Below are 57,671 nucleotides of genomic sequence, written 5' to 3'. Positions count from 1 at the left end.
AACAAGTTTATGGACCGGAAACCCGATCTGTTGGTATCGGGCATCAATCATGGATCAAATGCAGGAATCAGTGTGATCTACTCGGGAACGATGGGTGCTGCCATTGAAGGGTGTATCTTTGATGTACCCTCTTTCGGAGTATCGCTGTGCGAATATGCACACGATGCCGACTTTACCCACGCTTGTAAAGTCGCCCTACGGGTTGCCAAAACTATACTCGATAAGGGGCTTCCAAAAGGAATCTGCCTGAATGTCAATGTCCCTCAGGGGGAAACGAAGGGGATTAAAATCACATCGCAGACACATGGCAAGTGGGTCAACGAATATTTCCAATCTACCGATGGAAACGGGCGCGATGTATTTTGGATAACCGGGAACTTCGAGAATTGGGAGGAGGACAACGAGAATACCGACGAATGGGCGCTGGCCAACGGATATGCCGCGGTTGTACCGGTGAGGATAGACATGACGGCCCACGATCTCATTCCTGAACTGAAAAAATGGGAGTTTTAAAAGGATGAACTATTTTTTGATCGCTGGCGAGGCATCGGGCGACCTTCACGCATCCAACCTGATGCGGTCGCTTAAACAGCTTGACACTCATGCAGATTTCCGGTTCTTCGGCGGTGATCTTATGGCGTCACAGGGAGGAACATTGGTCAAGCATTACCGTGAGATGGCATTTATGGGTATTCTCCCGGTCATCATGAATGCGAGAACCATACTCAACAACATGGAGATATGCAAGAACGAGATTGTTGCTTATCGTCCCGACGCAGTTATCCTGATCGACTATCCGGGCTTTAACCTCAAGATTGCCCAGTTCGTAAAAACCCGGCTGAACATTCCCGTCTTCTACTATATCTCACCCAAGGTATGGGCCTGGAAGGAGTACCGGGTCAAGTCGTTCAGGAAATATGTGGATGAGATGCTTTGCATCCTGCCCTTTGAGGTGGAGTTCTTCAAGAAACACGATTACCGGGTTCACTATGTCGGCAATCCGTCGGTGGATGCAATTGAGCAACGGGAATACAAGGATGAGACATTTGCCGGTTTCATTGCAGCCAATGCACTCCCCGACCGGCCCATCATCGCCCTGCTTGCCGGAAGCCGGAAACAGGAGATCTCCGCCAATCTGCCGGCCATGCTGGAGGCTGTCAGAGGGTTCGACGACTACCAGTTTATCGTTGCCGGTGCTCCTGGCATTGAACCGGAGTTTTACGACCAATTTACGAAGGGGTTGCCGCTGAGGGTGTTGCTTAACCAGACATACCGCATCCTGGCACAATCGCAGGCAGCTCTGGTCACATCGGGTACCGCCACCCTGGAAACGGCACTGCTGAATATTCCCCAGGTGGTTTGCTACCGTACTCCAGTACCCCGCCTCTCCTACTGGGCATTCAAGAATATCCTGCACACCCCCTTCATTTCGCTGGTAAATCTCATCTGTAACAGGGAGGTGGTAAAGGAGCTCTTCGCCAAGTTCTTCACTGTGGATAATATCCGGAAAGAACTGACACAGCTGCTTCACGTGAAGAACTACCGGAAAAACATGCTGGAGAGCTACGCAGAGATGAGACGCATACTGGGTGGCACCGGGGCTTCCGACCGCGCGGCCAAAGTGATCGTGGATAAGCTATGTGGGAAGTAGTTGACAACACCGGACTATTGAAAAAATAATCTTTAATTGCTTTACTTTTTAATCTTTTTTGTTTCCTTTGTAACGGAACAGATGCAGGAAAATCAGTAACGTTATGAAAATAGGAATCTTGACCTCCGGAGGTGACTGTCCCGGAATCAACGCTACCATACGTGGTGTTGGAAAGAGCGCCATCAATAACTATGGCATGGAAGTAATCGGCATCCAGAACGGGTTTTCCGGCCTACTTTACAAGGACGTGATCGATCTGTCGGATGCTTCGCTCTCGGGTATTCTCAATCTGGGAGGAACAATTCTTGGAACCGCACGCGAAAAGGTGTTCCGTAAAAAAATCACCTCTCCCGACGAGAAAGATCAAGAGGAGATAAAGAAATGTTATCACGAACTGGGGCTCGACTGTCTAGTCTGTATCGGAGGAAACGGTACTCAGAAGACCACATGGATGCTCTCACAGCTGGGACTGAACGTTGTGGGTATTCCCAAGACGATTGATAACGACGTGTACGGCACCGATGTGACCTTCGGCTTCGACACTGCGGTCAATATTGCCACTGATGCCATCGACCGGCTCCACTCCACTGCCAGCTCACATCGCCGTGTTATGGTTATTGAGCTGATGGGGCACCATGCAGGATGGATCACCTTGTATGCCGGAATGGCCGGCGGAGCAGACATTATTCTGCTTCCCGAGCTGGGATACGACATGAAAGTGATTATCGACAAGATCAAGAAACGGATGGAGATGGGAAAGGCATACTCCATTGTGGCGGTAGCCGAAGGGATTGAGATACATGGAAGTAGCGAAAGGCCGGCCATGTATTTTGCAAGGGAGATTGAGAAGCAGACCGGATTTGAGACCCGCGAAACTGTTCTCGGATACATTCAACGCGGAGGGACACCCTCGCCGGCAGACCGCATCTTGGGCACCCTGCTTGGAGGACACGCCGCCCAACTCATTCAAGAGCGAAGGTTTGGCAGAATGGTCGCAAAAATCGACAATAAAATCTCGGATGTTCCGCTAAGTGAAGTTGCGGGAAAACTTCGGCTGGTAACCGAGGATACTCCTTTGGTAGTGCAAGGACGGAAAATGGGGATCTCTTTCGGGATCTGACAGCTGTGTGGATCAGATATCCAGTTGAGCGCCCTCCTCAGTCGTAGGCTGCTCGGCTGATTCATTTTTTACCTTTTCGAGAAGTTTCTCCAGGAGCTCGTTGTCGTTACGCAACTTCTTGATGGCTTTCTTGGCAGCTTTCTGGTGAGATTCTTTTTTAGAGTATCCCTTGCCAGAACCCAGGTCCATACCACCAACGATCACCCGCGATTCAAAAACGGGGTTGTTCTGCTCATCGTACGAAGAGTCGGTTACTTCGAAACCCACATCTACCTTATATTTTTGCCCCCACTCTATCAGTCGCGATTTGAAATCGACTTCGCTTTTCAGAACGGTATCGATATTGATGTGCTGCTTGATGAGGGTCTCATAAACGAAACTCTTGGCCACACGGTATCCCTGATCGAGGTAGATCGCACCGATCAGAGCTTCCAGGGCATCGCCGTATATATTGGTGTTATGAGCGAGATTACGGGTTGAGGAGGTGATTATCTTGTCGATTCCAATTTCAATGGCAATCTTGTTCAAGGTCTCACGCTGGACGATCCTCGAACGGGTACTGGTTAGAAAACCCTCCTTTTTATTCTCGAATTTCTTGTACAAGATATCGGCCACAATGGCATCAAGAATAGCATCACCGAGAAACTCGAGGCGCTCATTATTAACCCATTTTCCTGACTTTGAGCGTATTGACGACGACCTATGCGTCAATGCTTCGTGGTACAGTTCAATTCTATCGGGATAGAATCCCAACATCTTGTAAAATGAAAAGTAGGGTTCTTTCCCCTTACGAGGAATTGCCCTAACTTTTCGCATGAATTTCCTTAACACATTACTTGCTGAATTTCTTGAGAATAACGCTCGCGTTATGGCCTCCAAAGCCAAATGTATTTGATAGAACAGCTCTTAACTCGCGTTTTTGAGCTTTGTTGAATGTGAAGTTAAGATTGTAATCAATTTCAGGATCCTCGTCACCTTCGGTAAAGTTGATTGTTGGTGGAACAATCTGGTTCTCAATGGCAAGAGCACTGAGCAAGGCTTCCAGAGAACCGGCAGCACCCAACAGGTGACCCGTCATCGACTTGGTTGCACTGATATTCAACTTGTAACTGTGCTCTCCAAAGACCTCCTTGATCGCCTTCACCTCCGAAATATCGCCAACCGGCGTTGAAGTTCCATGAACATTGATGTAATCTATATCTTCGGGTTGCATTCCAGCATCCTCCAAGGCGTTGTACATTACCAGTTTGGCACCCAGACCATCAGGGTGCGACGCAGTGATATGGTGAGCATCGGCCGACATACCTGCACCTGCTACCTCAGCATAGATGTGCGCACCCCTTGCCAGTGCATGTTCCAGTTCCTCTAGGATCAGGCTTGTTGCTCCTTCTCCCATAACAAATCCGTCACGACTTGCACTGAACGGGCGTGAAGCAGTCTCTGGCGAATCGTTGCGGGTTGATAAGGCATGCATGGCGTTGAATCCACCAACAGCCGAAGGGCTGATAGTTGCTTCGGCTCCACCGGTAACAATAACATTTGCCTTGTCAAGTCGGATGAGATTGAAAGCATCGGCAATGGCATTAGTAGAAGATGCACATGCCGAAACGGTTGCGTAGTTGGGACCTCTCAGTCCGTAAATCATAGAGATATGGCCTGCAGCAATATCTGCTATCATTTTCGGAATGAAAAATGGATTGAAACGGGGGCCCTTGTCTTGTGAAAGGAAGTAGTTACCAACCTCCTCTTCAAACGTTTTTATACCTCCAATTCCAGCGGAGAAAATTACCCCGATCCTGTTAGTGTCCTCTTTTTCCAGATCTAGTCCGGAGTTCTCAATCGCCTCCTTCGCTGCCTTTAGGGCAAGCTGGGAATAACGGTCGAATTTCCTGGCTTCCTTCCGGTCTAAAAATTCACTGGGATCAAAATTCTTTACTTCGCAGGCAAATTTCGTCTTGAATAAAGATGCATCGAAAAGAGTAATAGGTCCGGCCCCGCTTTTCCCCGCTACGGCATTTTCCCATGTTGTTTTAACATTGTTCCCCAACGGCGTAACAGCTCCCAGACCTGTTACTACTACTCTTTTTAATTCCATGTAATTTACTTGTAGTTTTTTTATTTCGCGTGCTGCTCAACGTAAGCAACAGCATCTCCTACCGTAGAAATCTTTTCAGCCTGATCATCGGGAATGGAAATATTGAACTCTTTTTCAAATTCCATAATCAACTCAACAGTGTCAAGTGAATCAGCGCCAAGATCGTTGGTAAAGCTGGCAGTTTCTGTTACTTCAGACTCTTCAACACCTAATTTATCGACGATAATCGATTTTACTCTTTCTGCTACTTCAGACATAACTTTTTATGAATTAAATTAGTAAATAAAAGATATTTTCTTTTTAATTTTGTGGTTGCAAAGTAAAACATTTTTTCTTTAACCACACAATTTTTCATTCAAGAAATTCAAAAATTATGCACATTTTTTGATTTTTTGTGCAAGACTCACACTTATTTTTATGACTAAAATAGCCATATTTGCCTCAGGCAGTGGAACAAATGCTGAAAACATTGCACGGTATTTTTCCAACAGCGAAGAGATTGAAATTGCAGTAATCCTATCCAACAAGCAGCGAGCAGGGGTACATGAACGTGCCAGAAAGCTGGGGATTCCATCTTACACCTTTTCAAAAACAGAATTCGACGACGGGGAATTGATCCTGGAGACATTGCATCAATACGGTGTAGACTTCATTGTACTCGCCGGGTTCCTGTTAAAGGTTTCACCCCCCCTTCTGGAGGCCTTTCCTTATAAGATAATCAATATCCACCCAGCACTTCTCCCAAAGTATGGAGGGAAAGGGATGTACGGCGATCACGTCCATCGTGCAGTGGTAGATGCCGGAGAGAAGGAATCGGGTATCTCCATACATTATGTAAATGAGGAGTACGACGAAGGTGACATCATATTCCAGGCCAGATGCGAAGTGCTTCCTGGCGACACCCCCGCCGACGTGGCCCAAAAAGTGCACGAACTGGAATACACCTATTTCCCGCAGGTCATCGCCAAACTTCTCAGGGAGAAATAAGTCCGGCAAAAACCAGAAAAATAAAAAATTAGTATTACCTTTGCAGTCTCAAAAAAAGTTGCGTTTTGCGGCCGTGGCGTAATTGGTAGCCGCGCCAGACTTAGGATCTGGTGCCGAGAGGCGTGGGGGTTCGAGTCCCTTCGGCCGCACAAAAAGCCAATTACTACTCCTTTAAGAGAAATCTTAAGGGAGTTTTTTTATTCCTTAAACAATGCTTAAAGCTTATGTAGGAGAGGTTTTACAATAACTTTCAAACTCTTACAATATCAATTTCTTCAATATTCCGAAACAGTATTATTAATAGATGTGAGGTGCCAAACTGGTGTTCTAAATTTAATAAACAGAACAAAACACCAGTCTTGAAAATTAACATCTGTAATAATCAGTAAAACAGTACTATATATCAAATAGCAGAACACTGTATTACAATCATTAACAAATTAAAGTGTAAAGCTATGGAAAAGTCAACTTTTAGTGTAAGCTATTTTTTAAGGAAAAACAAAAAGTACAGAAATGGGAGTGCTCCCTTATTAGTAAGAATAACCTATAATGGAGTAAGGTCTGAATTTACCTCTAATCACAATGTTAAACCAGAATATTGGGATCAGAAGTCAAACAGGGCAATTGGACAAACCAGCTACTCTAAGAAAGTCAATGGTTTTCTTGACCATATTTATGTGGGTCTATGTGATTCAATAAAGGATCTGGAAGAAAGAGGAGTAGAGGTAACTGCCGAGAATATAAAAAACAACTACCTCGGATTAATTGAATTTAAGCAAGTAACCTTACTCTCATTATATGCAGAACATAATGCTAAGATGGAAGCACTGGTAGGTAAAACCTACGCTTTCTCTACCTTGCAGAAGCACCTTACTACATTAGAACACCTGAAAGATTTCCTAGAAAAAGAATACAAATCAGGTGATATTATCATGGAAAAGGTTAATACCCAGTTTTTGTTAGACTTCGAATTTTACCTAAAAACTGAGAAGAGTATTAGTAATAATACAACCATTAAGTATATGAAGAATTTGGGTAAAGTAGTAAGAGTAGGTTTAAATGCAGGATATTTAAAAAGAGACCCATATGCAACTATTAAATACCATCATGAGGAGATAGAAAAGGTTTTTCTTGACAGGAGTGAATTACAATCCATTTTAGCCAAAGAGTTTGAAATTAAACGTTTAGATCAAGTAAGAGATGCTTTTTTATTTTGCTGTTTTACAGGACTTGCTTTTGCTGATGTAAAAGCTCTGACAACAGACTGTTTATATGAACCAAATAAAGGTGAAATATGGATTAACAAGAAAAGACAAAAGACAAAAAAGTGGTTTCATGTACCTTTATTGCCTCAAGCAAAGAGTATTATCGATAAGTATGAACATCACCCTGTAAGGGAAAAAGGTATATTAATACCTGTACCCACCAATCAGAAGATGAATGCATACTTAAAAGAAATAGCTGACCTTTGTGGCATTAAAAAGAACCTTACAACACATTGTGCAAGACATACATTTGCAACCACTGTAACCCTTGCAAATGGGGTGTCAATGGAGTCTGTATCTAAAATGTTAGGACATAGTTCTATTTTAATAACCAGGAACTATGCTAAAGTTTTGGATGAAACAATAGGCAAGGAGATGGAGCAGTTGAAAGATAAGCTTGAATAATGCAGGGTAAGTGATTAATGATAGTAACTGGTTAAACTGGCTCCTGAAGTAGATAAATAAAAGTAAAGGGCAATTAATGTACACATAAAACTTTATAATTTTGGTTCTATATGATATTGTATGGGTAAATTAAAATTGAATTAACTTTGTGGAATGAATTCAATAGCACTTTTCACTTTAGCATTAGGTTTGGAAAAACCGTGGATCATTACCAAAATAGATATTGATCCAAGCATATCACAGTTGGATATCCACATAGACTTTGAGCGAGGCTCAAAGTTTTTAATGCCCGACGGAGCTTATTATACAGCTTATGACAGTAGCGATCATACATGGCAACATCTGAATTTTTTCCAGTATCGCTGCTATTTGCATGCGCGCATACCCCGGGTAAAACAATCTGACGGCAAGACGGAGGTTCAAAGTGTACCTTGGGCACGAAAAGGAAGTGGTTTCACTTTATTGTTTGAAGCGTTCTCTATGTTGCTGATAGAGAAAGAAATGCCTGTAAGCAGCGTTGCTTCCACGTTAAAGGTTTACGCACAACGTATCTGGGGAATTTTCAATTATTGGGTAGAACGTGCACATAAAAAAGATATCCCTGAAAACTTAACTCAAATCGGTTTTGATGAAACTTCACAGAAGAAGGGGCATAACTACATCACACATTTGGTCGATTTGAACGAACGGCGTGTACTTTACGCCTGTCAGGGCAAAGGTTCTGATTGTATCGAAGAGAGCGTAAAGTATTTAGAAAGCAAACATGTAGATACCACTCAAATCGAAGATGTTTGTATAGATATGTCACCCTCTTTTATCGCGGGTTGCACAGCGTATCTTCCAGAGAGTCAAATAACATTTGATAAGTTTCACGTGGTAAAAGAGGTCAATAAGGCGATGGATGAACTCCGTAAATTAGAACGAACAGGAAATGAGCTGCTGAAAGGACATAAGTATACTTTTCTGAAAAAGAAATTGAGCGACAAACTACAAACAGAGAAGGATATACTACTCGAGATGTATCCAAAGCTAGGGCAGGGATATTGGCTTAAAGAAATGTTTGAGGACTTTTGGCAGATAAAGGACACGGAAGAAGCAGAAAGCTATTTGGCCTTTTGGTGTGACTTTGCCATGGAATCTAAAATACAACCTTTTATCCGATTGGTAAATACCATTAAAGCCCACTGGAGAGGCATTGTGAGATATATAAAGAGTAAAATCTCAAATGGCATACTCGAAGGAATAAACTCAAAAATTCAATTGGCTAAAAAAAGAGCAAGGGGTTATAGAAACTCCCGGAATTTTATTAACATGATTTACTTTACCTGTGGCAAACTCAAATTTGACTACCCACAGTATTTCATATAGAACCAATAAAATTGACTGATTTAGATGACAAATATACAATTTTATTTTGTAACATGGCCAATATTCAGGAATAACAGACCTGAATTTAATTCTTGTTTTTGCATAAGTAATTCAACATATGTAAATAATATACACAATTTGGCAAACAGAATAGTTTTTTTATTACATTTACAGGAGTCTAATGACCCAATCGCATCATTTAATGTGATTGATATGGATCATAAGAAAAGACAGAATAAAACTAGTTATTTGATATATTGATATGGCAAAAAGGGGTTTGTCAACAAAATGTTATATCTAAAAGTATATTTCAAAAATAATTGAATTTTATTATCAATTTAATTATGAATATTTGGCTATTCAATATATTTTAACTAAACTTGCAGAAATAAAGCCTAAACAATATAATTTTTCACAATTTACCAACCGTATTATCTAATTATCATCTATTTAACTTTAAGGAAATGAAAAGAATCTTTACTCCAGCTTATGTATTAATTCTATTAGTTATTATGTTTTTTTCCTGTACAGATACGAGTGAATTGGAAAATCAAATTGACAACATTGAAAACAGAGTAGCTGCACTTGAAAAATTGACTGCACAGATGAATACCAACATCTCTGCTTTGCAATCAGCTGTTACAGCTTTACAGAACAATGATTATGTTACCAATATTTCTGAAATAAAAGAAGGTGATGCAATCATTGGATATACACTAACATTTGTAAAAAGTGGAGCTGTGACAATTTATAATGGTAAGGACGGAATCTCTCCGGTAATTGGAGTAAAGTTATTCACAGATGGATTTTATTATTGGACTTTAAATGGATTTTGGTTAACAGATACTTACGGAAATAAAATTAAAGCTCAGGGAACAGATGGAAAGAATGGTATTACTCCACAGTTGAAAATTGAAAATGAATATTGGATGCTATCAACAGACAATGGAGTAACTTGGAAAAATTTAGGTAAGGCAAAAGGTGAAGATGGTGATGATTTCTTTCAAAGTGTTACACAAGATGACAACAATGTTTATCTGAATTTCATTGATGGAACAACCATTACTTTGCCAAAAGAAAAACAACTGTCTATCACTTTTGAGGAATCGGCAGATATTTCAATCACTGCAGGAGCAACTAAAACCTTGAATTACTCAATTATAGGAGCTACTGCGAAAACAATAGTGAAGGCGATGGGGCAAAATGGATGGAGTGCAAAGGTAACTCCAGCAGATAATGAATCAGGCACAATCACTGTAACTGCTCCAGATCCATTAGTTGAAGATGAAATCTTGGTATGGGTGTATGATGGAGAAACAAAAACCATCATGAGTAGCCTGAATTTTGTCACTGGGGTGATTGAAATAGCATCAAACGCATATTCTTTACCTAAAGAAGCTTCCTCTCAAACCGTTACGGTTAATACTAACATTGATTATATTGTTGAAATACCTGAAGATGCACAATCGTGGTTATCTGTTGCTTCTACACGCTCAGCTATGAGAACAGAAACCTTAACCTTTAATCTTACTGAAAATGTTGGATTTGTAAGATACGCAACTGTTTCCATAAAAAACAATGCTGGAGTAGTTTTACAAACTATCGCTTTTGAACAAATAGGTGATATAACTACTGCGAATGTTGTAACTCCTGGAACTTTGTCATCATTCTTTAGTGCTGCTCAACAGTTAAAAATTAAGACCCTGAAAATCACGGGAACGTTAAATGAGTATGATTTTCTGACAATTAAAGAAATGACATCTTTAAGTAATCTGGATATTTCGATGATAACTAATACGACATTACCTTCTAAATTATTTGAAAAAAATAAAATCATACAAGAAGTAAAATTGCCATTAGTATTAACTTCTATTCCAGAATATCTATTTAATGAATCTAGTATAGTTAAATGTAATATTCCTCCAAGGGTAAAAAACATAGGCTCAGCTGCTTTTATGTATTCTAGTATTGAAGGTGTTTTAGAAATTCCAGCTTCAGTTGAATCTATAGAACATTATGCTTTCAAATATTGTGATAAACTAAGCGAATTGAAATTAAATGAAGGTTTAGTAAAAATTGGATCGGGTGCATTTTCGCAATGCCGAGGTTTCACTGGTCCATTGATATTACCCAAAAGTATATTATTTATTGATTCAGGTGCATTTGAAAATTGTTCTGGACTTACAGGTAAATTAATTCTACCTGAGAACTTAACCACACTATCAGCATTTACATTTGAAAATTGTACTGGATTCAATGGAGATTTAGTAATTCCAAGTAAAATTACTATAATAGATGGTGGGGTTTTCCTTGGCTGTAATGGAATTGGTAGAATATATTCTAAAAATCCTATTCCTCCAACGTTATTTAATTGGAATATATCATCAATTTTTCCAAACTATAAATATTTAGGCATTCCGACAGGCTCGAAAGAAGCATATAAAAACGCAACTAATGGATATCCAGAGATAGATAAATGGTCTAATTTTCTTATTATCGAAGAAGTAGATTTTGAAGCACTTGGGATATAATGAAAATTCTTATACAATCTGATTGGGATTTTGGTAGAAGATAAAATTTATCCATTCTACCTGTACACTTTTTAGTAGCTACTTTATAGTAAATATGTGTACTTTACCCATTTTATACCCAACAAAAAGAATCGAATGATTACATGACCAATTGAATAATCTTATTGTTTTATTTTTATCTTTTGGAGCCTATTATTGGTGAACAGAATAGTTTTTTTATTACCTTTATGGGAGTCTAATGACCCAACAATTACATAATTTAATGTGATTGATTCAGCTCATATGAAAAGACAGAAAAAAACGAGTTATTTGATATATTGAGGTGCCAATTCGGGATTATTCGATATTATTATAGCCTAAAGTGGAGGTTAATCCAATGTGATATAATTTAGTATGAAAGATAGGTTCGAGTCCCTTCGACCGCACATGAAGACTCCCTTCAGGAAAACCTGGAGGGAGTTTTTTTATTCACTCCCTCCAACAACTTCAATCATCCCGTCAGCAGTTATAGATGGTGCAACGGTGCCAAATAGGAAATTTTTCTCATATCCATAAAGATGTACACCTAAACGCATATAAAACTGTAACCAGGAGAAGCACCAATATCAGTCAGCATTACCTGCAATGGGGAAAGGAGAGAGAGTGTAAGTCAACAAATAGCTAAACCAGAATCATGTGATCTGAAATCCAAAAGAACAACCATCGCATGCATAAAGAATTTACCAAAGGGCAGGAAGAGGTGAAAGGCATGGCTGAGAAAGTACAACAATAAAAACAGTAAAAAAAAGAATAATTTTGTAAACAAGATGGCCTTGGATTTGTTGTAGCTCTTAACTGTTACATTTTAAAAATCACATGCTCGTATGAAAAAGTATTTTATATCCATTTTGATTTTTCTTTTTATTTCACTGTACGGTAAAGCACAACAAGGCACATTTGATAGCTGGAGTATTGGTGTGAATGCCGGGTTATATGGCGTCGGAATTCAGGGGGCCACATCGCTTTTACCCAATTTAAAGTTAAGGGCAGGCTACGATTATTTTAACTTCACTCAACAGAATGTGGCAGAATTTGAGGTTGATGTGGAGTATAGCGGTTACAACGCTACTGCATCTGCCGAGTTGAGCGAGATGGAATTGACGCTCCCAAATTTCAAAGTGATGCTCGATTATTATCCTGTTGAAAACGGTATCTTCGCGTTGACAGCTGGTTTATATTTCGGACAAAACAAGGCAACCACAAACGGATTGATCAGAGACTACCAGCAGTTATCTTCACAACTGGGAACAACTCCCGATTTACGATATGAAGATATTGTGATTTCGCCCAACAGTGACGGCTCATTTTATGGGGAACTGGGCATGGGAAGTAAGATCAAGCCCTATGTCGGCATCGGACTGGGAAGAACTATTCCCCACAAAAGAGTAGGATTCAAATTCGAACTGGGGGTTGTAAGCCAGGGTAAATTCCAACTCTCAAGCCCCAACATGAACGATGCCGGTAACGATTGGCTGAACGGACTCATCGACGAAATGGAGCTGCCGGTATCGGAACAAGTCCTGAAATTATGGCCTATGCTCAATTTCTCACTGACCTATCGGATCAAGTAAGCGGCAGGTCGACCCGGTTCTCTCCACAGCAGGTTGAGAACCGGACTATCTTCCCCTGGAATCAGATCGGCGAGCTCATTGACTCTGTTCACGGTTAGAGCCAATACACCCATGGCGAAGCATCATCTAGCCAATAAACGTTCTACCCAATGCGTACTTCGAAATAATCTTCAGAAAGAAATCACAAGCAAAAGATTCATCTTCAATTGAGATTGGACTGATATTTTCCAGTTTCCCATCTGCATATATCCACCAATAGTCAGATGAATGTATTAAATGGTATCTGCTGGCTGCTGACTCGGATGGAATACTGATATTGACTTTGATACCCCCTTTTTCGTAGAATATTCCAACTTTGCTCATTGTTCCTGTTTTTTTAAACATCATCTTTACCTCTTTCTCCAAGTTGCCAATGTTGAGTTCTCTCTGTGGAGAGATTGCAGATTCGAACAACTCATGAAAGCTGTCAACACTAAAGAAAGACTCATATTGCATCAAGTATAACCTCGAGGCATGTTTGTATGAATAACGGCATAACGAGTCACCATAAGTCTTGCGATGAACAACGCTACACAGTAGGTTCCCATTATGTGAATGATATTCAGAACCACTGTTTAATCCATTGATAGTACAATATGTCAACTCCTGGAGTTCGTATCTATCTATTATATCTATCACCTTACCATGCAATGTAGTGAGCCAGTTTGCGGTGATTCTTTTAAACAAGAATTCAAGAATGATAGGTTGTCCACTGAAATTCCCGCTTTTTTCTAACCAGATTATTGTCAATCACACGTAATTTACTGATAAATAGTGAAAATATTTTGGAAAACCCTTGTTTTTCTCAAACAATATGGTTACATTTGTAACCATATTGAAGATTCATTGTCATGGGAAAAAGGGTCATCGAGATCAAGGCGAAGAATGGAACGGTATATCTCTACGAGGATGAGTCATACTGGGACAGGGAAAAGGGTTACTCAACGCACAAGCGCACCTGTATTGGCAAGAAGGGGGCAGATGGTGAGGTTATTTACAACACTTACTATAGGAACCGGGAAAAGATGCATCAACTAGCCGCAGAGGCAAAGAAGCCCAACGAGGTATCCAACACCACATTCGTTGGAGAGACGATGATACTTGACAAGGTGACCCGGGATACTGGTGTTTCACGCGTTTTGACCGAGAGCTTCGGGGAAAATGATGCCCGCAAGATCATCGCGTTGTCTTACTACCAGATATGTCGGGGGAAGGCATTGAGCAACGCGGAAGACTGGTTGGAGCAGCGCGGTTTGGGGAATATGGGGTTGAGTTCACAAAGGGTATCCGAGTTGCTCGAGAGATTGAAGCAAGACAAGGTGAACACGTTCTTTCAACTCTGGGCGGGGGAACACGCGGAAAAAGGGAGCCAGCTATTCGATTTGACCAGCGTGAGTACCTACGGCAAACGAAACCCCTACGCGGAGTACGGGTACAACAGGGATAGGGAAAACCTCGAGCAAATCAACCTGGCACTGCTGACCTCGTGTGGGAGCGGGCTGCCTATGTGGTACCAGGTGCTCCCCGGGAGCATGTCCGACAAGGTGATCCTGAATCAGGTGTTGTCGATGATGAAGAAGATGGAAGTCCCAAGGTTTACCTTCGTGGGTGATCGCGGTTTTTATAGTGACTACAACCTTGAGCTGTTGTCACGCGAGGGCTACAAGTTCACCATCCCGGTGCCGTCCAATGTCGCATGGCAAAAGAAATTGATCGCGGAACATCGCGACACACTTGTGCGCCCGGGGAACCTGATCGAGCAAAATGGGAGTATCATGTACGGGAAGACCATCTACAAGACTACCCCTGCTCATGGCAGAACCTGGTATCACCTGTATTTTGACCCCGCGAGAAAAGACAAGATCATAGCCTCTTTCATGCAAAAGCTAAGGGCTTTGAAAGATGAGCTGGAAGCAGACAAGCTTGTAGAATCACACCGGACGATGTATGAGCGTTACTTCATCGTCAAGGAGACCCCCGTTCGGGGCCGGTCGGTGAATTATAACGATGAGGCGATACAGGAGTTCATCAACAGTGACAGTTGTTACTGGGTACTGATCTCTACCTCAGCCAAAACGGCGGTTCAGGCACTGGAACAATACCGGGAGAGAAACGGTGTGGAATTGTACTTCGATGATGAGAAGAATCTCCTGGACTTGAGACGCCTGAAGAACCATAGCGAGCAGACGATCAAGGGTAAAATTTTCGTGACCTTCATCTCTCTGATCATCCTTGCAAGGTTACGAAAAATGGTGGGCCAGATTGACAAGAAGAAACGCAAACACTGGTCTGAACAAGATATGTTGCGCAAGGTGGAAACTTATGCAAGGGTTCACTTCGAGGGAAAATACAAGAATGTGTACTCCACACCCACCGCGGCTCAGCGACTAGTCTTCGACCTCCTGGAGATACCATACACCTTCAAGGGTAAGGAAAGAACATCGGGAAGAGAGCTGTAAATATGGTTACAAAAGCACGGGATTTTCGGTTCCAAAATGTATCTGACTAACCTTGAGCGAGATCAATTGCCACAGGGTGCAAAGGAAAAACTGCCTCTGCTTGAAAGACTGGATTTTATAGCATCATCACAAAATGTGATACTATCCGGTAACCCGGGTACAGGCAAAACACACATAGCGATAGGGATTGGACTTAAAGCCTGTATGCAGGGATACAAAGTATTGTTTACAACCGTACACAGACTACTGACTCAATTACGTGAATCGCAGTCCCAAAAGACTTTAAAACAGGTTGAAAATCAATTTGAAAAGTATGATCTGGTAATATGTGATGAGTTTGGATATGTATCTTTCGATAAGCAGGGAGCAGAGTTGCTGTTTAATCACCTCTCTTTAAGAGCAGGAAGAAAATCAACCATCATAACAACAAACCTTGGCTTTGACCGGTGGGAAGAGATCTTTGGAGACCCTGTACTTACAGCTGCTCTTGTAGACAGGCTAACCCACAAAGCACATCTTGTAAATATGAATGGTGAATCGTACAGATTAAAGGAAACTAAAAAAATGATGAATGAAAAATGAAAATAACAGTCAGAATAAGAACGCCTGTTTCCCTGTTGTTGGCGGTACCGCCAACAACAGGGAAACAGACTTGGAGATTAATTTAAAATGGTATACTTTTGGATTGAAATACCGGTATACTTTTGGGGTGAAATAAACAGTCCATCAATGATGAACTGAAGAATATCTGCCAGATAGAACATTCAAGGCATCGTTCCACACATAATTTCATCATGAACATAATTGCTGCATTGGTGGCATATTGTTTCTTTCCCAAAAAGCCTTCAATCAAATTTGAAGTGGAAAAGTCAAGTCAATTAACCATTTGGGGATAATATGTTATCCCGAACTCACGTTAATAAAAAAATAGCTGTAAATGGATCGGTAAAGGGTTCAAACCTTACATATGTATATTCCATAATTATAAAAATATAGATTGACGATCAAAATTCGTCAGTGTGATGAAACCCTTAAAAAGGGCTGTGATCTGATAACCCTCTAAAAGAAATGCCTATGAGAAAGATATTTGTAATGTGAAAAGCGACTAATACCTCACATCTGTCGCTACAAAATTCAAGTAAATTCCTGGCTTTTCATCAAAGTGAGAAAAAGCCAACCTATTTCAAATATTCACTCTAAACAATGCAAATTGTATGAAAAAAAACAGTGCAAACGAACACTTTTTGAACAGAAGTGCTATCAAAAATTTGATCAAGCTCATGAAGATAAGTCTTTTGCTATTGTTTGCTATCATTTTTCATGCGACGGCAGCTGACTCAAATGTCAAGGACGCCGTTATTGAGCCAAACAGGAATGTGAATGATGAAAGGCAGTTTATCCATGAAATTGAAACGCAAAGTAACTACATGCCAGAGACCGATGTTCGAGACGAGAATGTCCGCGAGATTTTTGAAACTGGCAAAGCATTGCAACAAGGGAAAACGGTAAGGGGGAAGGTAGTTGACGAACAGGGAACTGCCGTCATCGGAGCCACGGTGGTGGTGAAGAATAACCCAACGCACGGTACGGTTACCGATGTGGACGGTATGTTTACCATTGCCAATCTGCCAGAAAACGCCGTGCTGGTATTCACCTATGTGGGGATGAAACCCCAGGAGGTAAGCGTGGCCGGAACTACATCGCTGAACGTGGTTCTCCACTACGACGTGGAGGTGCTGGAAGAGGTTGTGGTAGTTGGTTATGGTACCCAACGGAAGGTCAACCTGACCGGTGCGGTAGATCAGGTATCCAGCGATGTGTTTGAAAACCGCCCCATCACCAACATGTCTCAGGGACTGGTGGGTGTGATCCCCAACCTGAATATCCAGTTAACCGACGGAAAACCTACCAACTCTCCCACCTACAACATCCGAGGTGTTACCTCCATCGGGCAAGGTGGCAGCGCCCTGATACTGGTGGATGGCGTGGAGGGCGATCCACGTATGTTGAACCCCAACGATATTGAAAGCGTGTCGGTACTGAAAGATGCCGCATCGGCTTCGATCTACGGTGCCAGGGCCGCCTTCGGGGTAGTGCTCATCACCACGAAACAGGCCGCCAAGGGGAAGACCTCTCTCAACTATACCGGCACCTTCTCCTCCAAACGGCCAACAGCAGTACCCGACAATATTGTCGACTCCTACCCCTGGGCACAAGCGTTCAACGATGCCTGGTCGAGATGGAACGACGACGGACGTACCCCTACGGCCATCAACAAGACCATGACCTTCTCTCCCGCCTATCTGGAGGAGATCAAGAGAAGATGGGAAAATCCCAGTCTGCCTAGGGTGGAGGTCAATCCGGTGACCGGGGCCTATGAATACTACTACAGTACCGACTGGTATAAGGAGCTTTACAAGAATGACTTCTTTGCCCAGGACCACAACATCTCCATGTCTGGAGGCAACGACCTGGCCACCTTCTACCTGAGCGGCCGTTACAACGGTCATGAAGGGTTGTACAAGTACAACACCGACACCTACTCCATGTATAACCTGCGAGGCAGGGGAAGTATCCAGGTATTGCCCTGGTTGAACATCGACAACAACCTCGAGTACTCTACCATGCAGTACCACCAGCCCATCAACGTGGGTGAAGGCTCCAACATCTGGCGTAACATCGCCGATGAAGGCCACCCGCTGGCACCGCTGCTCAACCCCGACGGAACATTGTCCTTCTCGGCCGCCTATACGTTGGGTGACCGTTACCTGGGGAAAAACGGTGCCGACCTGAGACAGAAGGTCTTCAAGAACAAGACCGCCTTCACCTCGGTACTGCTCGACAAGGCATTGACTATCAAGGGTGATTTCACTTTCCAGAATACCGAGTATGGACACCAGAGGATCAGGGTTCCGGTACCCTACAGCCGTTACCAGGGGCAGGTCGCCTATACCGGAACCAACACCAATGACCTCCAGGAGCGGCGCTCCACCACCGAGTATATCGCCACCAACCTCTATGCGAACTACGTGAAATCGGTCAACGAGATCCACAACTTCGAACTGCTGGGAGGGTTCAACTACGAGCAGTCGGTATACAACAACCTGGAGACGACGCGCAACGGTGTGGTATATGAGGATGCAAAGGATATCAACTTGGCGTTGGGAAGCAACATCGTTACCGGCGGAGGGTACAACAAGTGGCGGATTGCCGGTGGATTTGCCCGTCTGAACTACAACTTCCTCGAGCGCTACCTGCTGGAGGTGAATGGCCGCTATGACGGATCGTCGAAATTTCCGTCGGGCCAGCAATGGAACTTCTTCCCCTCCATCTCCGCAGCCTGGAGGCTTTCGGAAGAGCCGTTCTGGAAGGTGGACAGGGACGCCATCTCCAACCTGAAACTGAGGGTTTCCTACGGGTCGCTCGGCAACGGTTCGATCAACCCCTACACCTTCATGGAGAACTTCAGCATCAGACAGTCTGGACGGATCATCGGCGATTCACGGCCCCAGCTGACCTCCCAGCCGTCGGTTATTCCCAACATGCTTACCTGGGAGACATCAACCACCGGCAACATCGGTATTGACATCACCGCACTGAACAACCGCCTCTCCTTTACCGGCGACATCTACCAACGGTGGACCGACGACATGTACACGGTGGGTCCGTCGGTACCGGCCGTATTCGGCACCAGTGTTCCGAAAGGAAACTACGGTTCGCTGGAGACCAAGGGATGGGAAGTCTCCCTTACCTGGATGGACCGGTTCAACCTGAAGGGCAAACCTTTCCACTACAACGTGAGGTTGACCCTGGCAGACTCCAAGACCGTTATCACCGACTACTACAACCCCGACATGAACCTGACGGACTACTATGTTGGCCAGGTGATCGGAGAGATTTGGGGATACCGGGTAGAGGGACTTTTCAAATCGGAGGAGGAGATCGCCAATTCACCCTCTCAATCGAACATCCTGGCTCACAATACCCGGAGAAACCATGTGGGTGACCTGAAATTCAAGAACCTCGACGGGGACGATGTCATCTACCATGGCCTCAACCGCGTGGGGAACTCGGGAGACAAGACGATCATCGGAAACAACTCACCCCGCTACCGTTTCGGCATCAATCTGGGAGCCGACTGGAACAGATTCTTCTTCAACGCTTTCTTCAACGGTGTTGGGAAGCAGCAGTGGTACCCCTCCAGGGAGTCGCCTTTCTGGGGACAGTATAACCGCCCCTACAACGACTACCCGAGGTGGCAGGAGAATAAGCAGTTCAGACCCGAACTCCAGAACTTCGACGCATACCTGCCGTTGCTCTCCGGTTATACCGCACAGAATGCAAACGGCCAGCTGGCCCTGCCCAACGACCGTTATCTGCAGAACGTGGCATTTATACGTCTGAGAACATTGAATGTGGGTTATACTTTGCCCGAATCGATCACCTCGAAATTCGCGGCCAACAATGTGAAGGTATATCTCAGTGGAGAGAATCTGTGGTGCTGGTCTCCTTTCTACAAGATCACAAGGGATATCGATGTAGAGAATATCTGGAATGCCGGTACGCAGCTTACCGGACTGAACAGCGATGACGTCCGTACCGATGGTGACGGGTTTAACTATCCGACTTTGAAAGCCATTTCTCTTGGTTTATCCATTAATTTTTAAAGCTATGAAAAAGTTACTGACATATTTCACGCCCATTCTTCTCGCAATATTGATCCTGAACAGTTGCGATCTGGATGAGTATCCCCAGGCAACCGCTTCAAAAATAGCCATATTCGAGTCGGCAAGAGGATTGGAACTCTACACGAACTCGCTTTACGATATGCTCCCCACCCCCTATGACGGCGTCTTCATGATCGATGACAACTCCGACATCGTGGCCCGCAACGGGGTGGATACCCGCATTGTCCCCAACGCCCTGAGCCCCATTACCAGTTCGGGGTGGAGCTGGACAAACCTGAGGAATGTGAACTACTTCATCGAGAACTGCGAAAAGAGTACGGTTCCGGAGAAAGAGAACTATCTGGGCATCGCCTACTTCTTCAGGGCCTATTTCTATTTCAACATGGTGAAGCGATTCGGCGATGTGCCCTGGATCGACAGGCCGATCGACGTGAACGACGATGAGAAACTTTATGCCGGTCGGGACAACCGTTTCGAAGTGATGGAGCATGTACTTGAGGACCTGAACAAGGCGATTGCCATGATATCCGACAAGTCGGAACCCTCCCGCACTAAAATTACCAAGGATGTGGCAAGGGCTTTCAAGACGAGAGTATGTCTCTACGAAGCCTCCTTCAGAAAATACCATACCCAGTACAATCAACAGGGAAGCGCCAACCGCTGGTTCGAGGAGGTGGTAAAGAGCGCCAACGAGATCCAGGGCTACTCCCTGGTACAGGGTCCCAACGCCTACCGGGAGCTCTTTATCCAGAAAGTCCCCAATCCTGATGAGGTGATTCTTGCCGTGACACTCGATGCCAACCTCCAGGTTTTCAGCTCGCGAAACCGCAGGACCATCAGTCCCACCTACGGCAACCGTCCCTCGCTGACCCGCCGCTTCATCAACACCTACCTGATGGAGGATGGTACCCCCTTCACCAGCAAGGCTGGTTACCAGACCACACCCTTTATCGAAGAGGTGAATGAGAGGGATCCCAGATTGGGACAAACCATCAGGATGGGCGATTACCACCGGACCGAGAATGGAGTACCGGTCGTCGCACCGCCCAACCTCGAACAGGCCTACACGGGCTACCAGATCATCAAGGGTTGTTATGACGAGCGGTTCCCTTACGACGATGAAAGCCGCAACGAAAACGCCCACCTGATCTTCAGGTATGCCGAGGTGCTACTGAACAAGGCGGAGGCACTGGCAGAACTGGGTACCATGACTGCTGCCGACTGGACAGCTACCATTGGTGCCATCCGTTCACGTGCCGGCATCACCGGTCCGACATTGTCGCAACTTCCCACCGAAGCCGATCCCTACATGGTAGACTTCTACCAGGGCAAGTTCACCAACCCGGTACTGCTGGAGGTGCTTCGTGAAAGAGCGATTGAAATGATCATGGAAGGTCTCCGCCCCGACGATCTGATCCGCTGGAAACTGGGAGAACTGTTTGCCACCGCTCCCATGAACGGGATGTATGTCCCCAGCCTCGGCGATCATGACCTGAACGGTGACGGCATCATGGATGTCTGCTTCTACATGGGACAGAGACCTGCCTCGCAGGCTAACGTCTTTGTGGATGTCACCTCTACCGGTGTAGGACGCAGGGTTCTCTCCAACGGAACATCGGGAGAGATTATCTGGAACCCGGGTGAAAGGGAGTGGCTCGACAAGAAATACCTCTACCCGATCCCCGAAGCCGACCTGCTGAAGAACCCCAACCTGGGCCAGAATCCGGGATGGTAAACCCAATCCCCTGCCGGAAGACCGGAAAGGCTTTCCGGCAGGATCTCTTAAAACTTAACAATATCAAAACTTAGTAACATGAAAAAAGTGATGCTATTTGCACTCGGGTTGTGTCTGACCTTGTCGCCGATCTTTGCCGGAAAGCCATCCGGCAAGGAGCTGATCATCGCCTCCTACAACCTCAGGATGGACACCCCCAGCGACGGGGAAAACTCCTGGAGCCACCGGAAAGAGATGGTGAAGGAGCTGATTCGATTCTACGATTTCGACATTGTGGGGACCCAGGAAGGGTTCAAACATATGCTCGACGACATTCTCGAACTGGGCAACTACGCCTATGTGGGTGTGGGTCGAGATGACGGACAGGATGCCGGTGAACACTCCGCCATTCTTTACCGGAAAGACCGTTTCGAGGTGTTGGAATCGGGTAACTTCTGGTATTCAGAAACGCCGGAAGTTCCGGGCAAGGGATGGGATGCCGTCTGCTGCAACCGGATCTGCTCTTGGGCCAAGTTCAAGGAGAGGAGAACAGGTACCAGTTTCTTCGTCTTCAACTCCCACTTCGATCATCAAGGCAAGGAGGCAAGAAAGAACTCCTCTCTTTTACTGATCAGGAAGATCAAGGAGATCGCAGGCGATGCCACAGTATTTGTCACGGGCGACTTCAATGCGGTTCCCGATGCAGAGCCCATCCGGCTGATCCATGAGTCGGGATTGCTGCTGGATTCCTACGAGGTCACCGAAGAGCCCCCATATGGAACTGTGGGCACCTTCAACTCCTACCGGCTTGACTCTCCGGTTAAAAACCGCATCGATTATATCTGGGTAACCCATAATGTGAAGGTGAAGAAATATGGTGTACTGAACGATCTACCCTACTTCCGGTTTCCGTCTGACCACTTCCCCGTGATGATCAAGGCTGAGATTCCGAAGAAGAAGTAAACGACAGAGTCACAACATCCAGAAACCACGGTTCATTCCTGTCAATAACCGTGGTTTTTAATTTTATTTGCTATATTTGCGAATACTCTAAACCGGAGGATGCTTTGAGCGTAAAGCTTATATTGCTTAACCTGAATAAAATCTTTGAGGATAATACCAGCATAGTGAGATTTGGAAATCTAAAATTTACCGTTATGGATAAAAGAAAAGCAACAAAGGTGATCAGGGGTGAACATGCCATTGATGGAGCAGGTGTACGGCTGCGCCGTGTTCTGGGACAACGCAACATTGCCGAATTCGACCCCTTTCTGATGCTCGACGGATTTGACTCCACCGACCCCCGCGACTATATCAGGGGATTTCCCTGGCACCCGCATCGCGGCATTGAGACCATCACCTACCTGATCAAGGGGAGGGTTGAACATGGGGACAGCTTGGGGAACCGGGGTACCATCCACGACCTGGAGTGCCAATGGATGACGGCCGGCTCAGGAATTATCCACCAGGAGATGCCTAAAGAGTCGGAACGGATGCTTGGCTGTCAGTTATGGGTAAATCTGCCGGCAAAGGATAAGATGACCCAGCCGGCCTATGGCGATATCACGCAGGATAAGGTTGCCCTGGTAGAGGAGGAGAATGCCACAGTGCGGATTCTTGCCGGCAGCTACAAAGGGAAAAGGGGAGTCTTCGAAGGGAAATATGTGAAGGTCAAATACCTCGACATCGACCTGAAGCCCGACAGCCGGTGGACCTACAACGAAACACCCAACGACGAGACACTCTTCATCTACTTGCTGGAAGGAACGCTCGCTGTTGACAGCAACCTCTCTCAATTCGAAAACAGGTCGTGCGCGGTACTGTTCACGTCAGACAATAAGGATAGCAACCAGTATGACGCCATTGAGGTCCTTGCCGGAGAGGAGGGCGCCCGGTTTGTGCTGCTGGCAGCTAAACCGCTGAGGGAACCGGTGGCATGGGGCGGTCCCATCGTGATGAACACCAACGAGGAGCTGGAACTGGCTTTTGAGGAGCTTGACAACGGAACATTTATCAAACATGAGATATAACGTCAAACACCCATTGACTTATTTCACTATTATTCATATATTTGCACCCGAATTATAAAAATACTCCGATGAAAAGAGACAATTGATAGTCGGTTGGTTTTATTAAACCGACGCACAACAAGAATTCCAGTTTCGGTTTAATCCGGTTCCTGCAGGGAACCCCACTATTAATTGTATCTATATGAGTATTATTGTAAGTGACCTCACCTATCACTATCTCGATCAGCCCAACCTGTTTGAATCGATCAGTTTTTCCATCCCCACTGGCGGAAAGGTATCGCTTGTGGGCAACAACGGCGTCGGAAAATCCACACTCCTGAAACTGCTGGCTAGACAATTGGAACCTTCGTCGGGCAACATCCGTACTGTTTCACCACCATATTATGTTCCCCAACAGATAGATATTTCTGAACAGACCGTTGCGGATGCTCTTGGCGTAGCCGACAAGATAGATGCTTTGCATGCGATCTATGCAGGATCTGTAGATCAGCTCCATTACGACATCCTGGACGATGAGTGGGAGGTGGAAGACAACTGCCGTACCGCATTGGATCACTGGCACTTGCAGGATATTCCCCTCGAGTTGCCGATGGAGCGGCTAAGCGGCGGAGAGAAGACAAAGGTGCTGCTGGCCGGATTGACTCTCCATCAGCCCGACATTGTCTTGCTGGATGAACCCACCAACCATCTCGACCTGATGGCAAGGAAAAGGGTGTATGAATATATCTCCGGCACAAGGGCAACTGTCGTTGTGGTCAGCCACGACATCACACTGCTCAACCTGCTGGATTTCACCTACGAGTTAACCCGTAAGGGGATTGCCCTCTACGGAGGAAATTACGACTTTTACCAGGCGCAGAAAGAGGTTGAGATCCATGCCCTGGAGCAACAAATCGATGCTGAACAGAGAGCTCTGCGTATTGCGAGGAGGCGAGCAGAGGAGATCCGCGAACGGCAGGAGAAGCGGAGATCGCACGGTGAGCGGAGTAAACAGAAGGGAGGGGTTGCCCGCATCGTCTTGAATGCCCGCCGCAACCTGTCGGAAAAGAGTTCCGCCAGATTGAGCGAGAAACACTCGGGGATCATTGAAAATAGGCATCAACGTCTGGCAAGACTGAAAGAGAAACAACTTCGGACTGGAGGGTTGAAGGTTGACTTTGGCAACACGATACTGCACGACGGGAAAGTACTGATCAGGGCAGAGGAGTTGAATTTCGGCTACAAGAAGGAACGGCTCATTTGGACATCACCAGTTGATATTGAGATACGCAGCGGAGAGAGGATACACCTCCTTGGCGATAACGGCAGTGGCAAGACCACACTGCTCCGTCTCCTGCTGGGAGAGCTACCGCCCACCCTGGGCCGCGTGATACGGTCAGATTTTTCCCATATCTATCTCGACCAGGAGTATGCCTTGGCCAACAGGCCGCTGACAGTGCTGGAGCTGGCCGAGGAGTACAACCTGAACCACCTGGCCGACCATGAGGTCAGGTTGCGGCTCAACCGCGCCCTCTTTCCGGAGGAGAGTTGGAACAAGAGTTGCCTAGCATTGAGTGGAGGAGAAAGAATGCGCCTCTGCCTCTGCTGCCTGATGATCTCCAACCAGATTCCGGACCTCTTCATCCTGGATGAGCCGACCAACAACCTCGACCTTCGGAGCCTGTCTATCCTCACCCGGACCATCAGGGACTACCGGGGAACGCTATTGGTGATCTCGCACGACACCCATTTCATCCATGAGATCGGTATATCGAGGAGCTTCAGCCTCCCCTCCCCCTCTGGTGAGGAGGAGCCGGGAAGCCCCGGTAGCGGTCCCGCTCCACCTGCAGGTCGTCATAACGGAAGGTGGTGTAGGAGAGGCCATATCCGAAGCTGAAGAGCGGCTCGGTGGAGGCAAAGACATAATCGTGGCCCGGTTTTTCCGGGCTTCCCGGATCACGGTAATAGCCCCGCCCGGACGGTTTATGGCTGTAGTAGACCGGCACGTGGCCTACCGACTGGGGGATCGACATGGAGAGCCGGCCGGAGGGGTTGGTTATTCCGAAGAGGATGTTGGCCACCGCCCTACCCCCCTCTTCACCAGGGTACCACGTCTCCAGGATGGCCGGCAGATGTGCCTTCTCCCAAGCAATGGCATAGGGTCTGCCGTGTACCATCACCAGGATTACCAAATCGCTCTGACTGGCTGCCAGGATCGCCTCGTCAAATCCGCTTCTGTCGTTTCCGGTGATATCACACCCCTTTGCATAGCGGATCTGCAGCTCTTTCCCAGCAACTTCCCGGATGCCCTGGAGCACCGTTACCCCATGCTGGTTGCTCCGGGTGGGGCTGTAGTCGCCAAACTGCACCTGGTGGGCATTGGGGCCGATCACCGCAATCGATTTCAGTCTCTTCGGATCTAGCGGCAACAATCCGCCCTCATTCTTCAGCAGGACGATCGACTCCTCCGCCACCTCTCTGGCCAACTTCAAATGTTCTGGAGTCCTGACCGCCTCCCTCACCCTGGCCGGATCGATATAGGGCTTCTCAAACAGCCCCATCATGAACTTGATCCGCAGGATGCGGCTCACCGCCCTGTCAATCATGGCTTCGGTCACCCTTCCCTCATCCAGCAACTCCTTCAACTGGGCGTAACCCCAGGGGAAGGGAGCCTCCACATCCACCCCCGCCTGCAGTGCCTGGAGGGCGGCCTCCTTTGCAGAAGAGGCGGTATGGTGAAAATGGTCCAGCATCATGATGCCGGCATAGTCGGAAAAGACAACTCCTTCAAACTGCCACTCCTCCCTCAGTATCTGGTGCAGCAGCCACCGGTTTGCATGAGCCGGCACCCCGTCCACCTCGTTGTAGGAGGGCATCACCGCGTAGATGCCTGCATCCCTGACCGCCATCCGGAACCGTGGCAGGTGGGTGTCTCGCATCTCCCGCTCTCCGATGGAGGAGGGGGCCAGGTTGATTCCGGCCACAGGTGCGCTGTAGCCGGCAAAATGTTTGGCAGTACAGGCCAGTTTGCCTGCCGGCAGTCCGTGCCGGGTAACGGTCGGATCCACTTGTAGATGGTCTCGTGGGAGACCCGGATATTCTCCTTCTTTCTCAGGTGTCCGCTGATTTGCCCGGGCGACCAGTCCTTGCGCACGAGCCGGTTCACCTTTTGTTTGATCCATTCCGGGGTGGACCGGTTGCCGGGCAGGCGTTCCCTTCTCTCCATCGCCATCTCGTGGGCCAGTCGCCACGAGTAGCCCCCGCGCTTGTCCTTGTTGCGCTGCAACTCCCTGGACACCGCTGAAGGACTGACACCTATCAAGCTCGCGATCGTCCGCTGGGTGTCACCGTTTTCTAAACCTAAATAAATCGCGTACCTTTGTTCTGAAGTTAACTGTTTGTATTTTTTCATAAGCAACATAATAGTTAATTTTAGGGAGACTTCGGTCTCCTTTTTCTTTTATGTTGCTGTCCGACTCTCTTCGGGGGCTTGCGCGCCCCCGGCCGTTAGGCAAACCCCCCCGGTGTTTTTCATGATTGTTGTGAAGAATCATTTCAAAAAACAACACGTGGATGTTGCACTTCTAAGTTGAACTTAGGCCATTTGCTACCAGAATGACAATCACGCGGGATTGCCGGATTGAGACAGACTACTGCGGAAAAACCATAATATGAAAGCCGCAAAAAACGGTGAAAAAGAGATGATTTTCACACTGATACAAGAATTATTCATTACTTTTGCCTGGACAGCTCTTGCCATTTAACTGCCATTGCACAAAGAAGATGAAAAAGTTATTGCTCCTCTCCCTACTGTTATGGCTCATTTCGGTTGCACTTATGATCTTCGGTATTCTCGCCACGATCGATATCTATCACGACTATGTCGGAACCTCAATTGTTTCGGCAGGCATGCTCAACCTTGGTGGCGATTTGCCTGAATGGACCTCATGCAGACTAGAATGGTTGCTGTTTCAGATAGACTGGACAGTAGGGCTGGTCTTCATGTTGCTGATATCGGCCATACTGATAAGAGTTACGTTCTGGCCCGCATCCCCCTATACTGGTAGGCGAAGGTCAGCACCGTAACAAAGAAGGAGATCATATCGGCTGCAGGCATGCTCATAAAGACACCATCCACCCCGAAATAACCGGGAAGCAAAAGCAGGAGCGGAATCAGAAAGATCAACTGGCGGGTCAACGAGAGGAATATGGCAATCTTGGCTTTTCCCACCGACTGGAAGAAGTTGCTGATCACCATCTGCACCGCGATCACCGGAAAAAAGATGGTGGTGATCCTAAGTCCCCGGATGGCGATATCCAGCAGTTCACTGTCGCTGGTAAACATCCCCATGATGAGGTGGGGAAAGATTTGGGAACATAGCAGTCCAAAGATCATGATCACTGTACCGGCCACGATCGTATAGCGAAGCGCCTTGAACGATCGGTCGAGCTGTCTTGCACCATAGTTGTACCCCACAATCGGCTGCATACCCATCGTCAATCCAATCACGATCATGCCGAACAGGTAGTTGATCCGGTTGATGATTCCGTATGCTCCGACGGCAAGGTCACCGCCATGTTTCATCAAGCCGAAATTGATGATTGAAACGACGAGACTGGCGGTGAGGTTCATCAGAAAAGGCGAAACACCGATGGCCATCATGTTGAGTACAGTCCGCGACGACAATCTGAACCGCTTCACATCAAAACGGATAAAACTCCGCTTGTCGAAAAAATGGATCAGCACCCAGATCAGTCCTGTCAACTGGGAGAGCACGGTAGCCAATGCTACCCCTTTCATTCCCCAGCCAAGAACAAAAATGAAGAGTGGCGCCAACAGGACGTTGACAGCAACCGTCAGAAAAGAGGAGAGCATCGCCTTTCTCGGATAGCCGGTCACCCGCATGATATTGTTCAGCCCGATGAAGACATACCCCACGGGAACCCCCATCATGTATACCGACAAGAAATCTCTCGCATAGGGCAACAAGGTCTCGCTGGCTCCAAAAGTTTTCAAGATCGGATCGAGGAAAATCAGACTGACTACCCCGAGCACTATACCGTTCACACTGTTTACAACGGCCACATGACCGAGGATGCTCCGGGCATCCTCCTCATCCTTCTCGCCAAGTCTGATGGAGGTGAGTGTTGCGCCTCCCACGCCCACCAGAGTGGAAAATGCGATAAGGATATTCATTATGGGGAAGGTGACAGCCATTCCGGAAAGTGCAGCCGCACCGATACCATGCCCAATAAAGATACTGTCCACGATATGGTAGAGGGAGGTGATGACCATACCGATAATTGCAGGTAACGAATATTGTGCGAGAAGTTTCCGAATGTCGCCCCTACCCAACAGGTGCGGATCGTTCGTATTGTTTTGGCTTAATACCTTTGTAATGTTCATAATCGAGGCGCAAAAGTACAAAAAAATCTAGTAGAGTGAGCTAATGATTTAGATTTCTTAATGTTTTGCTTGTTTTTTTGAAAAAAAGAATTAGTTTTGCGTGGATTCAGGTCTGGCTACAAATCTAAATAGTCGCTCCTTAAAAGCGTATATTTATCAGATATTCAGTAAAATAACCTCATAAACAGTTGTGTTTTTTTGCAATATTTTGTATCTTTAGGTACTAAAACTCTGCAAATCATGTTAGGGAAATTACCGGAAAAAGGACAACGCGATTTGTTTCGCCCGATGCTGAAAGATTTCATCGATATGGGGCATGAACTCGTTCTTTTGGCAGACAAGATCGATTGGTCATATTTTGAGGAAGAATTTACACCTTTGTATTCACAACGAGGTGCGCCAAGCGTTCCCATCCGTTTGATGGTCGGCTGCCTGCTTTTGAAGCACCTGTACAATCTTGGCGATGAGCGTATTCCCGAGTATTGGGTTCGGGATGTTTATTTCCAGTACTTTTGTGGATGCGAGTTCTTCGAACATGAGTTTCCTTTTGATCCGAGCGATTTTGTCCATTTCCGTAACCGTGTGGGAGAAGAAGGGATAGGAAAAATATTCGCTTACAGCGTACAACTTCACGGTAAAAAACTGCCGGGACAAACCGGGTTTGTTCTTTCGGACACTACTGTTCAAGAAAACAACACCACCTTTCCTACCGATGCCAAGCTTTGCAAAAAGGTTATCGACAAGTGCAATGCCATTGCAGGGAGTGAAGGCATCATGCAACGTCAGCGGTACACCCGTGAAAGTAAACAACTGCTGCGAGACACTTACAACGGCAAGCATCCCAAACGTAAGAAACGGGCAGACAAAGCCAAACGTCGCTTGAAAACGATCGCCAATATCCAACTTCGGGAACTTGAACGTAAAATGACAGAGGAACAAAAGAAACGATACGAACAGACGCTTTCACTCTGCAAGCGTGCAGTGAATCAACAGAAAAACGACAAGGATAAAATCTACAGTCTGCATAAACCCTTTACCCGCTGTATTGCCAAGGGAAAGGCACACAAGCAGTATGAGTTCGGCAATAAAGTGGGGATGATCACCACGGGCAGAAAAGGGCGGAAAATCATCACGGCGGTAAAAGCATTTTTGGGAAACCCATACGACGGCGACACCATAGAACCGTTACTCGAACAGATGGAAGAGAATAAGTTGAAACTACCCAAAGAACTCATTTATGACCGTGGCGGGAAAGGACGAAAGCAGATAAAAGACGTAAGCATTATTACACCGGGCAAGCCCAAAGTCAAAGACACCCCTTGTCAAAAACGGCAGAAACGGAACAAATGCAGAGCCAGAGCGGCAATTGAACCTATTTTCGGACATCTTAAAAAGGATTTCCGTATGGAACAGAATTACTTGTGGGCTGAAAAAGGCATACAAATCAACGCATACCTGGCAGCTACGGCTTGGAACTTGAAGAAAATGATGGAAAAGTTGAAAGAAAAATTTTTATATTTTATTTTCCGATGGTTTTTCCACCAAGATAAAATATATTTTTCAGCTTAATTCGAATTTATAAGGAACGACTAAATAGTTATCCAACAATTTTTTCTCTTAAACCATAAAAACAGAACAGACATGCCACGATTAGTAACTCTCTATTCCCTGCAATGGGGCGATCTATCACTGGAAGAAGTTTGCATTAAGGCTAAGGGATTCGGTTACGACGGTATTGAGTTGGGATTGCCCACCCATCTCGATGTCCATCAAACCGATCCCCTCTACTACAAAGGAATCAAAGAGCTTCTAGAGAAACACGGACTGCAGTTGCGTACCATCTCCACCCATCTGGTGGGACAAGCCGTCTGCGACAAGATCGACGAGCGTCACAAAGAGATCCTTCCCGACTATATCTGGGGCGACGGTGATCCGGAAGGGGTTCGCCAGCGTGCCGCCAAGGAGCTGGTTCTCACCGCACGGGCGGCAAAGGAGTTGAGAGTGGATACCGTGGTAGGATTCACCGGAAGCCCGATATGGCACCTGCTCTACTCATTTCCGCCGGTATCCCAATCGACCATCGATGAAGGATACCGCGATTTTGCCCGCCGCTTTACTCCCATCCTGGAAAAATTCAAAGAAATGGGTGTGCGTTTCGCTCTGGAGGTACACCCCACCGAGATTGCATTCGACACCTTCTCTGCCCGAAAGGCACTGGAAGCCATTGAATACCACCCTGCTTTCGGATTCAACTACGACCCCAGCCACCTGGGTTACCAGGGGGTGGATTATGTCGATTTCATCTACCAGTTTCACGACCGGATCTTTCACGTTCACATGAAGGATGTATACTGGAGCGACATGCCCAAACAGGTTGGCGTCTTCGGGGGCCACGTCCCGTTCGGTGATCCTCGCCGGTACTGGAACTTCCGCAGTCTGGGCCGCGGCAAGATCAATTTCGAGGAGATTATCCGGGCCCTCAATGCGATCGATTATCAGGGACCTCTATCGATAGAGTGGGAAGATAGCGCCATGGATCGCGAGCATGGTGCCCGCGAATCGTGCGAATTTACCAAGCGATTGGATTTCCAACTGTCGGGTCATGCGTTTGACGCTTTTTTTGGCAAATAAAACAGTAAACTAACAGCAATGGAAAAGAGACGACTGAAGATGGGTATGGTTGGAGGCGGCATTACCGGTTTTATCGGTGCCATACACTTGCGCGCTGCCTTGATGGAGAACCGTGTGGAACTGGTTTGTGGCTGTTTCAGCTCCAATCCGGAAGTGTCGAAGGAATCGGGACGTTTTTACTCCCTGTCAGATCACCGGATCTATAGCAACTATCGGGAGATGTTCGATAAAGAGGCAAGCCTGCCGGAAGAGGAGAGGATGGATTTCGTGGTCATCGTCACGCCCAACAAGTACCATTTCGAACCGGCGATGATGGCCCTGGAAAGGGGATTCCACGTGGTGTTGGACAAACCGATGACCTTCTCGCTGGAGGAGGCCAAGGCGCTTCAGCGGAAGGTGGAAGAGACTGGACTGGTTCTGGCGCTGACCCACGTTTACACCGGATATCCCGCGGTGAAGGAGATGAAAGCGAGGATAGCAGCCGGAGAACTGGGAAAACTCCGTCGTCTCTACGTAGAGTATCCACAGGGTTGGCTGGCCGAACGGATCGAACTGCAGGAGGGGAACAATGCCGGATGGCGCACCGATCCCAAACTGTCGGGGAAAGCCGGTTGCATGGGTGATATAGGAACCCACGCCTGGCACCTCTGCGAATATGTGACCGGATTAAAGGTAGTTGAACTCTGTGCGGAACTGAATACTTTCGTGCCCGGGCGACCGATCGATGATGACGGGGTTGCCATGATGCGGATGGAGGAGGGGGTGAAGGCCCTGCTTTCTGCCAGTCAGATCGCCGTAGGCGAGGCTAACAACATAAACATACGGGTCTACGGTGAGAAGGGGGGAATAAAGTGGGTACAGGAAGACCCCAACCGGCTTTTCCTGAGAAGGGGGAACAGCCCCGAAGAGGTGATTCATATTGGAGGCAACCACCCCTACCTGGGTACACGGGCCAAATGGAACATCCGCACCCCGGGTGGCCATCCCGAAGGGTTTATCGAAGCGTTCGCCAATATCTACCGCAACTTTACCCTGACCGTACTGGCAAAGATGAACAACATGACACCCACTGCCGAGATGCTCGATTTTCCCGGCGTATACGACGGCGTCCGCGGTATGCAATTCATCGAAACCGTAGTGGAATCGGGCTGGAGCGAAGGTGCTAAATGGGTTAAATGGAAAGAGTAATTTTATGATTATATGAGCAAGACAATCATTTCATTTCTGGACGAAGCCGTTTCGAAGTATGGAGACCGTCCATTTCTTTATGAGGCGAGAGAGGGCACCAACTATACACACCTCACCTATAAGGAGGTACAGGAGAAGGCCAGACGGTTTGCAGCCGGATTGATCGCCTTGGGGATCGGTGCGGGCGATCGTGTCGCCCTGATCTCCGAAGGAAAAAACAACTGGGTTATCGGCGAGCTGGGTGTGTTGCACGCAGGAGCCATTTGTGTTCCCCTGTCGGTCAAGCTAGAGACCGAGCAGGATATCAGTTTCCGCATCAACCACTCCGAATGTTGTGCCATCATGGCTTCCGACCAGCAGATAGCCAAGATCCGGCCAATGAAGGGTGCCTTTTCAACGGTAAAGCAATATATCCTGCTCGACCCGGAGGAGAGGCCGGAAGCCGACGAAATGCTGTTCGATGCCGTGATTGGGAAGGGAGAACGGCTGATGTCGGCAAATCCATCCGTACTGGAGGAGCGGATAAAGATGGTAACCTCCGATTCGCTGGCCAACATCTCCTACACTTCCGGAACGACAGCCAACCCGAAAGGGATCATGCTGTCGCACGGTAATTACGTTTGCAATGCAGAGCAGGCAGTGGAACACCTCAACGGAATACCCTCCCATTTCAGGCAGCTGCTGATCCTGCCGTGGGATCACTCCTTCGGTCATACAGCCGGAATCTACGCTTTCATGAAGTGTGGCGCCTCACTGGCTTCGGTGGCCATGGGGAAAACCCCGATGGAGCTCCTTCGCAATATCCCCAAGAGCCTGAAGGCGATCAATCCTCACTTGTTGATGAGTGTTCCCGCACTGGCAACCAACTTCAGGAAGAATATCGAAGCGGGAATCGAGAAGAAGGGTAAATTTACCCAAAAGCTGTTCAAACATGCGCTCAAAACCGCATATGCCTATAACAGGGAGGGATTCAACAAAGGTACCGGCGGGCGCTTCTGGATGAAACCGCTGCTGGCTTTTTACGACAAGGTGCTCTTTTCGAAGATCCGGCAATCGTTTGCCAGCAACATGGAGTTCTTCATCGGTGGCGGTGCCCTGCTCGATATCGAGCTTCAACGCTTCTTCTACGCCATCGGCATACCGATGTATCAGGGTTACGGCCTGTCGGAAGCGACCCCCATCATCTCCGCCAACTGCCCCCATGCCCATAAGCTGGGCTCTTCGGGCAAACCGCTTCCACACATGGATATCAAGATCGTGAACGAAGCGCTGGAGGAGTTGCCCACGGGCGAGAAAGGGGAGATCATCATCCGTGGCGGCAATGTGATGAAGGGATATTGGAAAAATCCGGAAGCAACGGCCGAAACCATCGTGGATGGCTGGCTCAGGACTGGCGATATGGGTTACCTCGACAGTGACGGTTATCTCTACGTGTTGGGACGGACCAAATCGTTGCTGATTGGCGACGATGGTGAAAAGTTCTCGCCAGAAGGGATAGAGGAGTCGATTATGGCCCAGTCACCCTTTATCGAACAGGTGGTGCTCTACAACAACCAGTCCCCCTATACCACGGCACTGATCACCGTTAACCCGGTCGAACTGAAGAAGCAGACATCCGATCCGGCAGAGGCGGCACTGCTTATAGAGAAGGAGATTGCGGCATATCTCAAAGGGGGAAAACATGACGGCATGTTCCCTTACCGATGGCTGCCGTCAGCCTTTGCAGTGATTGAAGAGCCTTTCTCCGAAAAGAACGGGATGGTCAACTCCACGATGAAGATCGTGAAACATAAGGTGTACTCGGCCTATGCGTCGCGAATTGAGGAGCTATATACTCCGGCCGGTAAAAAGGCCACTTCGGCGGCCAACCTGGAGGTTCTGGAAAAACTGCTGAAATAGTGGTGAGGGATCTCACCCCGGTCTCCTGTCATGGGAGCCGGGGTGGAGCTCACAGCCCTTGCATCCGAGACAGCCACCACTCTCCCTCTTTACAAAGAAGAAGCGGTATACTCCACGTATCAGCACGATAGCAACCAGAATAGCGATAATGATGACTGCAAATAACTGTAGATCCATAATATAACAACAACCTGTTGCGTAAAAAAGTTTAAATGAGAAGAGTGCCTACCTGATAGACCAGGAAGGCAACCAGCCAGGCCAGCCCAGTAGAGTAAACCACGCTGAATAGTGCCCACTGCCATGAGTGGGACTCCTCCTTGATGGCCACGATGGTGGCAACACAGGGGAAGTAGATCAGAACAAAGAGCAGAAATCCGATTACGACCAATGGAGAGAAGAGCAGACTCCCATCCGGACGCTTCTCCTGCAACAACCGGGTCTGGAGTGACTGCTGATCCTCACTGTCACCGGTATAAAGGACCCCCATGGTGCTGATTACGATCTCTTTTGCCGCCATTCCCGAGAGAAGGCTCACCGAAATCTTCCAGTCGAACCCGAGGGGACGCATTATCGGCTCCATAAAATGGCCGATCTTGCCAATATAGGAGTTGACCTGATGTTCCGTGTTGCGTTGATGTTCAATCTCTGCCTTATGCAGTGCTCTCTCCGCCTCAGACAAGGTTTGCGCATCGACCTGTGCAAGTTGCGCATCGAACCTGGCTTCGCGTTGTGCATCCCGTGGAAAATATCCCAGAAACCAGATGATAATGGATGCAACCAGGATGGGGCCGCCCATTTTCAACAGGTACTGCTTGGCCCGCTCCCACATGTGGATAACCACCGATTTGAAGGTCGGCATCCGGTAAGGCGGCAACTCCATCACGAATGGCGTATCCTCCTCGGAGAAGAACTGCTTTCGCAACAGGATCGCAGTCAGTATGGCTATCAGAATACCCACACCGTACAGTCCGAGCATGACCAAACTGCCATTACGGGGGAAGAAGGCACTTACAAAGAGTATATAGACCGGTAGGCGGGCACTGCAAGACATGAAAGGAACAATCAACATGGTGATCATCCGGCTGCTTCGGCTTTCGATGGTGCGGGTCGACATCACGGCAGGGACATTGCATCCGAACCCCATAATGAGCGGGATAAACGACTTCCCGTGAAGACCGATGTTATGCATCAGCTTGTCCATGATGAATGCTGCCCGCGACATGTAACCCGAATCTTCCATAAATGCAATAAATGCATAAAGGATCACGATGTTGGGTAGGAAGACGATCACGCCCCCCACTCCTCCGATTACTCCGTCCACCAGCAGATCCTTGAGAGGTCCCTCTGCCATGTTGTCCCGAAGCAGGTTGCCCATCTGGGCGACTAGCCATTCAATCCACCCCATGGGATAGGCACCTAGCCGGAAAGTGGCTTCAAACATGACCCACAGAAAGAAGAAAAAGAGCGGCAATCCCAGATATTTGTTCGTCAGTACAGCGTCGAGCAGGGTGGTACTGTCCTCCGAGCTAGTCTTCTCGCTCAACGTCTCCTTGAGTGCTCCGGCAATGAATCCATAGCGGGAGTTGGTAAACGCAGATTCAGGATCCTCTTTCAACAATTTTTCGATATAGTCGCGCTCCTTGTTTCTGCGGGCCAGAATCTCTTCACCCCTGTTGTGCACCCGGATGACATCCTCTACCTCCCTGTCGCCCTCCAGGAGCTTGATGGCTAGATACCGTCTCGGCATCTCCATAGCGGTAACGTTTCCGGCGGAGAGATCACGACACATGATGCCGATCGATTTCTCCATCACGCGTCCATAAGGGATGGTTACCGAGTTCGTCCCTCCGCGCGACTCATGGATGCTGATTACGCTCTCAAGCAGATCCGGAATGCCAAAACCCTTCTTGCCTACCGTAGGGATGATGGGGACATTGAGCATCTCGGAGAGCATTCGGTGGTCGAAATGGCGACCACTCTTTTCAAGCTCGTCGTACATGTTGAGAGCGATCACCATCGGCCGCTCCAACTCTATCAGTTCGGTAGTAAGGTAGAGGTTTCTCTCGAGTGCGGATGCGGCTACCACGTTGATAATCACGTCGGGCTTCTCGTTCAGGATGTAGCTCCTCACGTATAGTTCCTCGGGCGAGTAGGCCGATAGCGAATAGGTTCCCGGCAGATCGGTCAGGATAAACTTGTAGCCGTTGTGCCGCAGGGTCCCCTCCTTGGAGTCGATGGTCACGCCGCTGTAATTTCCCACATGTTCGTGCGCTCCGGAAGCGAGGTTGAAGATGGAGGTTTTTCCGGCATTGGGGTTACCCACCAACGCCACGCGAATAACCTTGCCGGTCTCGCCTTTTGCAGCAGATCCGTCCGATTGGGCCCAACCGTATGCATCCTGCTCCTCGACTATATCCCCCAATTCGTCAGGCTCGTCGTTCTCCGGTCCGTACATCGCATCCTCTATCAGTTTGGAGATCTCAATCAATACTGCTTCGCTGCGCCGCAGTGAGACCTCATACTCCATTATGCCGTATTTGATGGGGTCTTTCAACGGGGCGTTCAATATCGATTTAACCTCCTGACCGCGTACAAAACCCATTTCGAGGATTCGCTTACGAAATGCCCCCGATCCGTTTACCTTTACGATGTACGCCTTGTCTCCGGTTTGTAGCTCTGAAAGTCGCATAAACAGCACAATCTTGTTTTCGTGTGCAAAGGAACATATTTTTTGGCTAATAAGCGAGCTTTTAGATATATTATTTATACTGAATTTAAATAGAATAAAAAACCATTTTTTCTTTGTAATTTTGTAACCGATCGAAAAAACCAATTACAAAACAACAGCTATGGCAACAAAACCATTTCATTACCAGGATCCGTTTCCGATGTCGAAAGACAACACGGAATATTACCTGCTGACCAAAGATTACGTCTCGGTTTCGGAATTTGAAGGAAAAGAGATTTTGAAAGTAGCACCGGAGGGTCTCACCCTAATGGCCCAGACCGCCTTCCGTGATGTGGAGTTCCTGCTTCGCCCCGAGCACCAGAAACAGGTAGCCAGCATCCTTTCCGACCCCGAAGCGAGCGACAACGATAAATATGTTGCCCTCACCTTCCTGCGGAATGCCGAGATCTCGGCAAAGGGCATTCTCCCTTTCTGCCAGGATACCGGTACGGCCATCATCATGGGCAAGAAGGGGAACCAGGTATGGACCGACGGCAACGATGAGGAGGCACTCTCCCGCGGTGTCTACAACACCTTTGTGAACGAGAATCTCCGTTACTCGCAGAATGCCCCCCTCAACATGTATGACGAGGTGAACACCGGCACCAACCTGCCGGCACAGATCGACCTCTATGCGGTCAAGGGGAACGAGTACAAATTCCTCTGTATCGCCAAGGGTGGCGGGTCGGCCAATAAAACATATCTCTATCAGGAGACCAAGGCGTTGCTCACCCCGGGAAAACTCGAAGCATTCCTGATCGAGAAGATGAAATCACTAGGTACGGCCGCTTGTCCGCCCTACCACCTGGCGTTCGTCATTGGTGGCACCTCGGCCGAAGCCAACCTGAAAACGGTCAAGCTGGCATCCACCAAATATTACGACAACCTCCCCACCGAAGGGAATGAATATGGACAGGCGTTCCGCGACCTCGAGCTGGAGGCCAAGCTGAAGGATGCTTCTGAGAAACTGGGACTGGGAGCACAATTTGGCGGAAAATATTTCGCACACGACGTGCGTGTCATCCGCCTTCCCCGCCACGGGGCCTCTTGCCCGGTGGGCATGGGCGTCTCCTGTTCGGCCGACCGCAACATCAAGGCCAAGATCAACAAAGATGGAATCTGGATCGAAAAGCTGGAGGACAACCCTGCCCGATTGATCCCCGAATCGATGCGCCAGGCCGGTGAAAGCGGCGGCGTAAAAATCGACCTCAACCGTCCGATGCCGGAAATCTTGGCCGAACTCTCCAAATATCCCGTTTCAACGAGACTGTCGCTCAACGGCACCATCATCGTGGGCCGTGACATTGCTCATGCAAAGCTCAAAGAAAGGATCGACCGCGGAGAGGGACTTCCACAATATATGAAGGATCACCCCATCTACTATGCGGGACCGGCCAAAACACCCGCCGGTTATGCCTCCGGTTCGATGGGGCCTACCACGGCCGGGAGGATGGACTCTTATGTCGACCTGTTCCAGTCGCACGGCGGCAGCATGATCATGCTGGCCAAAGGAAACCGAAGTCAGCAGGTGACCGATGCCTGCAAGAAGTACGGCGGGTTCTATCTGGGCAGCATTGGCGGTCCGGCAGCCATCCTGGCACAAAACAGCATCAAGCGTCTCGAATGTCTGGAATATCCAGAACTGGGCATGGAGGCTATCTGGAAAATTGAAGTGGAAGACTTCCCCGCATTCATCCTGGTGGACGATAAAGGGAACGATTTCTTCCAGGTGGTGACACAGCCCACCTGCATGCTGAGTTAGCCACACCATCCATACTGGTTATTATAAGGTCATTTCTGCGGGAATGACCTCTTTTTCATTTTTTATTTTGTACCTTTGCCTCGCAGAACAGCGACGTATTTTAGGTAATGAAGATTGCTTTCATAGGTGCCGGGAAGGTCTCAGCCGCTCTGGGGCTCTATTTCAAAAACAACGGTTTTGAAATAGGGGGCTACTATAGTATCGGCGGCGCAAGTGCCGGAAAGGCGGCCCAGCTGACCAGTTCTACCCATTACAGTTCGTTGGAGAGGCTGATCAACGACAATCAACTCATCTGGATAGCAACACCTGACGATCAGATTGAAAAGGTGGTCCAACAGATCTCCCACCTTGAGATCACGGGGAAAACCGACAAATTGATTCTCCATGTCAGCGGCGTATACTCACTCTCCATACTCGATCCGTTAAAAGTGACCGGTTATCAAACAGGCAGCGCACATCCGCTTCTGGCATTTGGCGATCCCGTTGTAACACAACAGACGTTACACGGTGCATGGTTTGCCGTCGAGAAGGGGGAAGAGGATAACGGGAGGCTGAACCTGCTGCTTGAGAGTTGCGGCAACCCTACATTCACCGTGACTCCCGGTAGAAAACCGCTATATCACGCGGCAGCCTGCCTATTGTCCAACTATCTGGTCACCTTGATGGATGCTTCGTACCGTATCTTCGAACGATCGGGCCTACCGGCCGACAAGGTCAGAGAGGCGACCTGGCCCCTGTTTGAAAGTGTTGTCCGCAACCTCAACGAGAAGGAGCCGAAAGAGGCGCTTACAGGTCCCGTCAAGCGGGGCGACAGCAACACCGTCCGGTTGCACCTGGAGAGTTTGCGCATCCATATGCCCGAAATGTCTGCACTCTATACGCTGCTGGGGAAAGAGACCGTGCGGTTGTCGGGCAACCATTCACTGGAAGCGCTATTTGAAGAGTGATGAATGAATATTAAGAAGTATGGCACAAAAATTTACAGTAAAATCGTTCCGGGAATCGAAGGAGAATAACCGTAAGATCAGCATGCTCACTGCCTATGACTATTCAATGGCAAAACTGCTGGATGCTGCCGGGGTCGATTCTATCCTGGTGGGGGACTCGCTGGGAATGGTGTTTCAAGGAAACGCCTCCACACTTCCGGTCACCCTCGACGAGGTGATATATCACACCCGTGCGGTTGTCCGGGGTGTAAAAAACGCATTGGTGGTAGCCGACATGCCCTTCCTGTCGTATCATGTCTCACGGGAGGAGGCTGTACGGAATGCCGGCAGGCTGATCAAGGAGGGCGGTGCCGAAGCTGTCAAGATGGAGGGGGGCGCACTTTTCATTGAAACGATAAAAGCGGTTGTGGACGCACAGATCCCCGTTATGGGACATATTGGACTGACCCCGCAGTCGGTCAACGTGTTCGGCGGGTTTAAGGTACAGGGGAAAGAGGAGCAGAGTGCAAAGCAGATACTGGAAGATGCCCGGTTGCTTGAGGAAGCCGGCGTCTTTGCCATTACACTGGAGTGCATTCCCGACAAACTGGCCCAACTGATCACATCGTCACTCCGCATCCCGACCATCGGTATTGGTGCCGGAAAAGGGTGTGACGGGCAGGTGTTGGTGATCAACGACATGTTGGGCATGTACAGCGACTTTGTCCCTAAATTTGTAAAACAATATGCAAAGTTGAACAGCGAGATTTCGGCAGCTGTCGGGGATTATGTCTCGGATGTAAGGGAGGGGCACTTCCCGTCTGAGGAACACACCTTCGGCATCGATGCCGATCTGTTGGAGAAACTATACTGACAAACAACCCTATGATCATAACAACTGTAAAAGAATTGAGGGAATACCTCGATCTGCAGCGCAGGTCGGGCAAAACCATCGGTTTTGTCCCCACCATGGGCTTTCTGCACGAGGGACATCTCTCGCTGATCCGCAGGGCTAAGGCCGAAAACGACATCGTGGTGGTGAGCGACTTCGTCAACCCCACCCAGTTCGGGCCCAACGAGGATTTTGAATCCTATCCCCGCGACATCAGGCGCGACGAAGAGCTGGCCACGGGAGCGGGTGCGGATCTGATCTTCTACCCTTCGGTGGAGGAGATCTATCCCCGCGGAAGTTCCACATTTGTGGAGGTGACCGGCGATATCACCCGCATACTTTGCGGTGCATCCCGGCCGACCCATTTCAAGGGGGTCACAACGGTAGTGACCATCCTCTTCAACATCGTGCAGCCCCAAAAGGCCTATTTTGGACAAAAGGATGCGCAGCAGGCAGCCGTACTGATGAAGATGGTGGCCGACCTGCACATGAACATTGAACTGGTGGTCTGCCCTATCGTCAGGGAGCCCGACGGTCTGGCCATGAGTTCGCGCAACACCTATCTGTCGCCCGAAGAACGGGCACAGGCTATCATCCTGAATCGGGCATTGCTTGAAGCCAAGGCAGCATTCGAAACGGGTGAGGATGATGTTGAGCAGCTGACCAGGCTGATTACCGGCAAGATCAGCGAGGCTCCATTGGCCAGTATCGATTACGTAAGCATATATGCTTACCCGTCGCTGGAACCAACTGAAACAGTCAAGGGGAAAGCGCTTGCAGCAGTTGCTGTAAGATTTGGAAAAACGAGATTGATTGATAACATTATTTTAGAGAAATAGATGCAACTCACTTTGCTAAAAGCAAAACTTCACAAGGCGACCGTAACGGAGGCCAACCTCAACTATACCGGCAGTATCACCATCGACAAGGATCTGCTCGACCAGAGCGGCATCCTGGTCTGGGAGAAGGTCTGCGTAGTGGATATCAACAATGGACAACGGTTCGAAACCTATGTGATCGAAGGGGAGGCCGGCAGCGGTACCATCTGCCTGAACGGTGCGGCAGCACGACTGGTACAACCTGGCGACAAGATCATCATCATGGCCTATGTATCGTTGACGCCCGAGGAGGCCAAGGTGCACCAACCCGGGGTGTTCATTCTGGACGACAACAACAGGATAAGCGAAAAGATCTGACCCTATGCTGAACATCGCCATCACGGCAGGAGGAACGTCGGAGCAGATCGACGGGGTCAGGCGGCTGACCAACGTCAGTACAGGTTTGCTTGGCTGGCACTGTCTGGAGGCTGTCATGGAACAGCTTCAGGCTGCCGGGCGACACGATTTTCGCGTCACCTATATCCTGACCGACACGGCCTACAGGGGGGTATTGAGTGACAGGCAGCACCCCTTTGTGGATTTTCTGCCTGTCAGCGATGCAGAGAGCGTTTATCATGCCGTGGATGAGTTAACCAGCAGAGTGCCGGTGGACTTCTTTATCCACTCCATGGCCATATCCGACTTCACCATTGCTTATGCCGCCGCCACTGACGAGTTGGCCAGGGAGATTTGCCGCCTGCCGTTCAGTGAGGAAGAGGGTGTCACTGCAGTAAGGGAGGTGCTTGAACATCCTTCCGGCAGATACACTCTTTCGGAGAAGATACCGTCCGGCCACAATCTGGTATTGGGATTGAAACGGACCAAAAAGGTGATTCCGCTGATCAAGCGAAACAATCCGGCCACCTTTCTGGTGGGGTTCAAGTTGCTGAGAGATGTAACGGAAGAAGAGCTGATACGGATTGCCAACCGGCTGGCCGAAGAGAATGGTTGTGACATGGTGTTTGCCAATCAACTGGGAGAGCTGGGAGAAGAGAACCATTCCGGCATGTTGATCCGCTCGGGCGAAGTGATTGCAAGGCCGACCGGGAAAAGGGCCATTGCGGCAGCAATAGTTGAGGAAATGATGAAACAAGGAGGAATTCAATGAAAACGATCGTTATCGGAGTCTCGGGCGGAATCGCCTGTTACAAGGCAGTGGAGGTTGTCAACCAGCTGAAGAAGGATGGCTACAACGTGGAGGTGATCATGACCAGATCTGCCCAGGAGTTTGTCACTCCCCTCACATTCAAGACCATGTCGCACAACCCGGTGGTTACAGAGATGTTCGATCCGGTGCGGGAATGGGACACAAAGCATATCGACCTGGCCAAGGCGGCCGACCTGTTCGTCATCGTCCCGGCAACCGCCAACATCATCGGGAAGATCGCTTCGGGAATTGCTGACGACATGCTCTCCACCACCGTGATGGCTGCCCGGTGTCCGGTGCTTATCTTCCCTGCCATGAACAGCTACATGTACGAAAATCCGATCGTGCAGCACAATATCGAAAAACTGAAAGGTTGGGGGTATCATGTCTATGATACCGCCGAAGGGGAGCTTGCCTGCGGTGATTTCGGAAAGGGGAAGCTGCTTCCCTGGGAAGATATTGTAAAGATCATCGAAGAGTTTCCAGACGCCACGCTTTCCAGGTAAGGTTTTTGCGTCCGGGAATTCTGCTTTTATCCATCCGGATAGGTTGACCATTGATGTAAATGAATTACTATATTTGTATTTTCAATCTCATTGAAGCTATTAACCCATCTCTTAAGTGCCTCGTCTTGATTTATTTCATTTGTTGGGAATAACCCGATACTTGTCGGTCTGTATGTATCACCCTTCTCATATCCAACAAACATTTCACCTCCCATATGTTCTGGGTGTTCAACAAAGTATTTGTTATACTCAAGTGAGACCGGTTTTACTTCTTCAACATAGCGTCCCTCCTTTTTGTCCCAATTCGTATTGCCTGTTTTGTATTCACCCGTCCTTGCGACTACCGTATCAATAACATCAATCGCATTTGCGGCTGGCTTGTTTCCTGTCCTCTTCCTTACAATAATGATATCACTTGTTGCTTTTGTGCCGGAGAATGTCTCATTGTTTAGGCGGAATGCACCAATAACATCAGACTTCTCGTCCGAAGTAATCCATTCCCGGAGCTTACGGCTCTTGTCAAGTGTTCCGCTGGATGTAATGAAGATGCCTATCCCTCCATTCCGCAACTTCCTGATGTTTTTAGCGATGAAATAGTCATGAATGTCTTTGAACTTTTTCGAAAGATCCTTGTCTATCTTATCGTTTACCCTGAATCCAGTAATGAATGGAACATTAGTGATGGCTAGATCAACAGATCCATTTTTAATGTCTGTCTCTTCAAATCCCTGCACGTTAACCTTTGCATCCGGATATAACAGTTTTAGGATATTGCCACTTATGGTGTCGATTTCAACTGCCTCGATGTCGGATCTGTTGCTGATTGATTCAGGCATTAATCCGATGATGCTGCCAATACCTGCGCTACTTTCAAGGATTTTTCCTCCTTTAAATCCGAGCTTACCTGCAATATCCCATAGGGCATCTATAACCGATGCCGGTGTGTAATATGCAGAATTGATATTGTTGACTGCTGATTCGTACTCCTCGCTGTCAAGTACTTCGTGTAGTATTGTGTTTTCTGGCCCTGGGTTATTGAAGAAAGTTCCCAATCCACCCCATCCGCTATACTTCCGTAGCATTTCAAAGTCTTCTTGGCTTGGGACTGTAACCCCATCCTCCATTAGCTTTCGCATCAGCTTGATAGCTGCGATGTTCGCATTAAAACGAGCACTGGGGGGATGTGGGAGCGTAATCTGTCCCTCTTTTGCTTCTATTATTGCGGGTATTCTTTTTTACATCCCCGCTTTGATTGCTCTCAGGTGAGTCAGGTAATCTTCTGCTTCCTGTTTGGTTATCGGCAGTATGTGTTGTATCACGTCTATCCACTCCGTTTCTGTCAGTTCGCTTAGACTCATTCCCTGTTCTTCCTCCCAACGCATCATTCTCGTTAGATTGTTGTCTTCCTCGTTCGGTTTGAGTGGTGCCATCTTGTAACTTAACTTCCTCATTTTGATTGGTATTTATAGGTTCGACTTCTTCTATATCATGAAACAAAGGTTGCATATTGTTCTTTGATTCCATAATATTTTCAGTCTTTAATTTAGTTTTTTTTACCTTTTCAGGTGCTTTCTCTACATCGTTTGTCTCCTGTTCTAATTTTCTAAATCTAAGTTCACTATTCAGACCATTAAGTAGGATTTCTGCCATCTCCTGAGCCGTTACGTCGGCTTTCATTCTTTGGTTGCCTAATCCTCTATATTTGTGCTCTCTCGTTGTTACACGCCAAATAATTGAGCCGTCTACTTTGTAGTTGTCATAGTCGTTACGATCTCTTGCATATTCAGGCTTGTAAGGAATTGATACATAAACGCCGTAATCAGGGTTCTTTTTTCCCCATAGTATAAATGTAGCATCGCCACCTGCGGGTGCTATATTAACGTTGACTATTTGTGCTTTACCTTTGCTGTTTGTATCATGTTCCAGTCCTGTTATCTTCGCAACTGCTTTAACAAACGAAGTAGCATCTTTCTTAATCGGACCTTTAGCAAGTATATCAATAGGGTAGTCTGCTAGTATACCTTCTGTTGTATACTCTTTACCTGCTAGTTTTAAGTTTGCTAGCTTCTTGTCAATCTCGTTAAAAAGTTTTTCCGCTTTCTCAATTTGCTCAGTTGCTTTTTCTATTACTTCTCCTGCTCTTTGTTTATCACTTCCGACATTTTCTGATTCACGTTCGATAGCCTCTGATGCTGTTTCAACAACTGCTGTTTCAGCTTCAATAGTTTCTGTGCTTCTTTCTCCTTGTTCATCGTTATTTATGTTTTTTGGGTTTTCAAAATCGTCAAATGCTAATACATCACTATAGCTATCCATGGTTTTGGATAGATCCTCCATGCCAGGCATATGCCTTGCTCCTTCGTAGGCTTCTTTCTTAGCTTCGGCAGTGGTAGCATCAACCTTTGCAGCTTCTGCTTCTACATGGGCTGAAATGGTATTATCATCTATTGATTCCCCTGAAGGTCCTTTTTCTCCTGTTTCCTGTTCTCGTTGGTCTGAAATTTCGGATCGTCCGGATCTATTCCCTGTGATTTCGCTATAGCTCTGAGGAGAAGGTTCATCTTGTCGAGTGCTTTCTGTTTGTTCTGTTCCATATCCAAATTTTGAAAGAATTAAGTTTAGTAAATGAGACTTTTGTAGTACTTCCCCAAACAGGTTTTGCTGTCCAGATTCAATAACCTCAGCCTCTGTATTGTATATTTCAAATATACTACGAATTTCTTTATCTTTTAAATTCTCAAGAACTTTTGCAAGCATCTTTTCAGCTTCAGAATAAATCTCACTTGCTGACGCATCGAATAAGTTCGTTTGCATGAGATGAAGATCAACCTTGCTCCCTGCACGTTTTGCTTCATACAGCAAGTGTACGGCATTATTAAGCTCTTCAATTAGTGCGTAATTTTTCAATGAAGAGTTCTTGAATAACTGCGTCATCGATCGCATCAAAGTCTGCTGGATTGACCTCATTGTGTCGATCTTCCTGATAGCTTGTTCCTTGAAAAGGGTTAGAATTTTTTTCTCACGCCTCCTCATCTTATTATTATTCTTCCTCTCCTGCAACGATAAAGAGGGAGGGGTTGATACGATCGTCTTGTGGGAACAGGGCAAAGGGAGTTGCAACAATTATCGGATACCATCGTTGATCGTGACCGGAAAAGGGACTTTGCTCGCCTTCTGTGAAGGGCGTGAAGCAGGTGATACAGGTGATATAAACCTGTTGCTGAAACGTTCTGAAGATAACGGAAAGAGCTGGAGTGAAGAGCAGATCGTATGGGATGATGGTGGCAACACCTGCGGAAATCCCTGCCCGGTAATCGATGAGGAGACTGGTCGTATCTGGCTCTTTTTAACCTGGAACAACGGCAAAGAGAGGGAAAATGAGATCATCCGAAAAACATCACGATCTCCCAGGCTACCTTATGTCACCTACTCCGACGATGATGGTAAAACATGGTCTGCCCCCTTAAGTCTTGGTGAGAGTTGCCGCTATCCCTCCTGGGGATGGTACGCTACCGGTCCAGGCGTAGGTATTCAGCTAAGGAGGGGACTCCACAAAGGGAGGCTGATCATCCCGGCAAACCACAGCTACGACGATCCGGAAGGGAATCTGGCCAATGGGCCCTACAGCTATGGAGTCCATGTGATCTACTCTGACGATCATGGCAAGTCGTGGCAGATCGGTGAACCGATCACGCCGGGATGCAATGAAAGTCAAATAACGGAATTGTCAGACGGGATCTTGCTCATGAACATGCGGTCCTATAACAATCAACAGGCAAGGGGTGTCAGCTACAGCAAGGATGGGGGGGGGAAACATGGTCGGATATTGAGCATGATTACCAGTTGGTAGAATCAGTCTGTCAAGCATCCGTCCACTGCATTGAAGTAGCAGAGGGCAAACTGGCACACCTGTTTCTTAACCCGGCTGTCTCACGCGGAAGGAGCCATCTTACACTCAAGGTCAGTTTCAACGACTGCCAGGAGTGGAGCAACAGCAAGCTGGTTTACAGCGGTCCTGCAGCCTACTCCTGCATTGCCCAACTGGCGGATGGACGGGTAGCCCTCTTTTTTGAAGCAGGTGAAAAGAATGCAGCCGAGAAGCTCGTATTCACCTCGTTCGAATGGAATGAGATTTTCCGTCCGGGAACCCTGCTTCAGGAGTTGTCCACCTTTCAGTAACTGTTCAGAAGGGGAAGAGTAGCGGCAGGGCAAATACCATGAGCACCATAAGCACAACCTGGAGGGGCAGTCCCACCTTCACATAATCCATGAAACAGTAGCGCCCGGCCGACATCACCATGGCGTTTGGAGGTGTGGAGAAGGGGCTTGCAAAACACATGCTGGCAGCAACCGCCACGGCTACCAGAAACGGATAAGGACTGACATCTAGCGAAGCAGCGGCTTGCAATGCAATGGGTGCAAACAGGATAGCTGTCGCCGTGTTGCTGATAAACATCGTCAGGATGGAGGTCCCCAGATAGATTCCAGCCAACACCAGATGTGGTCCGTTGCTCCCCAACGATCCGACGATGCCGGAAGAGATCAGCTCCGATGTTCCCGTCTTCTCCATGGCAGTTGCCAGTGGCATCATGGCGGCAAAGAGGACAACGCTCTCCCAGTTGATGGTACGATAGGCATCGCGTACGCTCCGGAAACATCCCACCAGGATCATGGCTACAGCAGCCATCAATACCGCTACTACGGGGGGGAAGAGATTGAATACCATTGCCGCCACCATCAACACCATAATGATCCCGGCCGCAGGTGCCTTCTCCTCGAGCGGCACCTTGGACGCCTCCACCGAGGGCTGGCCAATCACCACAATCTCGGACTGCAATCGGCTCAACCGGTCGATATCCTCCCAGGTGCCCTGTACCAGCAACATGTCGCCCGACTGGATCTTCTCATCCTTCACATTCTGCACCACATAACGGTCTTTTCGCTGTATGCCGATAATGTTCACGTTGTAGTTGTTCCGAAAGCCCGACTCCTTGACGGGGCGACCAATGATATTGGAGTTGGCGAGCACCACCACTTCGGCCATCCCGATCTCGTCAAACTTCAGTTTTCCAGAGAAGGAGGGAATGGAGTCGTCCGAAGAGCGGTCCAGAAAATTCAATCCGTTCTCTTCAACAAAGCGGGAAACGTTGACAAAATCGCCAACCAGGTACAACACATCATTATCGCCCAGTACCGAGCCCGCCTCCGGCAACTCTTGCGTGATGCTCTTCCTGAACGGGGTGACTATCCGGTGACGTATTTCGGTGATGGTCACTGCATACTGCTCCGTAATATTGAGTTCGGAAAGTTTTTTCCCTACCACCGCCGATTTTTCATTTGTCTCTACCCTGTACATGTTCTCTGCCAGCCTGTACTCCGTGACCAGCTGTTTTGGCGATTTCACCGTCGAACGGCTATCATCATCCTCCCTACGATCTTTCCGGTCGAGCATCCTGGTCAGGGGCCACAACAGTACAATTCCGAAAAGCAACAACAGGATACCAACGGGCAAGGTGGTAAAAAACGAAAACCCACGTTCCCCGGCCTCAACCAGTGCATTGTGGGCGATAAGGATGGGAGGCGTACCGATCAGCGTCATCATCCCGCCGATGCTGCTGGCGAAAGCCATCGGCATCAGCAGACGCCGTACGCTCAAGGAAGAAGAGGCAGCCATGCTCACCACGATTGGCATCAGCAACGCCACCGTTCCCGTATTGCTCAATACCGAGCCGATAAGTGCGGTCACCGATACCACCAGCAGAAAAAGCTTATAATCGCTGTTGCCGGCAAAGCGCAACACCCTTTTACTCACCATTCCTGCAAGACCTGTCTGGAAGATGGCACCCCCAACAACAAAGAGAGCCGCGATCATGATCACGATGGGGTTGGAAAATCCGGCAAGGGCCTCCTCCGGTGTCAGCACATCCGTAAGCAGGAGGGCCAGCAGCGAACAGAGTGCCACAATATCGGAACGGATCTTTCCCCAGACAAACAGGGCTGCAGTAACGATCAATATGATCAATGTTGTTATCATCTCTCAGGACTCCTTTCCTATCATTGTCAAAAACGTTTTTTCATCGATAATCTTCACCCCCAGCTTTTCGGCCTTCTCCAGTTTGGCTGGCCCCATATTCTCCCCGGCAAGGATGAAGTCGGTATTCTTCGATACCGATCCGCTGTTCTTCCCGCCGTGTTGCAGGATCATGGCTTTGTACTCGTCGCGTGAATGCAACTCGAAGGTTCCGCTGATCACCACGGTTAGCCCGGCCAGCCGGTCGCTTCTTGTAGCCAGTGCATCCTCGCTCAACCGGAACTGCAGGCCATGTGCCTTGAGCCGCTCAACAAACTCCACCGACCGGGGATTCCGGAAAAAGTCACTGACACTTTGAGCGATCCGTTCACCGATCTCCTCCACCGAAGTAAGCTGTTCCACGGTTGCGGCGGCTAGCAGGTCGATATAGTGAAAAGCTGACGCCAGCTTCTGGGCTACCGTCTCTCCCACAAAACGTATGCCAAGAGCAAACAGCACCCTTTCGTAGGGAACCTTCTTCGACTTCTCGATGCTTGCCAGCAGGTTCCTGGCACTGGTTTCCGCCCAGCGGTCGAGTCTCACGAGATCTTCGAACCTCAACTCGTACAGGTCGGCGGCATCCCGTATCAACCCCTTGTCATAGAGCAACCCGATGGTCTCCGGGCCGATAGTGATGTTCATCGCCTTCCGGGTGACAAAGTGTTCGATGCGACCCTTGATCTGCGGTGGACAGTTTTCGCTGTTGGGACAGTAATGAACTGCCTCATCCTCGTTCCGCAACAGCGGCGTGCCGCAGTCGGGACAGTTGGTGGCAAACTCTACCCTCTCCCCTCCGGGAGCCCGGGAGGCCTTGTCCACTCCGGTAATTTTAGGGATGATCTCCCCTCCCTTCTCCACATAGACCATGTCGCCGATATGCAGGTCGAGCGTACGGATAGCATCTTCATTGTAAAGCGAGGCCCGCTTTACGGTTGTGCCCGACAACAGGACCGGTTCGAGGTTGGCCACGGGAGTGACTGCTCCGGTGCGTCCCACCTGGTAGGTAACCGACTCCAGGCGCGTGAGGGCCTTCTCGGCATTAAACTTGTAGGCAATGGCCCACCGGGGGAACTTGGAGGTTGAACCGAGGTTGCGCTGTTGCGAAAGGGAGTCGACCTTGAGCACCACCCCATCGGTGGCGACAGGCAGGTTTTTACGCTCTACCTCCCAAAAGCTCAGGAACTGGAGCACCTCTTCCAGCGAACGGCACTTTTTCATTGTCGGGGATACATGTAGTCCCCATCCCCGGGCAATCTCCATATTTTCGAAATGGCTACCCGACGGAAGCTCCTCTCCCATCAGGTAATAGATGTACGACTCCAGCCTCCTTGATGCAACCGCTTTGGGATCCTGCATCTTCAACGTTCCCGACGCTGCATTGCGGGGATTGGCAAAGAGCGGCTCCTCCTGCGCTTCACGCTCCCGGTTCAACTCCTCGAATACACTCCAGGGCATCAGTATCTCTCCCCTCACCTCAACGTAAGCCGGAATCTTGTCACCCTTCAGTACCAACGGAATGTTGCGGATGGTACGCACATTGGCCGTCACATCGTCGCCCTGTTTGCCGTCACCACGGGTAATGGCCCGCAAGAGTCGGCCATTCTCATATATCAGCGAGATGGATGTACCATCGAACTTCAATTCACAAACAATCTCAAACTCCTCGTTCAACGAACGTTTCACCCGGTTGAAGAAATCGGAAATCTCACCTTCGGTATAGGTGTTCTGCAGCGACAACATCGGATAACGGTGCTGCACCTGGACGAAGTTCTTGTTGATATCGCTTCCCACGCGCATCGTGGGAGAATTTGGATCGTAAAACTCCGGGTACTGCTTCTCCAGTTCGGCAAGTTGCCGCATCAGGGCATCAAACTCGAAATCGGAAATGGTGGGTTGAGACAATACGTAGTAATTGTAGTTGTGCTCGTGCAGTTGTCTTCGGAGAGTCTCTATCCTGGCCTTGACCTCCGAACGCATCTTGTCATTGGAAAAAAGATCTTCCATTGTAATTCTCCTTAATGAAATATTGTTGTCCACGGGTAACCGGTTTTCGCCCTTCTCCCGGTTGTCAGGCTCCCCACCGATGCCGATACGGTAAACATCTGCTGAAACAGCAGCTTACTCTCGGTAAAATGGAGGTTACAACTGAAACGGGCCTGTACCCTCTCCGACTCGATCAGGCGGATATACCATTCGCTTTCGACATACGATCCGGCACGCAGGAAGGCTGTTCCCCAATAGAGGTTGCCACCAAAGGTGCTGGCCAGTCTCATGCGCGGATCGCCCCAATAGAGCGTGTTGCTCGTACCGATTCCCCATATCTCGACGTCGCCCCGGGCAACAAAGCCTGCTGGTTTGAACAGCGCGCCTTCGAAACGACGATCCCTTTCGTAACCCACCAATGTTCCGGCAGCAACCAACCCGCTCAACCCGTTTGATCCCTCATACTCCACTCCTGCCATGGCCTGAAGCTGGAAATTCTCGCTCACCCCCTCACCTGTAACGGCCGGATTGGAGTTGGCATAATGAAACAGGTAGGATTGGAAATCGGCAAAGAAGAGTCCCCGCGACAGTCTCCCCGACATTCCCAGAAAGAAGTGTTCACGTCGGGTGGAGGTAGGATAGCCTGTCCGGTCGAACCAGGCGTTAAAGAATTTCCGATCGCTGCCAATCTGCCAGAAGACTCCCTGCATCAGTGGGAGATAATTGTTGACCGAATCCTTGAAGAAGAAATTATTGTAGTTACCCAACACCTCACTCCTGGGAAATGAGCCGACCCGGAACAGGAGAGCTGGCGATTTATATTGATAGTACATAGTTACATCCACCTTGTCCACCGCTTTCCCCATCCCGGGAATTTTCAGCAGATTCACCCCTGAAAGCAGTGAGTGCCTTTCGCCCCAGCCGATGCTCCCGAGCGGAGTGAGCCAGATTCCGTTCAGGGTAGCCGATTCGGCAAACGAGGATTTCTTGTATTCCCTGTTATCGAAAAAATAGTCCAGTCCCACTTTCCATCCATACTCCTGGGCAAACGCCGGAAAGGTGAAGAACAGCACCAGCAAGAGGAGAGCACCATGTTTCATATTGTTCGTCTTTCGGTCTGTAAAGATACGAAAATTCCCTATATCTTCTTATCCATCCATCGCTTGCTTCGAAGGTAAAAGAGCGAGAAGAGCATCAGCTGAAACCAATATACATGCTCGGTAGTCCAAGCCCAACCGACCGGCAAACGGAGATGAACGACGATAAACCACGAATAGAGGATATATCCAAGCAAAGTTACAATCTCAAAGAGCAACGCCCTTTGCGTGTTCCCGGTTCCGGAGACCGAACTGTAGAGTACCGTTCCCGCCGCATAGAAAGGGAGCGAGCTCAACAGCACATAGAGCGGTGCCACCGTATCCTCAATCAGGGAGGGATCGCTGGTGTAGATTTGGATAACCAGCCGTGGAATTATCGCAACGGCAAATACGATAGCAGACATCGAGCCGAGGCTGATCATGGTGACCCGCCTGATCAGGTTCAACACCTCGTTCTTTCTTCCTGCCCCGATAGTATTGCTCACCAGGGTGTTTACCGCCGAACCCAGGGCATGAGAGGGGATGGTGACAATGGTATAGAGACTTCGCACGATATTGGTAACGGCCAACGAGTGTTCGCCCAGGTAATTTTCGATAAAGACGAAGAACATCAGCCAGGTTACGATCGACAGCAGGTATTGGAGCATCATGTAGATGGAGATGTCGAGCACCCTCTTCACTACCGACCACCTGAAAATGATCCTCCGGAAGCCGTACTTCTCCAGATCGACCGTCTTTCTGGTGTAGAGAATGAAAAAGAGCGTGGATGAGGCTTCAGCAATGACCGAAGCCAGTGCCGCCCCGCCCATCCCCATTTTTGGCATCCCCAGGTTACCGAAGATCAGTCCATAATCGAGAACCAGATTTACCACCGCCATCACCAGCGAATTGATGGTAAGCACCTTTGTCCGGGCAATGCCGATATAGAAGGCCCGGAAGGTACTGTTGGCAAAGGCGAATACAAAACCGTATACCCGCCAGTCGAGATAACCGGAAACTGCCTCACTTATGTTTTCCGACTGGAAGAGGCGCATCAACACACCGGTAAGACCCAACTTGAAGGCTGCAATCAGCAGGAGGCCCGGAATAAGCAGGAACAGGACTCCCTGGATGACGATCTCCCCTATCTGGTGAAAATTTTTCTCCCCGTTGCGTCTGCCTATCAGTATCTGGCTTCCCATGCTGAACCCGAAGCCAATGGTGTAGATGGCGATGTAGATGATTCCGGCCAGTGCGGACGCACCCAGCTCCACCTCTCCAACACGTCCGAGAAAGGCAGTATCGATGACCTGAATAATGTTCTGCGCCAGCAAACTGAGCAGAATGGGCAGACTGATTTTTACTACATGCTTGTTGGAATACACAAAAAAGAGATGTACTGGTTTTTTTCTTCTTTCGTTTCAGCCTGCAAAGCAACAAATTTTTTATTGAAAAAAAAAGCAGAATATCAACTCTTTTCCAAAAAAACAGACGATCCGCTTTTCTATAAACAACTGAATATCAAAAACAAATAAAAAACCGATAAAAAGATTTTGCAGTTATGCGGATTTTTTTTATTATCTTTGTAATGAATTTGAAGAAAGTTAGTTAAATGAACCAAAAAAGAATTCTCTACATCACGCAGGAAATTTTTCCTTATTTACCGGAAACACAAATTTCGCAAATTTCGAGATACCTACCCCAAGCCATTCAGGACAAAGGTCACGAGATCCGGACATTCATGCCAAAATTCGGTAATATTAATGAACGGAGGAATCAACTGCACGAAGTGATCCGCCTCTCGGGCATGAATCTGATTATCGACGATTCAGACCACTCGTTGATCATCAAGGTTGCCTCCATACAATCGGCACGGATGCAGGTCTATTTCATCGATAACGACGATTTTTTCCAGAACCGCGAAACCCTTGCCGATGAAAAGGGAGAAGAGTACGACGATAATGACGAACGGAGCATCTTTTTTGTCCGAGGTGTGCTTGAGACCATAAAAAAACTGCGCTGGGTTCCCGACATCATCCATTGCCACGGCTGGTTTACCGCCCTGGCTCCAATTTATATCAAGAAAGGGTACAAAGACGATCCCTGTCTGAAGAACGCCAAAGTGATCTACTCCGTTTACGATGAAAATTTCGAAAAACCGTTCAAAGAGGGATTTTCGGAAAAACTTCGTTTCGACACTATCGGCGACAGGGAGATTGAAGATGTCAGGAAACGGGGAAAGATGGATTTTGTAAACCTTACAAAACTGGCCATCGACTATTCCGACGGGGTGATTCAGGGAAGTGAAAATATCCGGGAGGAACTGAACAAATACATTCTCGACAAACAGATTCCCTACCTGACCTACACCTCCGATTTCGACAGCAACCTGGAACGGATAGGCGAATTTTGCGACAAGATCGGTTCCTGAATTGTGGCAAAAAGAGGAGGTAAGGCCCATCATTTTTTGTCGCGATTGACAATTATCATTAAAAAAAACAAGAAAGCCTGTAATGGGCTTTTTTTTCAACTATTTTTTTCAGATATTTGCGTTCATAATTTTTTGAGACGAATGAAATTTCACACCTTATACAAGCTATTGAGCATCACCCTTGTGATCATTTTCACATCTTGTGTCGACACCCTCGACAAGATCGGTTTTTCCATACAGCCGGAAAATGACAGGGTTCAGGTGGGCACGGACACATTGACCTTATCGTCCCGGACCATACAGGTGGATTCTGTCTTCTCCCGGACCAAATATCCGATTCTGGGCGAGTATGTCGACCCGGTCTTCGGGTCCATCCGGTCTGATTATGTGGGGGAGTTCTACCTTTCCGAGAACCAGGTGTTTAAAGATGGTGCTGTTATCGATTCTGTCCGTCTGACCATCTCCTACACCTCACTGATAGGAGACTCGCTGTCGCCCATGAAGCTGGCGGTGTACAGGGTAATCGAAGCGTTACCCAAGAACCACAACTACACCAACTTCGACCCGAAGACGAAGGTCGACATGAGCGCTCCGCTCGGAACGAAGACCTTCACCGGCAAGAACAATACCTACCGTACGGAGACCTACTACTCAGGAACCACCTCGCAGACGATCAAGATCTACGAAATCCTCACCGATCTGCCAAAGTCTTTGGGCCAGCTGTTCCTCGATGAATTCAAGAAACCGGATCATGGGAAGTTGAAAAATACCGAAACATTCCGTGAATTTTTCCCGGGCCTGTACGTCACCACAGAGTTTGGAAGCAGTACGATCCTGAACGTAAACCTGACATCACTGAACATATTCTACAGCTACCTCGATCCCAAGGGATCCTCCACCAAGACCGACACGATACGAACAGCTGAGTACCGGCTGAACATCTCGCCGGAAGTGACGCAGATCAACCATATAGAGAACAAGAATGAGCAGCTGCTGGAAGCGAACGACAATGTCACCTTCGTGAAGAGTCCGGCCGGCGTGAATACCGAAATCACCTTCCCCATCTCGGAGATCTATGCTGATCTGGCCAACCGCTCATTGAACCAGGCCCGATTCACGGTCTACGCCATCCCCGAAGTATACCAGGATGAAAAGGTTAAGCTCTCTCCGCCTGACCATCTGCTGCTGATAAACAAGGATTCACTGAACGGCTTCTTTGAGAACAGGAAGCTACACGACAATGTAACCAGCTTCTATGCTTCTTTCGACCCAAATACCTACTCGTACAATTTCGGAAATATTGCCGCAATGATCAATTATTACAAGCGGCAGAAGAGCGAGCCGTTCGATCTCACCTATTATCTCATTCCGGTGGACATTACCTTCTCCACCACAAGCAGCTATTACTACTCATCGACAAGCACTCCCACTGCCATATACAACCAGATGAAACCGTCGGCAGCAATGCTTGAAAGGGCACCGGAGAAACTGAAGCTTGACATCATCTACAGCTCATTTTAGCATTTCCGCATCAATAAAAAATAAACGAGGGTGCATCACATGTGTGATTTCACCCTCGCTCTTTTTCCGGAATCCCCTTCCGGGGACAAAATGGGCTCCTCTCAGAAGAGCAGACCCTGTTCCGGCTCTCTCGTTCGTCCCAGATGCCGGTAGGCAAGCTCCGTGACTTCACGTCCGCGAGGTGTCCGCTTCAGAAATCCCTCCTTGATCAGGAAGGGCTCGTAGACCTCTTCGATGGTTCCCGCATCGTCGCCCACAGCCGTGGCAATTGTCGTGATCCCTACCGGCCCACCTTTAAACTTATCAATAATGGTAAGAAGTATCTTGTTGTCTATCTCATCGAGCCCATAGCGGTCGATATTCAACGCCTCCAGCGCATAAGTGGAGATTGCCCTGTCTATCTTGCCCGTTCCTTTCACCTGGGCAAAATCCCGGACGCGGCGGAGCAGGGCGTTGGCAATACGCGGGGTACCCCGGCTTCTTGAAGCAATCTCTTCGGCTGCGTTACGGGCACATGCGATATTCAGGATATTGGCAGAACGGAGAATGATACCCGTAAGGGTCTCCACATCGTAATACTCCAGGTGCATATTGATACCGAAACGGGCCCGCAGGGGACTGGTCAGCAACCCGCTCCGCGTGGTCGCACCAATCAGCGTGAACGGATTCAGGTCGATCTGGATGG

Annotated in this window: 45 protein-coding genes, 1 tRNA gene and 3 pseudogenes (2 of these 49 cut by a window edge); 33 read left to right on the top strand and 16 right to left on the bottom strand. The window is 48.1% G+C overall.

The features are described from left to right. The 3 genes from surE to ING2E5A_RS03310 all read left to right on the top strand — a co-directional run. Positions 1 to 513, top strand: partial view of a 5'/3'-nucleotidase SurE gene (surE, locus tag ING2E5A_RS03320; RefSeq protein WP_394332592.1) — the 3' portion only. It extends 264 nt beyond the left edge of the window; only the last 513 of its 777 coding nucleotides appear in the window; its start codon lies off the left edge, out of view; it ends in the stop codon at positions 511 to 513. A gap of 4 nt (positions 514 to 517) precedes the next feature. After that, positions 518 to 1,651, top strand: coding sequence for a lipid-A-disaccharide synthase (lpxB, locus tag ING2E5A_RS03315; protein WP_071136181.1), 1,134 nt, complete (start codon positions 518 to 520; stop codon positions 1,649 to 1,651). A 103-nt stretch (positions 1,652 to 1,754) separates the two neighbouring features. Next, entirely contained in the window at positions 1,755 to 2,771 is a 1,017-nt protein-coding gene (locus tag ING2E5A_RS03310; RefSeq protein WP_071136180.1) for a 6-phosphofructokinase, read from the top strand. Positions 2,772 to 2,783: 12 nt separating this feature from the next. On the opposite strand, the gene rnc is transcribed toward ING2E5A_RS03310, so the two are convergent. From rnc to ING2E5A_RS03295, 3 genes are read right to left on the bottom strand one after another with little or no spacing between them, the layout of a single operon-like run. Then, positions 2,784 to 3,587: a ribonuclease III gene (gene rnc, locus ING2E5A_RS03305; RefSeq protein ID WP_071138170.1), complete on the bottom strand. Its 804-nt coding sequence runs from the start codon at positions 3,585 to 3,587 to the stop codon at positions 2,784 to 2,786. 16 nt (positions 3,588 to 3,603) lie between these two features. Further along, a complete protein-coding gene (gene fabF / locus ING2E5A_RS03300; RefSeq protein WP_071136179.1) occupies positions 3,604 to 4,866 on the bottom strand; it encodes a beta-ketoacyl-ACP synthase II in 1,263 nt (420 codons plus the stop codon). A gap of 20 nt (positions 4,867 to 4,886) precedes the next feature. Beyond that, on the bottom strand, positions 4,887 to 5,123 hold the full coding sequence (locus tag ING2E5A_RS03295) for an acyl carrier protein (protein WP_071136178.1): 237 nt from the start codon (positions 5,121 to 5,123) through the stop codon (positions 4,887 to 4,889). Between the two features lie 160 nt (positions 5,124 to 5,283). Here ING2E5A_RS03295 and purN point away from each other — a divergent pair, with 160 nt between their 5' ends. From purN to ING2E5A_RS03265, 6 genes are all read left to right on the top strand, one after another. Next, positions 5,284 to 5,853 (top strand): phosphoribosylglycinamide formyltransferase, encoded by a 570-nt coding sequence (gene purN, locus ING2E5A_RS03290; protein ID WP_071136177.1) that lies wholly within the window; start codon positions 5,284 to 5,286, stop codon positions 5,851 to 5,853. Positions 5,854 to 5,920: 67 nt separating this feature from the next. Beyond that, positions 5,921 to 6,002: transfer RNA gene (locus ING2E5A_RS03285), tRNA-Leu, on the top strand. Positions 6,003 to 6,308: 306 nt separating this feature from the next. Next, a complete protein-coding gene (locus ING2E5A_RS03280) occupies positions 6,309 to 7,523 on the top strand; it encodes a site-specific integrase (RefSeq protein WP_071136176.1) in 1,215 nt (404 codons plus the stop codon). 153 nt (positions 7,524 to 7,676) lie between these two features. Further along, positions 7,677 to 8,891 (top strand): ISL3 family transposase, encoded by a 1,215-nt coding sequence (locus ING2E5A_RS03275; protein WP_071135804.1) that lies wholly within the window; start codon positions 7,677 to 7,679, stop codon positions 8,889 to 8,891. Positions 8,892 to 9,355: 464 nt separating this feature from the next. Further along, on the top strand, positions 9,356 to 11,422 hold the full coding sequence (locus tag ING2E5A_RS03270; RefSeq protein ID WP_083373165.1) for a PL29 family lyase N-terminal domain-containing protein: 2,067 nt from the start codon (positions 9,356 to 9,358) through the stop codon (positions 11,420 to 11,422). An 863-nt stretch (positions 11,423 to 12,285) separates the two neighbouring features. Next, on the top strand, positions 12,286 to 13,032 hold the full coding sequence (locus tag ING2E5A_RS03265; protein ID WP_071136174.1) for a hypothetical protein: 747 nt from the start codon (positions 12,286 to 12,288) through the stop codon (positions 13,030 to 13,032). A gap of 126 nt (positions 13,033 to 13,158) precedes the next feature. Here the strand turns inward: ING2E5A_RS03265 and ING2E5A_RS15225 are convergent, their stop codons facing one another. Continuing rightward, positions 13,159 to 13,437, bottom strand: a complete 279-nt coding sequence (locus tag ING2E5A_RS15225) for a hypothetical protein (protein WP_154670018.1) — start codon at positions 13,435 to 13,437, stop codon at positions 13,159 to 13,161. A 485-nt stretch (positions 13,438 to 13,922) separates the two neighbouring features. Here ING2E5A_RS15225 and ING2E5A_RS03255 point away from each other — a divergent pair, with 485 nt between their 5' ends. The 8 genes and pseudogenes from ING2E5A_RS03255 (at position 13,923) to ING2E5A_RS03225 (ending at position 25,838) form a co-directional block, all read left to right on the top strand. Next, entirely contained in the window at positions 13,923 to 15,530 is a 1,608-nt protein-coding gene (locus ING2E5A_RS03255; protein ID WP_071136172.1) for an IS1634 family transposase, read from the top strand. A 24-nt stretch (positions 15,531 to 15,554) separates the two neighbouring features. Next, a pseudogene (gene istB, locus ING2E5A_RS03250) lies at positions 15,555 to 16,112 on the top strand (IS21-like element helper ATPase IstB); the annotation flags it as partial. A 137-nt stretch (positions 16,113 to 16,249) separates the two neighbouring features. After that, positions 16,250 to 16,426, top strand: a pseudogene (locus tag ING2E5A_RS14965) (IS982 family transposase); the annotation flags it as partial. A gap of 384 nt (positions 16,427 to 16,810) precedes the next feature. After that, entirely contained in the window at positions 16,811 to 20,197 is a 3,387-nt protein-coding gene (locus tag ING2E5A_RS03245; protein ID WP_231960430.1) for a SusC/RagA family TonB-linked outer membrane protein, read from the top strand. A gap of 4 nt (positions 20,198 to 20,201) precedes the next feature. Next, positions 20,202 to 21,953, top strand: a complete 1,752-nt coding sequence (locus ING2E5A_RS03240; RefSeq protein WP_071136170.1) for a RagB/SusD family nutrient uptake outer membrane protein — start codon at positions 20,202 to 20,204, stop codon at positions 21,951 to 21,953. Positions 21,954 to 22,031: 78 nt separating this feature from the next. Further along, entirely contained in the window at positions 22,032 to 22,895 is an 864-nt protein-coding gene (locus tag ING2E5A_RS03235; protein ID WP_071136169.1) for an endonuclease/exonuclease/phosphatase family protein, read from the top strand. A gap of 194 nt (positions 22,896 to 23,089) precedes the next feature. Continuing rightward, positions 23,090 to 23,962, top strand: a complete 873-nt coding sequence (locus ING2E5A_RS03230) for a pirin family protein (protein WP_071138168.1) — start codon at positions 23,090 to 23,092, stop codon at positions 23,960 to 23,962. Between the two features lie 181 nt (positions 23,963 to 24,143). Beyond that, a complete protein-coding gene (locus ING2E5A_RS03225; RefSeq protein WP_071136168.1) occupies positions 24,144 to 25,838 on the top strand; it encodes an ABC-F family ATP-binding cassette domain-containing protein in 1,695 nt (564 codons plus the stop codon). Here the strand turns inward: ING2E5A_RS03225 and ING2E5A_RS14960 are convergent. Together ING2E5A_RS14960 and ING2E5A_RS15665 are read right to left on the bottom strand one after the other, a co-directional pair. Next, positions 25,723 to 26,925: a glycoside hydrolase family 3 C-terminal domain-containing protein gene (locus ING2E5A_RS14960; protein WP_231960429.1), complete on the bottom strand. Its 1,203-nt coding sequence runs from the start codon at positions 26,923 to 26,925 to the stop codon at positions 25,723 to 25,725. The genes ING2E5A_RS03225 and ING2E5A_RS14960 overlap by 116 nt on opposite strands. Positions 26,926 to 26,999: 74 nt before the next feature. After that, a pseudogene (locus tag ING2E5A_RS15665) lies at positions 27,000 to 27,353 on the bottom strand (transposase); the annotation flags it as partial. 371 nt (positions 27,354 to 27,724) lie between these two features. On the opposite strand from ING2E5A_RS15665, the gene ING2E5A_RS15220 reads away from it, so the two are divergent. Next, positions 27,725 to 28,027, top strand: coding sequence for a hypothetical protein (locus ING2E5A_RS15220; RefSeq protein WP_143102499.1), 303 nt, complete (start codon positions 27,725 to 27,727; stop codon positions 28,025 to 28,027). On the opposite strand, the gene ING2E5A_RS03220 is transcribed toward ING2E5A_RS15220, so the two are convergent. Further along, complete coding sequence (locus ING2E5A_RS03220) at positions 27,975 to 29,348, bottom strand: MATE family efflux transporter (protein WP_071136167.1); 1,374 nt, start codon at positions 29,346 to 29,348, stop codon at positions 27,975 to 27,977. The two genes, ING2E5A_RS15220 and ING2E5A_RS03220, sit on opposite strands and share 53 nt — an antisense overlap. 240 nt (positions 29,349 to 29,588) lie before the next feature. Here ING2E5A_RS03220 and ING2E5A_RS03215 point away from each other — a divergent pair, with 240 nt between their 5' ends. From ING2E5A_RS03215 to ING2E5A_RS03200, 4 genes are all read left to right on the top strand, one after another. Further along, the gene (locus ING2E5A_RS03215) at positions 29,589 to 30,917 is read left to right on the top strand and encodes an IS5 family transposase (RefSeq protein WP_154670015.1); all 1,329 of its coding nucleotides are present in this window, start codon (positions 29,589 to 29,591) and stop codon (positions 30,915 to 30,917) included. Positions 30,918 to 30,989: 72 nt separating this feature from the next. Next, a complete protein-coding gene (locus tag ING2E5A_RS03210; RefSeq protein ID WP_071136166.1) occupies positions 30,990 to 31,979 on the top strand; it encodes a sugar phosphate isomerase/epimerase family protein in 990 nt (329 codons plus the stop codon). An 18-nt stretch (positions 31,980 to 31,997) separates the two neighbouring features. Next, a complete protein-coding gene (locus tag ING2E5A_RS03205) occupies positions 31,998 to 33,167 on the top strand; it encodes a Gfo/Idh/MocA family protein (RefSeq protein WP_071136165.1) in 1,170 nt (389 codons plus the stop codon). Positions 33,168 to 33,179: 12 nt separating this feature from the next. After that, positions 33,180 to 35,066 carry an AMP-dependent synthetase/ligase gene (locus ING2E5A_RS03200; protein ID WP_071136164.1) on the top strand — a complete coding sequence of 629 codons (1,887 nt, stop codon included), beginning with the start codon at positions 33,180 to 33,182 and terminating at the stop codon, positions 35,064 to 35,066. A gap of 12 nt (positions 35,067 to 35,078) precedes the next feature. On the opposite strand, the gene ING2E5A_RS15215 is transcribed toward ING2E5A_RS03200, so the two are convergent. Together ING2E5A_RS15215 and feoB are read right to left on the bottom strand one after the other, a co-directional pair. After that, a complete protein-coding gene (locus tag ING2E5A_RS15215; protein WP_143102500.1) occupies positions 35,079 to 35,243 on the bottom strand; it encodes a FeoB-associated Cys-rich membrane protein in 165 nt (54 codons plus the stop codon). Between the two features lie 31 nt (positions 35,244 to 35,274). After that, positions 35,275 to 37,755: a ferrous iron transport protein B gene (gene feoB, locus ING2E5A_RS03195; protein WP_071138167.1), complete on the bottom strand. Its 2,481-nt coding sequence runs from the start codon at positions 37,753 to 37,755 to the stop codon at positions 35,275 to 35,277. Positions 37,756 to 37,915: 160 nt separating this feature from the next. On the opposite strand from feoB, the gene ING2E5A_RS03190 reads away from it, so the two are divergent. From ING2E5A_RS03190 to coaBC, 7 genes are all read left to right on the top strand, one after another. Continuing rightward, on the top strand, positions 37,916 to 39,556 hold the full coding sequence (locus ING2E5A_RS03190) for a fumarate hydratase (RefSeq protein WP_071136163.1): 1,641 nt from the start codon (positions 37,916 to 37,918) through the stop codon (positions 39,554 to 39,556). Positions 39,557 to 39,663: 107 nt separating this feature from the next. Beyond that, positions 39,664 to 40,503, top strand: coding sequence for a Rossmann-like and DUF2520 domain-containing protein (locus tag ING2E5A_RS03185; protein ID WP_071136162.1), 840 nt, complete (start codon positions 39,664 to 39,666; stop codon positions 40,501 to 40,503). Positions 40,504 to 40,522: 19 nt separating this feature from the next. Beyond that, positions 40,523 to 41,356 carry a 3-methyl-2-oxobutanoate hydroxymethyltransferase gene (gene panB, locus ING2E5A_RS03180; RefSeq protein ID WP_071136161.1) on the top strand — a complete coding sequence of 278 codons (834 nt, stop codon included), beginning with the start codon at positions 40,523 to 40,525 and terminating at the stop codon, positions 41,354 to 41,356. Positions 41,357 to 41,367: 11 nt separating this feature from the next. Then, complete coding sequence (gene panC, locus ING2E5A_RS03175) at positions 41,368 to 42,213, top strand: pantoate--beta-alanine ligase (RefSeq protein WP_071136160.1); 846 nt, start codon at positions 41,368 to 41,370, stop codon at positions 42,211 to 42,213. Further along, positions 42,214 to 42,570 (top strand): aspartate 1-decarboxylase, encoded by a 357-nt coding sequence (gene panD, locus ING2E5A_RS03170; protein WP_071136159.1) that lies wholly within the window; start codon positions 42,214 to 42,216, stop codon positions 42,568 to 42,570. A gap of 4 nt (positions 42,571 to 42,574) precedes the next feature. Then, entirely contained in the window at positions 42,575 to 43,360 is a 786-nt protein-coding gene (locus ING2E5A_RS03165) for a phosphopantothenoylcysteine decarboxylase domain-containing protein (protein ID WP_071136158.1), read from the top strand. After that, positions 43,357 to 43,905, top strand: coding sequence for a bifunctional phosphopantothenoylcysteine decarboxylase/phosphopantothenate--cysteine ligase CoaBC (coaBC, locus tag ING2E5A_RS03160; RefSeq protein WP_071136157.1), 549 nt, complete (start codon positions 43,357 to 43,359; stop codon positions 43,903 to 43,905). The genes ING2E5A_RS03165 and coaBC overlap by 4 nt, the downstream gene beginning before the upstream one ends. Before the next feature lie 26 nt (positions 43,906 to 43,931). Here the strand turns inward: coaBC and ING2E5A_RS03155 are convergent, their stop codons facing one another. Together ING2E5A_RS03155 and ING2E5A_RS03150 are read right to left on the bottom strand one after the other, a co-directional pair. Beyond that, a complete protein-coding gene (locus ING2E5A_RS03155) occupies positions 43,932 to 45,041 on the bottom strand; it encodes an Eco57I restriction-modification methylase domain-containing protein (RefSeq protein ID WP_071136156.1) in 1,110 nt (369 codons plus the stop codon). A 25-nt stretch (positions 45,042 to 45,066) separates the two neighbouring features. Beyond that, on the bottom strand, positions 45,067 to 46,812 hold the full coding sequence (locus tag ING2E5A_RS03150) for a hypothetical protein (protein WP_154670014.1): 1,746 nt from the start codon (positions 46,810 to 46,812) through the stop codon (positions 45,067 to 45,069). 10 nt (positions 46,813 to 46,822) lie between these two features. Here ING2E5A_RS03150 and ING2E5A_RS14950 point away from each other — a divergent pair, with 10 nt between their 5' ends. Further along, positions 46,823 to 47,755, top strand: coding sequence for a sialidase family protein (locus tag ING2E5A_RS14950; protein ID WP_197678515.1), 933 nt, complete (start codon positions 46,823 to 46,825; stop codon positions 47,753 to 47,755). Continuing rightward, positions 47,749 to 48,084, top strand: a complete 336-nt coding sequence (locus ING2E5A_RS15570; protein ID WP_071136153.1) for a sialidase family protein — start codon at positions 47,749 to 47,751, stop codon at positions 48,082 to 48,084. The genes ING2E5A_RS14950 and ING2E5A_RS15570 overlap by 7 nt, the downstream gene beginning before the upstream one ends. A gap of 4 nt (positions 48,085 to 48,088) precedes the next feature. Here the strand turns inward: ING2E5A_RS15570 and ING2E5A_RS03135 are convergent, their stop codons facing one another. The 4 genes from ING2E5A_RS03135 to ING2E5A_RS03120 are packed head-to-tail and all read right to left on the bottom strand — an operon-like array spanning position 48,089 to position 54,419. Next, positions 48,089 to 49,939, bottom strand: coding sequence for an SLC13 family permease (locus tag ING2E5A_RS03135; RefSeq protein ID WP_071136152.1), 1,851 nt, complete (start codon positions 49,937 to 49,939; stop codon positions 48,089 to 48,091). 3 nt (positions 49,940 to 49,942) lie between these two features. Then, complete coding sequence (gene ligA / locus ING2E5A_RS03130) at positions 49,943 to 51,979, bottom strand: NAD-dependent DNA ligase LigA (protein ID WP_231960428.1); 2,037 nt, start codon at positions 51,977 to 51,979, stop codon at positions 49,943 to 49,945. Positions 51,980 to 51,990: 11 nt separating this feature from the next. Further along, on the bottom strand, positions 51,991 to 53,058 hold the full coding sequence (locus ING2E5A_RS03125; protein ID WP_071136151.1) for a hypothetical protein: 1,068 nt from the start codon (positions 53,056 to 53,058) through the stop codon (positions 51,991 to 51,993). Between the two features lie 38 nt (positions 53,059 to 53,096). Beyond that, positions 53,097 to 54,419, bottom strand: a complete 1,323-nt coding sequence (locus ING2E5A_RS03120; RefSeq protein ID WP_071136150.1) for an MATE family efflux transporter — start codon at positions 54,417 to 54,419, stop codon at positions 53,097 to 53,099. A 227-nt stretch (positions 54,420 to 54,646) separates the two neighbouring features. Here ING2E5A_RS03120 and ING2E5A_RS03115 point away from each other — a divergent pair, with 227 nt between their 5' ends. Further along, the gene (locus tag ING2E5A_RS03115) at positions 54,647 to 55,465 is read left to right on the top strand and encodes a glycogen/starch synthase (RefSeq protein WP_071136149.1); all 819 of its coding nucleotides are present in this window, start codon (positions 54,647 to 54,649) and stop codon (positions 55,463 to 55,465) included. A gap of 141 nt (positions 55,466 to 55,606) precedes the next feature. After that, positions 55,607 to 56,986 carry a DUF4270 domain-containing protein gene (locus tag ING2E5A_RS03110; RefSeq protein WP_071136148.1) on the top strand — a complete coding sequence of 460 codons (1,380 nt, stop codon included), beginning with the start codon at positions 55,607 to 55,609 and terminating at the stop codon, positions 56,984 to 56,986. Between the two features lie 101 nt (positions 56,987 to 57,087). Here ING2E5A_RS03110 and ruvB read toward each other — a convergent pair whose 3' ends face one another. Continuing rightward, a protein-coding gene (gene ruvB, locus ING2E5A_RS03105) for a Holliday junction branch migration DNA helicase RuvB (protein WP_071136147.1) crosses the window boundary here: on the bottom strand, positions 57,088 to 57,671 show its 3' portion. The gene runs 442 nt beyond the window's last position; only the last 584 of its 1,026 coding nucleotides appear in the window; the start codon falls outside the window, past its right edge; its stop codon occupies positions 57,088 to 57,090.

Source organism: Petrimonas mucosa (genome assembly GCF_900095795.1).
In the GTDB taxonomy this organism is placed as follows: Bacteria; Bacteroidota; Bacteroidia; order Bacteroidales; family Dysgonomonadaceae; genus Petrimonas; species Petrimonas mucosa.
The sequence above is the reverse complement of the archived record's forward strand: the minus strand, read 5'-3'. Positions and strand labels throughout refer to the sequence as shown.

Bases quoted from the DNA above. Each gene is read 5' to 3' on its own strand.
- lpxB (WP_071136181.1), top strand. From the start codon at position 518: ATGAACTATTTTTTGATCGCTGGCGAGGCATCGGGCGACCTTCACGCA.
- ING2E5A_RS03310 (WP_071136180.1), top strand. From the start codon at position 1,755: ATGAAAATAGGAATCTTGACCTCCGGAGGTGACTGTCCCGGAATCAAC.
- rnc (WP_071138170.1), bottom strand. From the start codon at position 3,587: ATGCGAAAAGTTAGGGCAATTCCTCGTAAGGGGAAAGAACCCTACTTT.
- fabF (WP_071136179.1), bottom strand. From the start codon at position 4,866: ATGGAATTAAAAAGAGTAGTAGTAACAGGTCTGGGAGCTGTTACGCCG.
- ING2E5A_RS03295 (WP_071136178.1), bottom strand. From the start codon at position 5,123: ATGTCTGAAGTAGCAGAAAGAGTAAAATCGATTATCGTCGATAAATTA.
- purN (WP_071136177.1), top strand. From the start codon at position 5,284: ATGACTAAAATAGCCATATTTGCCTCAGGCAGTGGAACAAATGCTGAA.
- ING2E5A_RS03280 (WP_071136176.1), top strand. From the start codon at position 6,309: ATGGAAAAGTCAACTTTTAGTGTAAGCTATTTTTTAAGGAAAAACAAA.
- ING2E5A_RS03275 (WP_071135804.1), top strand. From the start codon at position 7,677: ATGAATTCAATAGCACTTTTCACTTTAGCATTAGGTTTGGAAAAACCG.
- ING2E5A_RS03270 (WP_083373165.1), top strand. From the start codon at position 9,356: ATGAAAAGAATCTTTACTCCAGCTTATGTATTAATTCTATTAGTTATT.
- ING2E5A_RS03265 (WP_071136174.1), top strand. From the start codon at position 12,286: ATGAAAAAGTATTTTATATCCATTTTGATTTTTCTTTTTATTTCACTG.
- ING2E5A_RS03255 (WP_071136172.1), top strand. From the start codon at position 13,923: ATGGGAAAAAGGGTCATCGAGATCAAGGCGAAGAATGGAACGGTATAT.
- ING2E5A_RS03245 (WP_231960430.1), top strand. From the start codon at position 16,811: ATGAAGATAAGTCTTTTGCTATTGTTTGCTATCATTTTTCATGCGACG.
- ING2E5A_RS03240 (WP_071136170.1), top strand. From the start codon at position 20,202: ATGAAAAAGTTACTGACATATTTCACGCCCATTCTTCTCGCAATATTG.
- ING2E5A_RS03235 (WP_071136169.1), top strand. From the start codon at position 22,032: ATGAAAAAAGTGATGCTATTTGCACTCGGGTTGTGTCTGACCTTGTCG.
- ING2E5A_RS03230 (WP_071138168.1), top strand. From the start codon at position 23,090: ATGGATAAAAGAAAAGCAACAAAGGTGATCAGGGGTGAACATGCCATT.
- ING2E5A_RS03225 (WP_071136168.1), top strand. From the start codon at position 24,144: ATGAGTATTATTGTAAGTGACCTCACCTATCACTATCTCGATCAGCCC.
- ING2E5A_RS15220 (WP_143102499.1), top strand. From the start codon at position 27,725: ATGAAAAAGTTATTGCTCCTCTCCCTACTGTTATGGCTCATTTCGGTT.
- ING2E5A_RS03220 (WP_071136167.1), bottom strand. From the start codon at position 29,348: ATGAACATTACAAAGGTATTAAGCCAAAACAATACGAACGATCCGCAC.
- ING2E5A_RS03215 (WP_154670015.1), top strand. From the start codon at position 29,589: ATGTTAGGGAAATTACCGGAAAAAGGACAACGCGATTTGTTTCGCCCG.
- ING2E5A_RS03210 (WP_071136166.1), top strand. From the start codon at position 30,990: ATGCCACGATTAGTAACTCTCTATTCCCTGCAATGGGGCGATCTATCA.
- ING2E5A_RS03205 (WP_071136165.1), top strand. From the start codon at position 31,998: ATGGAAAAGAGACGACTGAAGATGGGTATGGTTGGAGGCGGCATTACC.
- ING2E5A_RS03200 (WP_071136164.1), top strand. From the start codon at position 33,180: ATGAGCAAGACAATCATTTCATTTCTGGACGAAGCCGTTTCGAAGTAT.
- ING2E5A_RS15215 (WP_143102500.1), bottom strand. From the start codon at position 35,243: ATGGATCTACAGTTATTTGCAGTCATCATTATCGCTATTCTGGTTGCT.
- feoB (WP_071138167.1), bottom strand. From the start codon at position 37,755: ATGCGACTTTCAGAGCTACAAACCGGAGACAAGGCGTACATCGTAAAG.
- ING2E5A_RS03190 (WP_071136163.1), top strand. From the start codon at position 37,916: ATGGCAACAAAACCATTTCATTACCAGGATCCGTTTCCGATGTCGAAA.
- ING2E5A_RS03185 (WP_071136162.1), top strand. From the start codon at position 39,664: ATGAAGATTGCTTTCATAGGTGCCGGGAAGGTCTCAGCCGCTCTGGGG.
- panB (WP_071136161.1), top strand. From the start codon at position 40,523: ATGGCACAAAAATTTACAGTAAAATCGTTCCGGGAATCGAAGGAGAAT.
- panC (WP_071136160.1), top strand. From the start codon at position 41,368: ATGATCATAACAACTGTAAAAGAATTGAGGGAATACCTCGATCTGCAG.
- panD (WP_071136159.1), top strand. From the start codon at position 42,214: ATGCAACTCACTTTGCTAAAAGCAAAACTTCACAAGGCGACCGTAACG.
- ING2E5A_RS03165 (WP_071136158.1), top strand. From the start codon at position 42,575: ATGCTGAACATCGCCATCACGGCAGGAGGAACGTCGGAGCAGATCGAC.
- coaBC (WP_071136157.1), top strand. From the start codon at position 43,357: ATGAAAACGATCGTTATCGGAGTCTCGGGCGGAATCGCCTGTTACAAG.
- ING2E5A_RS03155 (WP_071136156.1), bottom strand. From the start codon at position 45,041: ATGCGAAAGCTAATGGAGGATGGGGTTACAGTCCCAAGCCAAGAAGAC.
- ING2E5A_RS03135 (WP_071136152.1), bottom strand. From the start codon at position 49,939: ATGATAACAACATTGATCATATTGATCGTTACTGCAGCCCTGTTTGTC.
- ligA (WP_231960428.1), bottom strand. From the start codon at position 51,979: ATGGAAGATCTTTTTTCCAATGACAAGATGCGTTCGGAGGTCAAGGCC.
- ING2E5A_RS03125 (WP_071136151.1), bottom strand. From the start codon at position 53,058: ATGAAACATGGTGCTCTCCTCTTGCTGGTGCTGTTCTTCACCTTTCCG.
- ING2E5A_RS03115 (WP_071136149.1), top strand. From the start codon at position 54,647: ATGAACCAAAAAAGAATTCTCTACATCACGCAGGAAATTTTTCCTTAT.
- ING2E5A_RS03110 (WP_071136148.1), top strand. From the start codon at position 55,607: ATGAAATTTCACACCTTATACAAGCTATTGAGCATCACCCTTGTGATC.